Source organism: Streptomyces sp. DSM 118878, from assembly GCF_052936595.1.
Genome location: NZ_CP193622.1, coordinates 2,663,970 through 2,720,156, shown reverse-complemented (window position 1 = coordinate 2,720,156; position 56,187 = coordinate 2,663,970). Strand labels below are relative to the sequence as shown.

56 protein-coding genes and 1 riboswitch (2 of these 57 running past the window's edge) are annotated in these 56,187 nt (G+C 71.2%); of the genes, 34 read left to right on the top strand and 22 right to left on the bottom strand.

From position 1 onward, the window contains the following. On the top strand, positions 1–851 hold the 3' portion of the coding sequence (locus tag ACRAKF_RS11885) for an efflux RND transporter permease subunit (protein WP_447041934.1). The gene continues 2,296 nt to the left of window position 1, outside the view; only the last 851 of its 3,147 coding nucleotides appear in the window; its start codon lies beyond the left edge, outside the window; the stop codon is at positions 849–851. 84 nt (positions 852–935) lie between these two features. Here ACRAKF_RS11885 and nadA read toward each other — a convergent pair whose 3' ends face one another. Next, positions 936–2,132, bottom strand: coding sequence for a quinolinate synthase NadA (gene nadA, locus ACRAKF_RS11880; protein WP_447036944.1), 1,197 nt, complete (start codon positions 2,130–2,132; stop codon positions 936–938). 290 nt (positions 2,133–2,422) lie between these two features. Between nadA and ACRAKF_RS11875 the strand changes: the two genes are divergently transcribed. After that, positions 2,423–2,779: a HesB/IscA family protein gene (locus tag ACRAKF_RS11875; RefSeq protein ID WP_365822849.1), complete on the top strand. Its 357-nt coding sequence runs from the start codon at positions 2,423–2,425 to the stop codon at positions 2,777–2,779. A 95-nt stretch (positions 2,780–2,874) separates the two neighbouring features. Here the strand turns inward: ACRAKF_RS11875 and ACRAKF_RS11870 are convergent, their stop codons facing one another. Next, positions 2,875–4,356, bottom strand: a complete 1,482-nt coding sequence (locus tag ACRAKF_RS11870; RefSeq protein WP_447036943.1) for a hypothetical protein — start codon at positions 4,354–4,356, stop codon at positions 2,875–2,877. A 196-nt stretch (positions 4,357–4,552) separates the two neighbouring features. Then, entirely contained in the window at positions 4,553–4,756 is a 204-nt protein-coding gene (locus tag ACRAKF_RS11865; RefSeq protein WP_447041932.1) for a hypothetical protein, read from the bottom strand. Positions 4,757–4,942: 186 nt separating this feature from the next. On the opposite strand from ACRAKF_RS11865, the gene ACRAKF_RS11860 reads away from it, so the two are divergent. Then, positions 4,943–5,917, top strand: a complete 975-nt coding sequence (locus ACRAKF_RS11860; protein ID WP_447036942.1) for a carbohydrate kinase family protein — start codon at positions 4,943–4,945, stop codon at positions 5,915–5,917. Positions 5,918–5,973: 56 nt separating this feature from the next. Here the strand turns inward: ACRAKF_RS11860 and ACRAKF_RS11855 are convergent, their stop codons facing one another. After that, positions 5,974–7,353, bottom strand: a complete 1,380-nt coding sequence (locus ACRAKF_RS11855; RefSeq protein WP_447036941.1) for an aminotransferase class V-fold PLP-dependent enzyme — start codon at positions 7,351–7,353, stop codon at positions 5,974–5,976. A 330-nt stretch (positions 7,354–7,683) separates the two neighbouring features. Between ACRAKF_RS11855 and ctaC the strand changes: the two genes are divergently transcribed. The 4 genes from ctaC (at position 7,684) to ACRAKF_RS11835 (ending at position 12,179) form a co-directional block, all read left to right on the top strand. Further along, positions 7,684–8,646: an aa3-type cytochrome oxidase subunit II gene (gene ctaC / locus ACRAKF_RS11850; RefSeq protein ID WP_447036940.1), complete on the top strand. Its 963-nt coding sequence runs from the start codon at positions 7,684–7,686 to the stop codon at positions 8,644–8,646. After that, on the top strand, positions 8,643–10,385 hold the full coding sequence (ctaD, locus tag ACRAKF_RS11845; RefSeq protein ID WP_447036938.1) for an aa3-type cytochrome oxidase subunit I: 1,743 nt from the start codon (positions 8,643–8,645) through the stop codon (positions 10,383–10,385). The genes ctaC and ctaD overlap by 4 nt, the downstream gene beginning before the upstream one ends. Next, entirely contained in the window at positions 10,382–10,780 is a 399-nt protein-coding gene (locus ACRAKF_RS11840; RefSeq protein WP_062781039.1) for a cytochrome c oxidase subunit 4, read from the top strand. The genes ctaD and ACRAKF_RS11840 overlap by 4 nt, the downstream gene beginning before the upstream one ends. Positions 10,781–10,919: 139 nt before the next feature. Beyond that, a complete protein-coding gene (locus ACRAKF_RS11835) occupies positions 10,920–12,179 on the top strand; it encodes an Ig-like domain-containing protein (RefSeq protein WP_447036936.1) in 1,260 nt (419 codons plus the stop codon). A gap of 69 nt (positions 12,180–12,248) precedes the next feature. Here ACRAKF_RS11835 and ACRAKF_RS11830 read toward each other — a convergent pair whose 3' ends face one another. Beyond that, positions 12,249–12,650, bottom strand: coding sequence for a hypothetical protein (locus ACRAKF_RS11830; protein ID WP_447036934.1), 402 nt, complete (start codon positions 12,648–12,650; stop codon positions 12,249–12,251). A 200-nt stretch (positions 12,651–12,850) separates the two neighbouring features. On the opposite strand from ACRAKF_RS11830, the gene ctaE reads away from it, so the two are divergent. From ctaE to ACRAKF_RS11800, 6 genes are all read left to right on the top strand, one after another. Then, entirely contained in the window at positions 12,851–13,471 is a 621-nt protein-coding gene (gene ctaE / locus ACRAKF_RS11825) for an aa3-type cytochrome oxidase subunit III (RefSeq protein ID WP_447036933.1), read from the top strand. Positions 13,472–13,549: 78 nt separating this feature from the next. Beyond that, positions 13,550–14,359, top strand: coding sequence for a cytochrome bc1 complex diheme cytochrome c subunit (gene qcrC / locus ACRAKF_RS11820; RefSeq protein WP_447036932.1), 810 nt, complete (start codon positions 13,550–13,552; stop codon positions 14,357–14,359). Next, a complete protein-coding gene (gene qcrA, locus ACRAKF_RS11815) occupies positions 14,356–15,414 on the top strand; it encodes a cytochrome bc1 complex Rieske iron-sulfur subunit (RefSeq protein ID WP_447036930.1) in 1,059 nt (352 codons plus the stop codon). The genes qcrC and qcrA overlap by 4 nt, the downstream gene beginning before the upstream one ends. Before the next feature lie 4 nt (positions 15,415–15,418). After that, entirely contained in the window at positions 15,419–17,041 is a 1,623-nt protein-coding gene (gene qcrB, locus ACRAKF_RS11810) for a cytochrome bc1 complex cytochrome b subunit (RefSeq protein ID WP_447036928.1), read from the top strand. A 145-nt stretch (positions 17,042–17,186) separates the two neighbouring features. Further along, the gene (gene trpD, locus ACRAKF_RS11805) at positions 17,187–18,251 is read left to right on the top strand and encodes an anthranilate phosphoribosyltransferase (protein WP_447036927.1); all 1,065 of its coding nucleotides are present in this window, start codon (positions 17,187–17,189) and stop codon (positions 18,249–18,251) included. Between the two features lie 86 nt (positions 18,252–18,337). Beyond that, positions 18,338–18,455, top strand: a riboswitch (SAM riboswitch). 190 nt (positions 18,456–18,645) lie between these two features. After that, positions 18,646–20,028, top strand: a complete 1,383-nt coding sequence (locus ACRAKF_RS11800; RefSeq protein ID WP_447036926.1) for an aminotransferase class V-fold PLP-dependent enzyme — start codon at positions 18,646–18,648, stop codon at positions 20,026–20,028. Here ACRAKF_RS11800 and ACRAKF_RS11795 read toward each other — a convergent pair. The 7 genes from ACRAKF_RS11795 to ACRAKF_RS11765 form a co-directional block, all read right to left on the bottom strand. Next, on the bottom strand, positions 19,977–21,188 hold the full coding sequence (locus tag ACRAKF_RS11795) for a glycerate kinase family protein (protein WP_447036924.1): 1,212 nt from the start codon (positions 21,186–21,188) through the stop codon (positions 19,977–19,979). The genes ACRAKF_RS11800 and ACRAKF_RS11795 overlap by 52 nt on opposite strands. A gap of 33 nt (positions 21,189–21,221) precedes the next feature. Continuing rightward, positions 21,222–22,634, bottom strand: coding sequence for an SLC13 family permease (locus tag ACRAKF_RS11790; RefSeq protein WP_447036923.1), 1,413 nt, complete (start codon positions 22,632–22,634; stop codon positions 21,222–21,224). 96 nt (positions 22,635–22,730) lie between these two features. Further along, positions 22,731–23,399 (bottom strand): response regulator transcription factor, encoded by a 669-nt coding sequence (locus ACRAKF_RS11785; protein WP_447036922.1) that lies wholly within the window; start codon positions 23,397–23,399, stop codon positions 22,731–22,733. After that, positions 23,396–24,913, bottom strand: coding sequence for a HAMP domain-containing sensor histidine kinase (locus ACRAKF_RS11780; protein ID WP_447036921.1), 1,518 nt, complete (start codon positions 24,911–24,913; stop codon positions 23,396–23,398). Before ACRAKF_RS11780 ends, ACRAKF_RS11785 begins: the two co-directional genes overlap by 4 nt. Beyond that, a complete protein-coding gene (locus ACRAKF_RS11775) occupies positions 24,840–25,172 on the bottom strand; it encodes a small secreted hydrophilic protein (RefSeq protein ID WP_447036920.1) in 333 nt (110 codons plus the stop codon). Before ACRAKF_RS11775 ends, ACRAKF_RS11780 begins: the two co-directional genes overlap by 74 nt. Before the next feature lie 103 nt (positions 25,173–25,275). Beyond that, positions 25,276–25,557, bottom strand: coding sequence for an Lrp/AsnC family transcriptional regulator (locus ACRAKF_RS11770; RefSeq protein ID WP_150183687.1), 282 nt, complete (start codon positions 25,555–25,557; stop codon positions 25,276–25,278). Then, positions 25,554–26,285, bottom strand: coding sequence for a rhomboid family intramembrane serine protease (locus tag ACRAKF_RS11765; RefSeq protein WP_447036919.1), 732 nt, complete (start codon positions 26,283–26,285; stop codon positions 25,554–25,556). Before ACRAKF_RS11765 ends, ACRAKF_RS11770 begins: the two co-directional genes overlap by 4 nt. A gap of 156 nt (positions 26,286–26,441) precedes the next feature. Between ACRAKF_RS11765 and ACRAKF_RS11760 the strand changes: the two genes are divergently transcribed. The 5 genes from ACRAKF_RS11760 to ACRAKF_RS11740 all read left to right on the top strand — a co-directional run bounded on the left by ACRAKF_RS11760 (position 26,442) and on the right by ACRAKF_RS11740 (position 31,876). Beyond that, positions 26,442–26,681: a hypothetical protein gene (locus tag ACRAKF_RS11760; protein WP_076686704.1), complete on the top strand. Its 240-nt coding sequence runs from the start codon at positions 26,442–26,444 to the stop codon at positions 26,679–26,681. A 34-nt stretch (positions 26,682–26,715) separates the two neighbouring features. Continuing rightward, positions 26,716–28,065 carry an NYN domain-containing protein gene (locus ACRAKF_RS11755; RefSeq protein ID WP_447036918.1) on the top strand — a complete coding sequence of 450 codons (1,350 nt, stop codon included), beginning with the start codon at positions 26,716–26,718 and terminating at the stop codon, positions 28,063–28,065. A 270-nt stretch (positions 28,066–28,335) separates the two neighbouring features. Next, positions 28,336–29,367 carry an NlpC/P60 family protein gene (locus tag ACRAKF_RS11750; RefSeq protein ID WP_447036917.1) on the top strand — a complete coding sequence of 344 codons (1,032 nt, stop codon included), beginning with the start codon at positions 28,336–28,338 and terminating at the stop codon, positions 29,365–29,367. A 233-nt stretch (positions 29,368–29,600) separates the two neighbouring features. Continuing rightward, positions 29,601–30,626, top strand: a complete 1,026-nt coding sequence (locus tag ACRAKF_RS11745) for an NlpC/P60 family protein (RefSeq protein ID WP_447036916.1) — start codon at positions 29,601–29,603, stop codon at positions 30,624–30,626. 38 nt (positions 30,627–30,664) lie between these two features. After that, the gene (locus ACRAKF_RS11740; protein WP_447036915.1) at positions 30,665–31,876 is read left to right on the top strand and encodes a hypothetical protein; all 1,212 of its coding nucleotides are present in this window, start codon (positions 30,665–30,667) and stop codon (positions 31,874–31,876) included. Here ACRAKF_RS11740 and ACRAKF_RS11735 read toward each other — a convergent pair. Then, on the bottom strand, positions 31,833–33,071 hold the full coding sequence (locus tag ACRAKF_RS11735; RefSeq protein WP_447036914.1) for a glycosyltransferase 87 family protein: 1,239 nt from the start codon (positions 33,069–33,071) through the stop codon (positions 31,833–31,835). The genes ACRAKF_RS11740 and ACRAKF_RS11735 overlap by 44 nt on opposite strands. Positions 33,072–33,211: 140 nt before the next feature. Between ACRAKF_RS11735 and ACRAKF_RS11730 the strand changes: the two genes are divergently transcribed. Further along, positions 33,212–34,354: a glycosyltransferase family 4 protein gene (locus ACRAKF_RS11730; RefSeq protein WP_447036913.1), complete on the top strand. Its 1,143-nt coding sequence runs from the start codon at positions 33,212–33,214 to the stop codon at positions 34,352–34,354. Positions 34,355–34,608: 254 nt separating this feature from the next. On the opposite strand, the gene ACRAKF_RS11725 is transcribed toward ACRAKF_RS11730, so the two are convergent. Then, positions 34,609–36,405: an AMP-dependent synthetase/ligase gene (locus ACRAKF_RS11725; protein ID WP_447036912.1), complete on the bottom strand. Its 1,797-nt coding sequence runs from the start codon at positions 36,403–36,405 to the stop codon at positions 34,609–34,611. A 331-nt stretch (positions 36,406–36,736) separates the two neighbouring features. Between ACRAKF_RS11725 and ACRAKF_RS11720 the strand changes: the two genes are divergently transcribed. The 6 genes from ACRAKF_RS11720 (at position 36,737) to ACRAKF_RS11695 (ending at position 41,596) form a co-directional block, all read left to right on the top strand. Next, the gene (locus tag ACRAKF_RS11720; RefSeq protein WP_447041930.1) at positions 36,737–37,486 is read left to right on the top strand and encodes a metallophosphoesterase family protein; all 750 of its coding nucleotides are present in this window, start codon (positions 36,737–36,739) and stop codon (positions 37,484–37,486) included. An 86-nt stretch (positions 37,487–37,572) separates the two neighbouring features. Continuing rightward, positions 37,573–38,010 (top strand): SRPBCC family protein, encoded by a 438-nt coding sequence (locus ACRAKF_RS11715; protein WP_447036911.1) that lies wholly within the window; start codon positions 37,573–37,575, stop codon positions 38,008–38,010. A 71-nt stretch (positions 38,011–38,081) separates the two neighbouring features. Then, positions 38,082–39,245, top strand: coding sequence for an ArsA family ATPase (locus ACRAKF_RS11710; RefSeq protein ID WP_447036910.1), 1,164 nt, complete (start codon positions 38,082–38,084; stop codon positions 39,243–39,245). Between the two features lie 34 nt (positions 39,246–39,279). After that, positions 39,280–39,753 (top strand): DUF5304 domain-containing protein, encoded by a 474-nt coding sequence (locus ACRAKF_RS11705; RefSeq protein WP_447036908.1) that lies wholly within the window; start codon positions 39,280–39,282, stop codon positions 39,751–39,753. A gap of 52 nt (positions 39,754–39,805) precedes the next feature. Continuing rightward, positions 39,806–40,759, top strand: coding sequence for an ROK family glucokinase (locus ACRAKF_RS11700; protein ID WP_447036907.1), 954 nt, complete (start codon positions 39,806–39,808; stop codon positions 40,757–40,759). Between the two features lie 72 nt (positions 40,760–40,831). Continuing rightward, positions 40,832–41,596 (top strand): endonuclease/exonuclease/phosphatase family protein, encoded by a 765-nt coding sequence (locus ACRAKF_RS11695; protein ID WP_447036906.1) that lies wholly within the window; start codon positions 40,832–40,834, stop codon positions 41,594–41,596. Positions 41,597–41,624: 28 nt separating this feature from the next. On the opposite strand, the gene ACRAKF_RS11690 is transcribed toward ACRAKF_RS11695, so the two are convergent. The 4 genes from ACRAKF_RS11690 to ACRAKF_RS11675 all read right to left on the bottom strand — a co-directional run bounded on the left by ACRAKF_RS11690 (position 41,625) and on the right by ACRAKF_RS11675 (position 44,861). Then, on the bottom strand, positions 41,625–42,587 hold the full coding sequence (locus ACRAKF_RS11690; RefSeq protein ID WP_447036905.1) for a CU044_5270 family protein: 963 nt from the start codon (positions 42,585–42,587) through the stop codon (positions 41,625–41,627). Further along, positions 42,580–43,200, bottom strand: a complete 621-nt coding sequence (locus ACRAKF_RS11685) for an RNA polymerase sigma factor (protein ID WP_447036903.1) — start codon at positions 43,198–43,200, stop codon at positions 42,580–42,582. The genes ACRAKF_RS11690 and ACRAKF_RS11685 overlap by 8 nt, the downstream gene beginning before the upstream one ends. A 160-nt stretch (positions 43,201–43,360) precedes the next feature. After that, complete coding sequence (locus ACRAKF_RS11680; RefSeq protein WP_447036901.1) at positions 43,361–44,089, bottom strand: hypothetical protein; 729 nt, start codon at positions 44,087–44,089, stop codon at positions 43,361–43,363. Next, on the bottom strand, positions 44,082–44,861 hold the full coding sequence (locus ACRAKF_RS11675; protein WP_447036899.1) for an alpha/beta hydrolase: 780 nt from the start codon (positions 44,859–44,861) through the stop codon (positions 44,082–44,084). Before ACRAKF_RS11675 ends, ACRAKF_RS11680 begins: the two co-directional genes overlap by 8 nt. A 139-nt stretch (positions 44,862–45,000) precedes the next feature. On the opposite strand from ACRAKF_RS11675, the gene ACRAKF_RS11670 reads away from it, so the two are divergent. The 5 genes from ACRAKF_RS11670 (at position 45,001) to ACRAKF_RS11650 (ending at position 50,134) form a co-directional block, all read left to right on the top strand. Next, positions 45,001–45,738, top strand: a complete 738-nt coding sequence (locus ACRAKF_RS11670; protein ID WP_447041928.1) for a lysophospholipid acyltransferase family protein — start codon at positions 45,001–45,003, stop codon at positions 45,736–45,738. Between the two features lie 69 nt (positions 45,739–45,807). Continuing rightward, positions 45,808–47,013 (top strand): MacS family sensor histidine kinase, encoded by a 1,206-nt coding sequence (macS, locus tag ACRAKF_RS11665; RefSeq protein WP_447036897.1) that lies wholly within the window; start codon positions 45,808–45,810, stop codon positions 47,011–47,013. 178 nt (positions 47,014–47,191) lie between these two features. Beyond that, on the top strand, positions 47,192–47,845 hold the full coding sequence (locus tag ACRAKF_RS11660) for a response regulator (protein ID WP_447041927.1): 654 nt from the start codon (positions 47,192–47,194) through the stop codon (positions 47,843–47,845). A gap of 169 nt (positions 47,846–48,014) precedes the next feature. Beyond that, complete coding sequence (locus ACRAKF_RS11655) at positions 48,015–49,052, top strand: 6-phosphofructokinase (RefSeq protein ID WP_447036896.1); 1,038 nt, start codon at positions 48,015–48,017, stop codon at positions 49,050–49,052. Between the two features lie 65 nt (positions 49,053–49,117). Next, on the top strand, positions 49,118–50,134 hold the full coding sequence (locus tag ACRAKF_RS11650; protein WP_447036895.1) for a 2-hydroxyacid dehydrogenase: 1,017 nt from the start codon (positions 49,118–49,120) through the stop codon (positions 50,132–50,134). Here ACRAKF_RS11650 and ACRAKF_RS11645 read toward each other — a convergent pair. The 3 genes from ACRAKF_RS11645 to ACRAKF_RS11635 form a co-directional block, all read right to left on the bottom strand. Then, the gene (locus tag ACRAKF_RS11645) at positions 50,131–51,978 is read right to left on the bottom strand and encodes an anthranilate synthase family protein (RefSeq protein WP_447036893.1); all 1,848 of its coding nucleotides are present in this window, start codon (positions 51,976–51,978) and stop codon (positions 50,131–50,133) included. The two genes, ACRAKF_RS11650 and ACRAKF_RS11645, sit on opposite strands and share 4 nt — an antisense overlap. Before the next feature lie 112 nt (positions 51,979–52,090). Further along, complete coding sequence (locus tag ACRAKF_RS11640) at positions 52,091–52,147, bottom strand: trp operon leader peptide (protein ID WP_351162541.1); 57 nt, start codon at positions 52,145–52,147, stop codon at positions 52,091–52,093. Positions 52,148–52,168: 21 nt separating this feature from the next. Continuing rightward, complete coding sequence (locus tag ACRAKF_RS11635; protein ID WP_447036892.1) at positions 52,169–52,762, bottom strand: TetR/AcrR family transcriptional regulator; 594 nt, start codon at positions 52,760–52,762, stop codon at positions 52,169–52,171. Positions 52,763–52,807: 45 nt separating this feature from the next. Between ACRAKF_RS11635 and ACRAKF_RS11630 the strand changes: the two genes are divergently transcribed. From ACRAKF_RS11630 to ACRAKF_RS11620, 3 genes are all read left to right on the top strand, one after another. Beyond that, positions 52,808–53,737 carry a DUF2867 domain-containing protein gene (locus ACRAKF_RS11630; RefSeq protein ID WP_447036891.1) on the top strand — a complete coding sequence of 310 codons (930 nt, stop codon included), beginning with the start codon at positions 52,808–52,810 and terminating at the stop codon, positions 53,735–53,737. A gap of 35 nt (positions 53,738–53,772) precedes the next feature. Continuing rightward, the gene (locus tag ACRAKF_RS11625) at positions 53,773–55,125 is read left to right on the top strand and encodes a class II 3-deoxy-7-phosphoheptulonate synthase (protein WP_447036889.1); all 1,353 of its coding nucleotides are present in this window, start codon (positions 53,773–53,775) and stop codon (positions 55,123–55,125) included. A gap of 135 nt (positions 55,126–55,260) precedes the next feature. After that, positions 55,261–55,512, top strand: a complete 252-nt coding sequence (locus ACRAKF_RS11620; protein WP_447036887.1) for a (2Fe-2S)-binding protein — start codon at positions 55,261–55,263, stop codon at positions 55,510–55,512. Between the two features lie 19 nt (positions 55,513–55,531). Here ACRAKF_RS11620 and bfr read toward each other — a convergent pair whose 3' ends face one another. Then, the gene (gene bfr, locus ACRAKF_RS11615; protein WP_447036886.1) at positions 55,532–56,011 is read right to left on the bottom strand and encodes a bacterioferritin; all 480 of its coding nucleotides are present in this window, start codon (positions 56,009–56,011) and stop codon (positions 55,532–55,534) included. A 165-nt stretch (positions 56,012–56,176) separates the two neighbouring features. Here bfr and ACRAKF_RS11610 point away from each other — a divergent pair, with 165 nt between their 5' ends. Then, positions 56,177–56,187, top strand: partial view of a sulfite oxidase-like oxidoreductase gene (locus ACRAKF_RS11610; protein ID WP_447036884.1) — the 5' portion only. The gene runs 622 nt beyond the window's last position; the window shows 11 of its 633 coding nt (coding positions 1–11); its start codon is at positions 56,177–56,179; the stop codon falls past the right edge of the window.

The following is a 56,187-nucleotide window of genomic DNA, read 5'->3' as shown; positions in this document are numbered from 1 at the left end:
CGAAGACCCTCGCCGAGCTGAAGCAGCTGCCGATGGGCCCCGGCGTCCGGCTCGGGGACATCGCCGCGGTCGAGCTGGTCGACGGTCCCGTCTCGATGACCCGCATCGACGGCGCGCGGGCCGCCACGATCACGGCGAAGCCGACCGGCGACAACACCGGCGCGGTCAGCGCGGACCTCACCAAGAAGCTCGACGCGCTGGAGCTCCCGGACGGGGTCACGGCCACGATCGGCGGCGTCTCCGAGGACCAGGACGAGGCGTTCTCCAAGCTCGGTCTCGCGATGCTCGCGGCGATCGCGATCGTCTTCATGCTCCTGGTCGCGACGTTCCGCTCGCTGGTCCAGCCGCTGATCCTGCTGGTCTCCATCCCGTTCGCGGCCACGGGCGCGATCGGCCTGCTGATCGCCACCGGCACCCCGATGGGCGTGCCCGCGATGATCGGCATGCTGATGCTCATCGGCATCGTGGTCACCAACGCGATCGTGCTGATCGACCTGATCAACCAGTACCGCGCGGGGGGCCACGGCATCGTCGAGGCGGTCGTCGAGGGCGGCCGTCACCGGCTCCGCCCGATCCTCATGACGGCCCTCGCGACGATCTTCGCCCTGCTCCCGATGGCCCTCGGCATCACCGGCGAGGGCGGCTTCATCGCCCAGCCGCTGGCGGTCGTGGTGATCGGCGGCCTGATCACGTCGACGCTCCTGACGCTCCTCCTCGTCCCGACGCTGTACGCGATGGTGGAACTCCGCAAGGAGCGCAGGCGCGACAAGCGCGCGGCGAAGCGGGAGCGGAAGGCGGGCGCCGAGTCCCAGGACGCGGACGCCTCCGACCCGCAGCCGGCCCAGGTCTGACCCACAGTCGGCCCGGTCCGACCCACCGGGCATGACGAAGGGCGCCCCTCACTCCGAGGGGCGCCCCTTTGCCTTCGGTACCGGTCAGGCCAGCGCCAGCATCCGCTCCAGAGCCAGCTTCGCGAACTGCTCCGTCTCCCGGTCGACCTCGATCTGGTTGACGAGGGTGCCCTCGGCGAGGGACTCCAGCGTCCAGACCAGGTGCGGCAGGTCGATGCGGTTCATGGTCGAGCAGAAGCAGACCGTCTTGTCGAGGAAGACGATCTCCTTGTCCTCCGCGGCGAAACGGTTCGCCAGGCGCCGTACGAGGTTCAGCTCGGTGCCGATGGCCCACTTGGAGCCGGCCGGCGCCGCCTCCAGGGTCTTGATGATGTGCTCGGTGGAGCCCACGTGGTCCGCGGCGGCGACGACCTCGTGCTTGCACTCCGGGTGCACCAGCACGTTCACGCCGGGGATGCGCGCGCGCACGTCCTCCACGCTCTCCACGGAGAAGCGGCCGTGCACCGAGCAGTGCCCGCGCCACAGGATCATCTTCGCCGCGCGGAGCTGCTCGACGGTGAGACCGCCGTTCGGCTTGTGCGGGTTGTAGACCACGCAGTCGTCGAGCGAGAAGCCCATGTCGCGCACGGCGGTGTTCCGGCCCAGGTGCTGGTCGGGCAGGAACAGCACCTTCTCGCCCTGCTCGAAGGCCCACTCCAGCGCGCGCTTGGCGTTCGACGACGTGCATATGGTGCCGCCGTGCTTGCCCGTGAACGCCTTGATGTCCGCGGAGGAGTTCATGTACGAGACGGGCACGACCTGCTCGGCGATCCCGGCCTCGGTCAGCACGTCCCAGCACTCGGCGACCTGCTCGGCGGTGGCCATGTCGGCCATCGAGCAGCCGGCGGCCAGGTCGGGGAGCACGACCTTCTGGTCGTCCGTGGTCAGGATGTCCGCGGACTCGGCCATGAAGTGCACACCGCAGAAGACGATGTACTCGGCATCGGGCCGTGCGGCGGCGTCCCGCGCCAGCTTGAAGGAGTCGCCGGTCACGTCGGCGAACTGGATGACCTCGTCGCGCTGGTAGTGGTGGCCGAGGACGAAGACCTTCTCGCCGAGCTTCTCCTTGGCGGCGCGGGCACGCTCCACCAGGCCGGGGTCGGACGGGGACGGCAGGTCACCCGGGCAATCCACGCCGCGCTCGCTCTTGGGGTCGGCCTCGCGGCCGAGCAGCAGCAGCGCGAGCGGCGTGGGCTGGACATCGAGGTCCACGGGGGACTGGGCGGTGGTCACGACACGCACCCTTTCTTCGAGATCAAAAGCGCGGCGGCAGCCGCTCCAGTGGAGCCGGTGCGCGCACCGGACCTTTTCGTCTAATTGACGTTATCTATCATAGCTGCTTTACGTCAGTTTGACGACGGCCATAGTGTCGATGTGACGCATTCGCCGGTCCCGGCGGGCCCGGGGCCCGATGGGGCGCCGTGTGCGAGCATGAAGGGGTAAGACGTAAGCGCTCGGCCCGGAATGAATCCGCGGCCCCGTCGGTTGCAACCGTCGGCAAGCAGTCTCCGTACAACCCGGGAGAGAAGCAGATGTCCGTATCGGACGAGACCACCACCGTGAGCGACGGCATCCTCCTGTCGGACGCCGCCGCGGCCAAGGTGAAGGGCCTCCTTGAGCAGGAGGGCCGTGACGACCTGGCGCTGCGCGTCGCCGTGCAGCCCGGCGGCTGCTCGGGCCTGCGCTACCAGCTGTTCTTCGACGAGCGCTCGCTCGACGGTGACGTCATCAAGGACTTCGACGGCGTCAAGGTCGTCACCGACCGGATGAGCGCTCCCTACCTGGGCGGCGCCTCCATCGACTTCGTGGACACCATCGAGAAGCAGGGCTTCACGATCGACAACCCGAACGCCACCGGCTCCTGCGCCTGCGGTGACTCCTTCAGCTAGGACCGCCCGAAGGCAGAGACACACGAAGGCGGCGGCCCCCTGAGAATCTCAGGGGGCCGCCGCCTTCGCGTGTGCTCGTCCTCGGCTGCTCGCCGCTACTTGCGCCGCACCGTCTCGCCCGCCGCGTCCACGACCTCGCGGTCGCCCAGCGGCTTGTCGAGCGTGACCGTCTCCTTGATCTCCTTGGCCATCATCACGCAGACCTTGCCCTTCTGCCGCCGCTCGTCCACCGTGACCCGCACGCGGTCGCCGTCCTCGGTCGCGGAGGCGGAGTACTCGCTGCACGCGCCGCCCCAGAAGTGCACGGTCAGCTTCGTGCCGTCGGCGGTGTAGGACTCGATGTGCGCCGGCCCGTCGCCGTCCGCGCGCTCCGGCTTCCCGCTGGGCTCGGAGGTGCCCGCTCCGGGCGAGGTCAGGTACTTCGGGGCGACCGCGGGGTGCGTCACCGTGAAGGTGTCCTCGGCGCCCCGCGGCTTCACCTCGAACAGCCAGGACGGTACGAGGGTCTGCCTGCCGCCCACGAAGTGCGTGGCGAGGCCGAACGTCGCGCCGCTGACCTCGATCGGCTGCGGCTTCGGGGGCGTCGGCGAGGGCTCGCAGGGCGCCTGCTTCGTGGAGCCGCCCTCCGTCTTCGTGCTGTCGTCGGCGTGCGGCACCGGGGTCGCGCAGCCGCCGATACCGATCCGGCCGCCACCGCCGCCGCCCTTGGAGTTCAGCCGGTCCAGCGTCTCCCGGGCGCCGACCACCGGGTACTCGGCGCCCTTGACCGGCGCCTTCAACAGGCCGCTGCCGCCCACCACTTCGCCGCCCGAGCCGACCTGAATGCCGGTCGACCAGCCGTACGTCGGCAGGCCGCCCACCTTCGGGTCGGCGTTCACCACGCGTACGGCGCCCATGAGCTGGCGGGCGTCCAGCTTCGCGTCGTCCTGGCCGAGCGCCTTCAGGACCGGCGCGGCGGCTTCCTTGGCGGCGCGCTCGCTCACCGCGTCGCCCAGCTCGCCGTCGGGTGCGGTGGAGGCGGCCGAACAGGGCTTGCCCTTCGGGCAGTTGTCGGTGCCGCCCACGCCGTGCCGGGCGTACGTCCAGGTCCCCGGCGCCTGCTTGTTCACCTGCAAGGAGGGGCCCGAGCCGTCCTTGTCCTGCGTCACCTTCCAGGCGCCGTCCCGCAGCGCCGGCGTACCGCTCACGCCGAGCACCTTCGCCAGGGCGACCACCTCGGCGCGGGTGACCTCGCCGCGCGCGTGGTGGACGGCGGCCGACGCGGGGCCCTTGGGCAGCTCACCGGTCGCCTTGTACGTGGCGCCGTTCGGGTCCGGCTCGCCCGGCGCGATGCCGGGCCCGCCGTCGCTCTTCCGGTCGCTGTCGGTGTGGCCGTCGAGGGCGAGCGGCGGGGGGGTGCCGTCGTCGCCCGCGGGCGCCGCGTCGCCGCCGGCGCCGCCGCCGTCGGACGCGGTCGCCGCGAAGTAGGCGCCACCGCCGCCGATCAGCAGCACGGTGGCCGCGACCGAGGCGACGGCGAGGCGGGACCGCCGCCGTCCCGGTTCGGCCGTCTCATGAACGGATGGCTCGGTGCTCACCGCATCGCTCCTTCGACTGCACTGCTGTCCCTGGAAACCCACGGGCGGGCTTCGTCGTATCCCAGTTCCCCTTCACGGGGGACGGCGATGGGACGCAGAGGGGGAGCGCACGGTTCCATGGGTCGCGCGCCCGGGCCCGCAACCAGTCTCTCCCAGTCTCCGCCGACCGACATGCCGGTCGCGCCTCACCGGCGTGTCAGTCGCCGTACACCGACATGGCGTCGATCAGCCGGGCGGACGCGGGCGGGACGTCGACGCCGTGGATCAGGGAGGGCGGCACGGGCGCGCTCGTGGCCGCGGCGGGCACCGCCCAGTGGGGGGCCATACGGGCGCAGTCCCCGCGCAGCGTCTCCATGTTCTCCGGGCGTTCCGGCCGCTCCGGGCGCTCCAGCCGCTCCATGGAGGGCGAGGCGTGGCGCTTCATGAGGGAATCCTTCGTGACAACGGGCATAACGGAACCGTATGCATCCCGTCACTCAGGAAAAAAGGCCTACTATCGGGTAGTTTTGCCACTTCAGCGACGGTGGCTGAACCCGATAGCGTGAACCGTCAACCCCTTGTCTCTCCTCCACAGGAGCATTCAGCCGTGCGTATCGCAGTCACCGGCTCCATCGCCACCGACCACCTGATGACCTTCCCCGGCCGCTTCGCCGACCAGCTGGTCGCCGATCAGCTGCACACGGTCTCCCTCTCGTTCCTGGTCGACGCCCTCGACGTCCGCAGGGGAGGCGTCGCCGCCAACATCAGCTTCGGCATGGGACAGCTCGGCACCCGGCCGATCCTGGTCGGCGCCGCGGGCTCCGACTTCGACGAGTACCGTGCCTGGCTCGACCGGCACGGCGTGGACACCGCGTCGGTCCGGATCTCCGAGACCCTGCACACCGCCCGCTTCGTCTGCACCACGGACGCCGACCACAACCAGATCGGCTCCTTCTACACGGGAGCGATGAGCGAGGCCCGGCTGATCGAGCTGAAGACCGTGGCCGACCGCGTCGGCGGCCTCGACCTCGTCTCGATCGGCGCCGACGACCCCGAGGCGATGCTCCGGCACACCGAGGAGTGCCGCGCCCGCGAGATCCCCTTCGCCGCCGACTTCTCGCAGCAGATCGCCCGCATGGAGGGCGAGGAGATCCGCACCCTCCTCGACGGCGCCACGTACCTCTTCTCCAACGAGTACGAGAAGGGGCTCATCGAGTCCAAGACCGGCTGGAGCGACGCGGAGATCCTCTCGCGGGTCGGCCACCGCGTGACGACCCTCGGCGCGAACGGCGTGCGCATCGAGTCCGTGGGCCAGGACCCGATCGAGGTCGGCGTCCCCGAGGAGAAGGCGAAGGTCGAGCCGACCGGCGTGGGGGACGCGTTCCGCGCGGGCTTCCTCTCCGGCCTCGCCTGGGGCGTCTCCCACGAGCGCGCCGCGCAGGTGGGCTGCATGCTGGCCACCCTGGTGATCGAGACCGTCGGCACCCAGGAGTACGAGCTGCGGCGCAGCGACTTCATGGACCGCTTCACCAAGGCGTACGGCGACGAGGCCGCATCCGAGCTCCGCGACCGCCTCGCCTGACCGGCCCGACCGGCTGACCGCTTCACCCGGCTCACCCGGCTGACCGGCTCACCCGGTCACGAGCTCCGGCGGACCACATAGGCACGGCCGTGGTCCGCCGGCCGCTCGCCCACGTACTCCTGGCCGCGCATCTCGCACCACGCCGGGATGTCGAGCCGCGCCGCCTCGTCGTCCGCGAGCACGGTCACGGTGCCGCCGACCGGGACGTCCCCGATCACCTTCGCGAGCTCGATGACGGGCAGGGGGCACCGCTTGCCGAGCGCGTCCACGACGAGCGAAGCGGCCTCCCCGCGGACCTCCGCGGCGGCCGGCGCCCCCAGCTTCTCGCGCACCCCGGACACGGCACCGGGCAGTACGCCGAGGAAGCGCTCCACCTCCGCCGCCTCCGTGCCCGGCGGCAGCGAGACGCGTACGTTGCCCTCGCTCAGCACGCCCATCGCCTTGAGCACATGGCTCGGGGTCAGCGTCGAGCTGGTGCACGACGAGCCGGACGACACGGAGAAACCCGCCCGGTCCAGCTCGTGAAGCAGCGTCTCCCCGTCGACATAGAGACAGGAGAAGGTGACGACGTGCGGCAGCCGCCGCTCCGGATCGCCCACCACCTCCACGTCCGGCACCAGGGCGGGCACCCGCTCCCTGATCCGCTCCGTCAGTTCCCGCAGGCGCACCCGCTCCGCCTCCGCCTTGGCCCGCACCGCCCGCAGCGAGGCGGCGGCCGCGACGATCGCGGGGATGTTCTGGAACCCGGCGGCGCGCCCGGACTCCCGCTCGTCGGCAGGGCCCTGGACCGCGAAGCGCACTCCCTTGCGCACGGCGAGCAGTCCGACCCCCGCGGGCCCGCCCCACTTGTGGGCGCTGCCCGTGAGCAGCGACCAGCCGCCGTCCACCTGACCCCAGGCCAGCGACTGCGCCGCGTCCACCAGAAGGGGCACCCCGGCCGCGCGGCAGACCTCGGCCACCTCGGCCACCGGCTGCTCGGTGCCGACCTCGTGGTTGGCGGACTGAAGGCACGCGAGCGCGGTGTCCTCGCGCAGCGCTTCGGCGTACCCCTGGGGGGAGACGGAGCCGCCCCGGTCCACGCCCACCTCGGTGACCGACCCGCCGCCGCTCGCGTGGACCTCGGCCGAATGGAGTACCGACGAGTGTTCGACCGCCGACACGATCAGGTGACTCCCGGTGCGGCGGCGCCCGGCGAGCGCACCCGCGATCCCGGAGTGCACGGCCCGGGTGCCGGACGAGGTGAAGACCAGCTCGTCGGGCCTGCACCCCACGGCGTCGGCGGCCGCCTCGCGCGCGGCGTCGAGCAGCATCCTGGCCCGCCGCCCCTCGCGGTACAGCCGGGCGGGATCGGCCCACCCCTCGTCGAGCGAGGCCTGGAGAGCCTGCCGGGCGACGGGGTGGAGGGGAGCGGAAGAGGCGGCATCGAAGTAGGACACGGGGCAACGCTAGAAGGTGCGCCCACGAATGCGCCCCATAGGGGCGCGGGGAACTGCGCGCTCAGCCGAGAAGACCCCGCAGTCGCGGACGGTCAGGTTCCACCACCCCGGTGGGCGCCCGACCCTCCGTCAGATACCGGCCGTAGGCCAAGCCCCCACCCTTCGGAGTGACCCGCGGCGCGTTAGGCACCCTCCCCGCGCGACCCCAAATAGCGTCCAGTAGGGTTTGGTCCGCATAAACATCCAAACCCCTGCCCGCCGCAGGGCGGCGACCGACCAGCGAGAAGGCCGCAGCCAACAGCGCGGGCGAGACTCTCGGGAAGGCGCTACGTGAGTCCCAACGGCTCCGACCGCTCGTCGCGGCGCCCGATGCGGCGGAAGCTGCCGCAGGTGCTGACTGCGGGCCTGATCCTGGCGACCGCCACAGGTTGCACATACAAGGATTTCCCCCGCCTTGGAATGCCCACTCCGGTGACGGAGGAAGCTCCGCGGATTCTCTCCCTCTGGCAGGGCTCGTGGGCGGCAGCGCTCGCCACGGGCGTGCTGGTCTGGGGTCTGATCCTGTGGAGCGTCATCTTCCACCGGCGTAGCCGCACGAAGGTGGAAGTACCTCTGCAGACCCGGTACAACATGCCCATCGAGGCGCTGTACACGGTCGTCCCCCTCATCATCGTCTCCGTGCTCTTCTACTTCACGGCACGGGACGAGTCGAAGCTCCTCAAGCTGGAGGACAAGCCGGCCCACACCATCAACGTGGTCGGCTTCCAGTGGAGCTGGGGCTTCAACTACGTCGAGGACGTCAAGGGTTCCAACAAGGAGGACGCGAAGACCTCCAAGGACCTGGACGCCATTCCGAAGCGTTTCCGTGACGACTTCCCGGCCGGTGCCGGTGGTGTCTACGACGTCGGCACGCCCGGCGAGCGGAACCCCCAGAACGGCAACCCCGGCCCCACCCTGTGGCTCCCCAAGGGCGAGAAGGTCCGCTTCGTCCTGACTTCACGTGACGTCATCCACTCCTTCTGGGTGGTTCCGTTCCTCATGAAGCAGGACGTCATCCCGGGCCACACCAACGCCTTCGAGGTGACTCCCAACAAGGAGGGCACCTTCATGGGCAAGTGCGCCGAGCTCTGCGGCGTCGACCACTCCCGGATGCTCTTCAACGTCAAGGTCGTCTCTCCCGAGCGCTACCAGAAGCATCTGGAAGAGCTCGCCGAGAAGAACCAGACCGGTTACATCCCGGCCGGCATCGAGCAGACGGGCCACGAGAAGAACCGGGAGACGAACAACCTGTGAGCATCCTCAACGAACCCCAGGGTGCCGCGGCAGCAGCAACGGACTCGTACGAGAACGAGCTGCCCGTCAGGCGCAAGCAGCCGGGAAACGTCGTCATCAAGTGGCTGACCACCACTGACCACAAGACGATCGGCACGATGTACCTGGTCACCTCGTTCGCGTTCTTCTGCATCGGCGGAGTGATGGCGCTCTTCATGCGCGCCGAACTCGCCCGCCCGGGTACGCAGATCATGTCGAACGAGCAGTTCAACCAGGCGTTCACGATGCACGGCACGATCATGCTGCTGATGTTCGCGACGCCGCTGTTCGCCGGTTTCGCGAACTGGATCATGCCGCTCCAGATCGGCGCGCCCGACGTCGCCTTCCCGCGGCTGAACATGTTCGCCTACTGGCTGTACCTCTTCGGCTCGCTCATCGCGGTCGGCGGCTTCCTCACGCCGAACGGTGCGGCCGACTTCGGCTGGTTCGCCTACAGCCCGCTCTCGGACGCGGTCCGTTCGCCGGGTATCGGCGCCGACATGTGGATCATGGGTCTGGCCTTCTCCGGCTTCGGCACGATCCTCGGCTCAGTCAACTTCATCACCACGATCATCTGCATGCGCGCGCCCGGCATGACCATGTTCCGCATGCCGATCTTCGTGTGGAACGTGCTGCTGACGGCCGTCCTCGTGCTGCTCGCCTTCCCGGTCCTGGCCGCCGCGCTGTTCGCCCTGGAGGCGGACCGTAAATTCGGTGCCCATATCTTTGACGCGGCAAATGGCGGCGCACTGTTGTGGCAACACCTCTTCTGGTTCTTCGGCCATCCAGAGGTGTACATCATCGCGTTGCCGTTCTTCGGCATCATTTCCGAGGTCATTCCGGTCTTCTCCCGCAAGCCGATGTTCGGCTACATGGGCCTGATCGGCGCGACCATCGCCATCGCGGGTCTCTCCGTGACGGTGTGGGCGCACCACATGTACGTCACAGGCGGCGTGCTACTGCCGTTCTTCTCCTTCATGACGTTCCTGATCGCCGTACCAACAGGCGTGAAGTTCTTCAACTGGATCGGAACGATGTGGAAGGGGTCGCTGAGTTTCGAGACCCCGATGCTGTGGGCGGTCGGCTTCCTGATCACCTTCACCTTCGGTGGCCTGACGGGCGTCATCCTCGCCTCGCCCCCGATGGACTTCCACGTCTCGGACTCGTACTTCGTGGTGGCGCACTTCCACTACGTGGTGTTCGGCACCGTCGTCTTCGCCATGTTCTCCGGCTTCCACTTCTGGTGGCCGAAGTTCACCGGCAAGATGCTGGACGAGCGGCTCGGCAAGATCACCTTCTGGACGCTGTTCATCGGCTTCCACGGCACGTTCCTGGTGCAGCACTGGCTGGGCGCCGAGGGCATGCCGCGCCGGTACGCGGACTACCTCGCGGCCGACGGCTTCACCGCCCTGAACACGATCTCGACGATCGCCTCGTTCCTGCTCGGTCTGTCGATACTGCCGTTCTTCTACAACGTCTGGAAGACCGCCAAGTACGGCAAGAAGATCGAGGTCGACGACCCGTGGGGCTACGGCCGTTCGCTCGAATGGGCGACGTCCTGCCCGCCGCCGCGGCACAACTTCGTCACCCTGCCGCGCATCCGCAGTGAATCGCCGGCCTTCGACCTGCACCACCCGGACATCGCGGCCCTCGGTCAGATCGAGAACGCCGGGCAGAAGGACACCGCGCTGTTCGGCGGCGACAAGGAGGCCGCGAAGTGAAGATCCAGGGCAAGATGTTCATCTGGCTGAGCGTCTTCGTCCTCGCCATGGCGATCGTCTATGGCGTGTGGTCGAAGGAGCCGGCCGGTACCACGGCGCTCTTCCTGGCCTTCGGCCTGTGCATCATGATCGGCTACTACCTGGCCTTCACGGCCCGGCGGGTCGACGCCTCCGCACAGGACAACAAGGAGGCCGACGTCGCGGACGAGGCCGGCGAGGTGGGCTTCTTCAGCCCGCACAGCTGGCAGCCGCTCTCGCTGGCCGTCGGTGGCGCGCTCGCCTTCATGAGCATCGCCATCGGCTGGTGGCTGATGTACTTCTCCGCCCCGCTCCTGCTGATCGGTCTCTGGGGCTGGGTGTTCGAGTACTACCGCGGCGAGAACCAGACCCAGTGAGTCTGTAGTTCCCGACGCGCCCGAAGGGCCCGGACCCTCCTTCTGGAGGTCCGGGCCCTTCGGCGTGCCGCGGCCATCTTGCCCCCCGTACGGGTTACTTCGGCGCGCCGTACACGGTGAATATCCATATCGTGTGCTTATGAGCCAGTCACCGCGTATTCGTACGATATCGAGCTATACGCTCCTGGTGGCAGCCCTCGGCACGGGCGCCACGGCATGCGGCAGCTCCGACGGCCACCCGCTCTCGGCGCAGCCGTACGACGCGGCCGGCCAGGTCACCTTCAACGCCCCCATGGGCACCCAGAAGGCCGACCCGGACAAGCCCCTCGAAGTCACCGCCCGGGGCGAGGACGCGCGCATCACCGATGTGACCGCCACCGACGCCGCGGGCCGGCACCTGGCCGGCGAACTCACCGCCGACGGCGCCCGGTGGCACAGCACCGCGCCGCTCGCGGCCGGCGCCCACTACACGGTGCGGGTGAGCACCGAGGACGAGGACGGCGCGCCCGGCCGCAAGGTCCTGACGTTCGACACCCACGCGGCCCCGGGGAAGAAGCTCCTGAAGGTCACCTTCGCCCCCGAGGCGGGCCTGTACGGCGTCGGACAGCCCGTCACGGCCTCGCTCAGCGCCCCGGTGAAGGGCAAGGAGGCCCGCGCGGTCGTGGAGCGGGCCCTGAAGGTCAGGTCCACGCCCGCGACCGAGGGCTCCTGGTACTGGGTGGACAGCGAGACGCTGCACTACCGGCCCAAGGACTACTGGCCCGCCCACGCCACCGTCAGCGTCTCCAGCGGCCTCGGGGGCATCAAGGTCGGCGACAGGCTGTGGGGGGCCGAGACCAAGCCGCTCAGGTTCACCACGGGGGACCGGGTCGAGGCCGTGACGGACGCCGCCTCCCACACGATGACGGTCTACCGCAACGGCGAGGAGATCAACTCCATACCGGTGACCACCGGAAAGCCCGGCTACTCCACGCGCAACGGCGTCAAGGTCGTGCTCGGCAAGGAGTACTTCGTACGCATGCGCGGCACCAGCATCGGCATCCCCGACGGCACCGCCGATTCGTACAACCTGCCGGTGTACTACGCCACCCGGCTCACCGACACGGGTGAATACGTGCACGCCGCGCCCTGGTCCGTGGGCTCGCAGGGCTCCGCCAACGTCAGCCACGGCTGCGTGGGGATGAGCACGAGCAACGCCGCCTGGTTCTTCAAGACGGTGCGGCAGGGCGACATCACCCGGACGATCAACAGCTCCGGCGAGGACATGCCGACGTTCGGCAACGGCCTGGGCGACTGGAACATGGGCTGGAAGAAGTGGCGCGAGGGCAGCGCGGTGCTCGGCGGCGCCAAGGACGGCCCCGCGGCCGTCGAAGCGGCCCGACTGCGGCCGGCGGTCTGACGGCCCCGCAGAACGGCACGGAGGGCCCCGCGAAGCCGCGGGGCCCTCCGTCGTACGCGCTGGGGCGGGTCAGGCCCCCACGGCCAGGCGCTTGCGCAGCAGGGCGGCCAGCGCGTCCGCGAACTCCACCGGATCGACCGGAAGGGTCACCGCGGCCTCAGCCCTGCTCCAGGTGGCCAGCCAGGCGTCCTGCGGGCGCCCGATGAGCAGCAGCACCGGCGGCGCCCTGAAGACCTCGTCCTTGATCTGGCGGGACACGCCCATGCCGCCCGCGGGCGTCGCCTCGCCGTCGAACACGCAGACGTCCACACCGCCGGCGTCCAGCTCCTTGAGGACCGCGGGCAGCGTCGCGCACTCGATGAACTCGACCTCGGGAACGTCCGTCGCAGGCCTGCGCCCGGTGGCCAACCGGACTTGCTCGCGGGTGCTCGCGTTGTCGCTGTAGACCAGCACCGTGGCGGTCGGCTGCATTGTTCCTCCAGTACGTCGAGCAGTCCTGAGCTGAGCTGTGCCGTCGTGGGATCGGGAACCGATGCGCGGATGCTACTCCTCCCGACACCCCGTCAACAGCGGTTCGCAGGGCCTCGCGATGGGCCATACGGGCAGGACACACCCCGCAGACACTCCGAACGGCACCCCCCGGGGTGAGGGCGGGATAAGCGACCGACATAATGTCGGTCGTGGCGACAGCAACGACAGTAGATACCGGGCACGCGCACCCGCCGGTCAATCGACCGAACCTCACCAGCGTCGGAACCATCATCTGGTTGAGTTCCGAGCTGATGTTCTTCGCGGCCCTCTTCGCGATGTACTTCACCCTGCGATCGGTGACAGGTCCTGATCACTGGAAGGAAATGGCCTCGGCCCTTAACTTCCCGTTCTCGGCGACGAACACCACCATCCTGGTGCTCTCCTCCCTCACGTGTCAGCTAGGCGTGTTCGCCGCTGAACGTGGCGATGTGAAGAAGCTCCGGATGTGGTTCATCGTCACCTTCATCATGGGTTCGGTCTTCATCGGCGGTCAGGTGTACGAGTACACCGAGCTGGTCAAGCACGAGGGCCTCTCGCTCTCGTCCGACCCGTACGGCTCGGTCTTCTACCTGACCACCGGCTTCCACGGACTGCATGTGACAGGCGGCCTGATCGCCTTCCTGCTGGTCCTCGGCCGCACGTACGCGGCCAGGAAGTTCACCCATGAACAGGCGACCGCAGCCATCGTCGTGTCCTATTACTGGCACTTCGTCGATGTGGTCTGGATCGGACTCTTCGCCACGATCTACATGATCAAGTAATCGGCGGGGGTCGCTCACGCGACGTACCGAAACTTTCCAGAAGCATCGACGCAGAAGATCCTGACACCGGGGTAATCCGTGAAAAAGCTCTCCGCACGACGACGCCATCCGCTGGCGGCGGTCGTCGTCCTACTCCTCGCGCTGGCGGCCACCGGGGGGCTGTACGCCGCGTTCGCGCCGGCGGACAAGGCGCAGGCCGACGACACCGCCCAGTCCCTCGCCATCGACGAGGGCAAGAAGCTCTACGCCGTGGGCTGCTCCAGCTGCCACGGAACCGGCGGTCAGGGCTCCTCCGACGGTCCGAGCCTGGTCGGCGTGGGCGCCGCGGCGGTCGACTTCCAGGTCGGCACCGGGCGCATGCCGCTCCAGCAGCAGGGTGCCCAGGCGCCCAAGAAGAAGGTCATCTACAACCAGGCCCAGATCGACCAGCTCGCGGCGTACGTCTCGTCGCTGGGCGCCGGTCCTTCGGTTCCGACCGAGAAGCAGTACAGCCCGGACGGGGCAGACATCGCCAAGGGTGGCGAGCTGTTCCGCACCAACTGTGCCCAGTGCCACAACTTCACCGGTAAGGGTGGCGCGCTCACGCACGGCAAGTACGCGCCGTCGCTCGAGGATGTCTCCCCGAAGCACATCTACGAGGCCATGCAGACCGGCCCGCAGAACATGCCGTCCTTCCCCGACACCACGATGCCGGAGAAGGAGAAGAAGGACATCATCGCGTACCTCGACGCGGTCAACGGCGAGAAGACCGAGAGCCCTGGCGGTCTGTCGCTGGGCGGTCTGGGTCCGGTCAGTGAAGGCCTCTTCGGCTGGATCTTCGGCCTCGGTTCGCTGATCGCGGTCGCCGTGTGGGTCGCAGCTCGGACCGCAAAGGCCAAGAAGTCATGAGTAGCCAAGAGATTCCAGAAGAGAAGAACCTGCCGGCTGAGCAGGACACCGAGCACGGCTCGGTAGCGGTGGCGGACGAGAACCCGTTCGCCGACCCGGGCCTCCCGCCGCACGAGCACCGTGTCCAGGACATCGACGAGCGGGCCGCGAGGCGCTCCGAGCGCGCGATCGCGTTCATGTTCACGCTGTCCATGCTGGCCACCGTGGGCTTCATCGCCTCGTTCGTGGCCATCCCGGCGAACAAGAGCATCTACGTCTGGCCGATCGGGCACATCAGCGGTCTCAACTTCGCCCTGGGTCTGACCCTGGGTGTGGCGCTGTTCTGCATCGGCGCGGGCGCGGTCCACTGGGCCCGCACCCTGATGTCCGACGTGGAGGTCGCCGACGACCGGCACCCCATCGAGGCCGAGCCCGAGGTCAGGGCCAAGGTCATGGCCGACTTCAAGGCCGGTGCCGAGGAGTCGCAGTTCGGACGGCGCAAGCTGATCCGCAACACGATGTTCGGCGCGCTCGCCCTGGTCCCGCTCTCCGGTGTCGTCCTCCTGCGCGACCTCGGTCCGCTGCCCGAGGACAAGCTCCGGCACACCAAGTGGGCCAAGGGCAAGAAGCTCGTCAACATGAACACGCACGAGCCGCTGCGTCCCTCGGACGTGCAGGTCGGTTCGCTGACGTTCGCCATGCCCGAGGGCATGTCGGAGCACGACCACGACTTCCAGGTCCAGATCGCCAAGGCCGCCCTGATGATCGTCCGTATCCAGCCGGAGAACATCAAGGACAAGCGCGAGCTGGAGTGGTCGCACGACGGCGTCGTCGCCTACTCCAAGATCTGCACCCACGTGGGCTGCCCGATCTCCCTGTACGAGCAGCAGACGCACCACGTCCTCTGCCCGTGCCACCAGTCCACCTTCGACCTCTCCGACGGTGCCCGAGTGATCTTCGGCCCCGCTGGTCACGCCCTGCCGCAGCTGCGCATCGGTGTGAACGAGGAGGGCTACCTCGAGGCGCTCGGCGACTTCGACGAGCCCGTCGGTCCTGCCTTCTTCGAGAGGGGCTGACCTCATGAGCAGCGACAACAAGAAGAAGGCACCCGCCGGCGAGCGGGTGGCCGACTGGGCCGACGGCCGTCTTGGGATCTACTCCCTGGCCAAGGCCAACATGCGCAAGATCTTCCCGGACCACTGGTCCTTCATGCTCGGCGAGATCTGCATGTACAGCTTCATCATCATCATCCTCACGGGTGTGTATCTGACGCTGTTCTTCCACCCGTCGATGAACGAGGTGGAGTACACCGGCAGCTACGTCCCGCTGCAGGGACAGCTGATGTCCGAGGCGTTCAACTCGACCATGCACATCTCCTTCGATGTGCGCGGTGGTCTGCTGATCCGGCAGATCCACCACTGGGCGGCGCTGATCTTCCTCGCCGGCATGTTCGTGCACATGATGCGCGTGTTCTTCACGGGCGCCTTCCGCAAGCCGCGTGAGGTCAACTGGCTGTTCGGCTTCCTGCTGTTCGTCCTCGGCATGTTCACCGGTTTCACCGGTTACTCGCTCCCTGACGACCTGCTCTCCGGCACCGGTGTCCGCTTCATGCAGGGCGCGATCCTGTCCGTCCCGGTCGTCGGCACGTACCTGTCGATGTTCCTGTTCGGCGGTGAGTTCCCCGGCGGCGACTTCGTGGCGCGCTTCTACTCGGTGCACATCCTGCTGCTGCCGGGCATCATGCTGGGCCTGATGGTGGCGCACCTGATCCTGGTCTTCTACCACAAGCACACGCAGTTCGCGGGCCCCGGCAAGTCCAACAAGAACGTCGTCGGCATGCCGCTGCTGCCCGTCTACATGGCCAAGGCCGGAGGCTTCTTCTTCCTGGTCTTCGGTGTCATCGCGGTCATCTCGGCGATCGCCTCGATCAACCCGATCTGGGCCATCGGCCCGTACCGTCCGGACCAGGTGTCCACCGGTGCGCAGCCCGACTGGTACATGGGCTTCTCCGAGGGCCTGATCCGTGTCATGCCGGGCTGGGAGATCAACCTCTGGGGTCACACGCTCGTCCTGGGCGTGTTCATCCCGCTGATGATCATCTTCCCGATGGTCCTCGTCGTGATCGCGGTCTACCCGTTCCTGGAGGCCTGGGTCACCGGCGACAAGCGCGAGCACCACATCCTGGACCGCCCGCGCAACGCCCCCACCCGGACCGCGTTCGGCGTCGCCTGGATCACCTGGTACATGGTCATGCTGATCGGTGGTGGAAACGACCTCTGGGCCACGCACTTCCACCTGTCGATCAACGCGATCACCTGGTTCGTGCGCATCGCCTTCTTCGTCGCCCCGGTCATCGCGTTCATCGTCACCAAGCGGATCTGCCTGGGTCTGCAGCGGCGTGACAGGGACAAGGTGCTGCACGGCCGCGAGTCGGGCATCATCAAGCGCCTGCCGCACGGCGAGTTCATCGAGATCCACGAGCCGCTCGGCAAGGACCAGCTCCACACCCTGACCGCGCACGAGCAGTACAAGCCGGTCGAGATCGGCCCGACGGTCGACGAGAACGGTGTCGAGCGCAAGGTCACCGGCGCGCAGAAGCTGCGCGCCAAGCTCTCCAAGGGCTACTACGGGGAGGACAACCAGATCCCCAAGCCCACCGCCGAGGAGTACAAGGAGATCACGAGCGGCCACGGTCACCACTGATCGACTGAAGCTCGACGAGCTGTAGACCACAAGGTCGCCACGGCAGGAGCCCCGTCCATTGCATGGACGGGGCTCTTTGCCGTCCCCAGGGCTGGATAGGGTGGTCCCGCCCCCCTACGTACCGGACGAAAAACCAGGAGCGGCTATGAGCGCTGTGACCCCCGCAGGAGGCACCACCGCGGCGGGCCGTTCCTGGCCCGACGTACTGAACGGACTGCTCGACGGGCGCGACCAGAGCGCCGACGACACGGCCTGGGCCATGGACCGCATCATGCGGGGCGAGGCCACCGACGCGCAGATCGCCGGCTTCGTCGTGGCGCTGCGGGCCAAGGGCGAGACCGTGGAGGAGATCTCCGGCCTCGTCCGCGCGATGTACGAGCACGCCAACGTGATCGAGGTGCCGGGCGAGACGGTCGACATCGTCGGCACGGGCGGCGACGGCGCCAAGACGGTGAACATCTCCACGATGTCGGCGATCGTCATCGCGGGCACCGGCGCGAAGGTCGTCAAGCACGGCAACCGCGCCGCGTCCTCGGCCAGCGGGGCGTCCGACGTCCTGGAGAAGCTGGGCGTCAACCTCCAGCTCACCCCCGAACGGGTCGTCGAGGTCGCGGAGGAGGCGGGGATCACCTTCTGCTTCGCGGTGAAGTTCCACCCGGCGCTGCGACACGCCGGTGCCGCGCGCAGCCAGCTGGGCATCAGGACCGTCTTCAACCTCCTCGGTCCGCTCACCAATCCGGCCAGGGTGCGGGCCCAGGCCGTCGGTGTCGCCGACGCGCGGATGGCGCCCGTGGTCGCCGGGGTCTTCGCCGGGCGCGGGCACTCCTCGCTCGTCTTCCGGGGCGACGACGGTCTCGACGAGCTGACGACGACGTCCACCTCCCGCGTCTGGGTGGTGCGCGACGGAGCCGTCCGCGAGGAGGCCTTCGACCCCCGTGACGTCGGCATCGGCCTGGTGCCCGTCGAGGCGCTGCGCGGCGCCGACGCCTCGTACAACGCGGAGGTCGCCCGGCGGCTGCTCGACGGCGAGAGCGGCCCGGTGCGCGACGCGGTGCTCCTCAACTCCGCGGCGGCCCTGGTGGCCCTCGCGCGGGGCACGGGCAGCCTGGAGGAGCAGATCCGTGCCGCGATGGCGCGGGCGGCGGAGTCGATCGACTCCGGGGCGGCGAAGCGGGCCCTGGAACGGTGGGTGGCCGCCAGCAACCGCTGAAGCGGGCGAGACGTGTGACGCGGGGCGCAGTCCGAATTCTGGACCGCGCCTTGCGCACCGAAGATCGTGTGGCAGGATGCTGCACAGGTCATGAGTGACAGCGACTACGGCCCCGGCCCGCTGTCCGGCAACCCTCCGTCCGTGGCGGGGTGCCCCGGGTGAAGACCAGGTCGTACGCAGCAAGGCGTATGGCAAGCGCGGACCCCTGGACATCGTCGTATGTCACAGCCCTGGGGTCCTGGTCCTCAAGGGAGCAGTCTCGTGAGCAAGCGAATGTGCTAGGGCCTTCCGGCCCCTTTCCACGCACCCTTTTTCTCTTCATCACTGCACCGCCCTGCCTCTGCCGTACGGGCGTCGACGCAGTGAACTCACTTGCCTCTTACGGGAGTTCGCCATGTCTGTCTCCGCCGGTGCCGTCGACGCCTCCGTCTGTGCCCCGCTGCCGGTGCTCGGCAGGGACGTCACCGTGCCGCTCGTCACCGGAGGGGAGGTCACCTACGCCGCGCTGGACTACGCGGCGAGCGCCCCGGCGCTCCAGCGGGTCTGGGACGACGTGGCCGCGTACGCCCCCTACTACGGCAGCGTGCACCGCGGCGCCGGGTACCTCTCCCAGCTCTCCACCGACCTCTTCGAGAACTCCCGGGCCACCGTCGCCGAGTTCCTCGACTGCCGCGAGGGCGACCAGGTCGTCTTCACCCGGTCCACCACCGACTCGCTGAACCTGCTCGCCGCCGCCCTGCCCGCCGACTGCGAGGTCTTCGTCTTCGAGACCGAGCACCACGCCTCGCTCCTGCCGTGGCGGGACGCCCGCGTCACCTACCTCGACGCCCCGCGCACCCCCGACGCGGCCGTGCACACCCTGGAGCGCGCCCTAGCCGACCGCGAACCCTACGGACCCGCCCTGGTCTGCGTGACCGGTGCCTCCAACGTCACCGGCGAGCTGTGGCCGGTCAGGGAACTGGCCGCCGCCGCCCACGCGCACGGGGCCCGGATCGTCCTGGACGCCGCGCAGCTCGCGCCCCACCACCCCGTCTCCGTATGCGAGTTGGACGTCGACTGGGTCGCGTTCTCCGGGCACAAGCTGTACGCGCCCTTCGGCTCCGGCGTCCTCGCGGGCCGCTCCGACTGGCTGCGCGCCGCCGAGCCCTACCTCGCGGGCGGCGGCGCCTCGCGGAAGGTGGCGCGGCGCCCCAAGGAGGCAGGCGGCGGCGTGGACGTGGAGTGGCACGACACCGCCGCCCGCCACGAGGCCGGGTCGCCCAACGTCATCGGCGTCTACTCCATCGCCTCCGCCTGCAAGGCGCTCACCGAGGCGGGCTTCGACGACCTGGTGGCCCGGGAGCGGCACCTGATCGCGAAGGTGCGCGAGGGGCTCGCCGAGGTGCCGGCCGTCCGGGTGCTCTCGCTCTTCGGTGACGACGCGCCGCGCGTGGGCGTCATCTCCTTCGTCGTGGACGGCTGGAACAGCTCGCACTTCGCCGCCGCGCTCTCCGCCGAGTACGGGATCGGCGTAAGGGACGGCCTGTTCTGCGCCCACCCGCTGGTGCGCACCCTGCTCGGCGGCGAGGCCGACGAGCCCGGCGAGTGCGGCGCCCCCGAGGCCGCGCCCGGCGAGAAGTCGCTGAACGCGATCCGCGTGAGCTTCGGCGCGGGCACCCCCGACGAGCACGTCGAGCGTTTCGTACGGGCCGTCAAGGAGCTGGTGGCGGACGGCGCCCGGTGGAACTACCGCACCGAGGACGGCCGTTGCGTGCCGGACACCGGCGTGAGCGCGTGACCCGTCCGGCCGCTCCCCAGGCGTGACCCGAGCATGATCATCCGCAGGGCCCGCTCGGTCGCGTCGGTGAGGAACTCGCCGCCCCTGCCGAGGGCCTCCGTCAGGGAGACCGGGGCCGGCAGGATCGCGCTGTAGGCGTCGACGCCCACCGCCCGCACATGGTGGGCGCCCTGCCCGATCGTGCCCGCGAGCACCAGGACCGGGCGGCCCGAGCGCTTGGCGCGGCGGGCCACCTCGGCCGGGATCTTGCCGCGCGGCGTCTGGTGGTCGAGGGCGCCCTCCGCCGTGACGACCAGGTCGGCGCGGGCCAGGCGGGCGTCCAGGTCGAGCCGGCCGAGCAGCACGTCGAAGCGGGGGAGCAGCCGCGCGCCCAGGGCGGCCAGGCCCGCCCCGAGGCCGCCGGACGCGCCGGTGCCAGGGCCCTCGAAGAGGTCGGTCGTGACGCGGAGGTCACGCGTGAGGACGTGCGCCCAGTGTTCGAGGCCCGCGGCGAGCTGCTCGACCTGGGCGGGCGTCGCGCCCTTCTGGGGGCCGAAGACGCGGGCGACGCCGCGCTCGCCGCAGAGCACGTTGAAGGGGTTGCACGCCACGCGGATGTCGGTGTCCGCGAGGCGCGCGTCGAGGCCGCTCGCGTCGATCCGGCTCAGCCGGGCCAGCTCCCGGCCGCCGTGCGGCAGTTCCCAGCCGTCGGCGTCCAGGAGGCGGGCGCCCAGGGCCTGGAGCGCGCCCGCGCCGCCGTCGGAGGTGCCCGAGTCGCCGCAGCCGACCAGGATGCGGCGGGCGCCCGCGTCCAGGGCGGCGCGGATCAGCTCGCCGACGCCGTACGTCGTGGTGGCGCCCGGGTCGCGCAGATCGCGGGGGACCAGGGCGAGCCCGGCGACGGCCGCCATCTCGACGACCGCCGTGCCGTCGCGGAGCAGCGCGAAGTGCGTGCCGATCCGCTGGCCCACGGGACCGGTGGCGGGCAGCGCGACGAGCCGGCCGCCGTCCGCGGACGCCAGGGCGCGGGCGGTGCCCTCGCCGCCGTCCACCAGCGGGATCAGATCGGTCTCGGCGTGCGGGACGACACGGCGTACCCCCGCGGCGATGGCTTCGGCCGCGGAGCCCGCGGACAGGGACTCCTTGAAGCCGCTGGGGGCGATGGCGAAACGGGTCAGCATGAGGTCTCCAGTGCGAGCGCAGTGCGGGCGGATTCAGCGGACGGGGACACCGAGCAGCGGCCAGAGCGTGACGGCGAAGAGCAGGACCAGCGCGGCGGTCAGCGGGGCCAGTACCGCGGACAGGCGCAGCAGGTCGCGCGGGGTGTAGGTCGGGGTGCCCGGGATGTCGGCGAAGAGGGTGACCGGCTTGGCCGAGGCGGGCAGCGTGTGACAGAACCCCGCCGCCGCCGTGGAGGCCAGGGCCGCGGCGACCGGATTGACGCCCGCGCCGGCCGCCGCGGCGACGACCAGCGGGACCAGGACGGACGACCGGGCCGAGCGGGACTGGAGGACCAGGTGCGCGGCCGTGCTCAGGAGGACGACCACGGTCAGGAACAGCCACGGGGGCACATCCAGGGGCAGGCCGCCGACCAGCCACTTCGCCGCTCCGGAGTCGGCCAGCGCGACGCCCATCGCCATCGTCGCGGCCATGAAGAGGAGCAGCGCCCAGGGCACCGTCTTCAGGGCGTCCTTGAGGCGTACGGTGCCCAGGGCGGGCGAGGCGGCCACGACGGCGCCGATCAGCGCGACGACGGCGGGCGGCACCTGGTGCAGCGGCTCGCTGCACCAGAGCGCGACGACGGTGGCGAGCAGCAGGGCGCAGCGCGTCTCGGCGGGCTCCCAGGGTCCTGAGACCGGCTGCTCGCTGTGGGCCTGGAGCTGTTCGACGGTGATGCGCACCGGGCCCGAGCGGTCCGCGCGCCGCGTGGTCGTCAGCAGGACGGCCTCGGCGGCCAGGTGGGACGAGGCGACGGCGAGCGGAAGGCCGAGCAGCAGCCACTGGGTGAAGCCGATGCGCTCACCGGTGGCCTCCCAGAGCACCGACACGGTGATCAGATGGGCGCCCGCGCCGATCAGCGTCGCGACCGCCGAGAGCAGGATGACGGTGGGGAAGAGCAGCGCGAGCATCACGACCAGGCGCTTTCGGTCGGCGAGGACCTTGGCGAGCGCGAGGAAGACGGGCAGGGCGAGCGCGGCGCGCCCCGAGGTGGCGGGCACCGCGAACGCCGTCACGACCAGCGCGGCGGTCGTCAGGTGCGTCAACTGCCGTACGCTGCGGGCCCCGCTGACCAGGAAGGCCGCCGCCCGCCCCGCGAGCCCGCTGCGCGCCACGGCGGCGGCGAGCACGAAGGCGCAGATCAGCAGCCACACCGTCTCGTCCCCGAGGGTGCCGAAGAGGGTGTCGCTGCTGATCACGCCGGTCGCGGTGAGGGCGAGTCCCGCGCCGAGGGCGATGTAGGTGTCGTCGATCGGCGTGCCGACCCAGGCGCAGGTCGCGAAGGTGAAGACGGCGAGCGTGATGCGGGCGTCGCCGCCGAGTCCCGGGAAGTTGCCGGGGACCACGAGCAGCGCGCAGACGCTGAGGGCGACGCACAGGGTGAGGGCTCGACGGGGGGTCAGGGTCACGGTGTTCAGCGTGCCGCTGTGCCGTGAGCCCTCAATGAGCCGCAGATGAAAGGAACTTCACCGGGAACTTCACCGGTCCGGCGGTACGCGCCGGCCTCACCCCGCGTCCGGCAGCCGGTACCCCATCCCGCGCACCGTCTCCACCCGCTCGGCGCCCAGCTTCTTGCGCAGTGCGCGCACGTACACGTCCACGATGTTGGAGCCGGGGTCGAAGTCGTACCCCCACACGTGGGAGAGGATCTGCTCGCGCGAGAGCACCTGCCCGGGGTGGCGCAGGAACAGTTCGAGCAGGACGAACTCACGGGCCGTCAGGTCCACCGTGCGCTCTCCCGAACGCGCCCTGCGGGTACGCAGGTCCAGGGTCAGCTCACCGCTGCGCAGCACCGTCACCTCCGGCGCCCACGCCGCCGTACGCAGGCGCAGCCGCACCCGGGCGAGCAGCTCCTCGAAGCGGAACGGCTTGGTCATCCAGTCGTCGGCGCCGCCCTCCAGGCCCGCGACGGTGTCGCGTACCGAGTCACGGGCGGTCAGCACGATGACGGGCGTGCTCACCCGGGCCTCGCGGAGCTGCCGCAGGACGGTGAATCCGTCCTTGCCGGGCAGCCCGATGTCCAGGAGGACCAGGTCGAAGCCGCCGGTCAGGGCGTAGTCGTGGGCGCTGTCGCCGTCGCCGACCACGGTGGTGGTGAAGCCGTTGGCGCGCAGGCCCTTCTCGACGAAGGAGGCGATGCGCTCCTCGTCCTCGACGATCAGTACACGGTTCACGGGCGGGCCGCCCCTTCCTGTGGTGGCTGTACGAGGACGAAGGTGGCGCCGCCGCCGTCCGTGGGGCGTAGTTCGACGCGCCCGCCGTGGCCTTCGGCGATGGCCTTCACGATGGCGAGGCCGAGCCCCGCCCCGGTGGAGCGCGAGCCGCGCCGTGCGGTGCCGCGGCGGAACCGCTCGAAGATCACGGCCGCGTCCTGCGGCTGCACCCCGGGTCCGCTGTCCGCGACGTACAGCTCGATGTGCCCGTCGCGCAGCCGCGAGCCGATGCCGACGCGCTGTCCGGGCACGGTGTGCTGGACGGCGTTCTGGGCGAGCTGGACCATGGCCTGGGTGATGCGCTGGGCGTCGAGCCGGGCCTCGGCGTCGGCGACCTCGGCGAGGTGCCAGTCCCGCTCGCCCAGCGCCCTGGCCTTGACGAAGACGTCCGCGGTCAGCTCGGCGAGCTGTACGGGCCCCGGGGTGACGAAGTCGGGCCGCTCGGCCTTGGTGAGCAGGAGCAGGTCCTCCACCATGCGGCTCATCCGGTCCAGCTCCTCCGTGACGATGCGGACCGTCTCCTCGCGCTCGGCGGCGTTCTCGGTGGCGGTGTCCATCAGCTCCAGGTGGCCGCGGACGATGGTGATGGGGGTGCGCAGCTCGTGGCCCGCGTCGTCGACGAACTCCCGCTGGGCGGCGAAGGCCCGCTCAAGGCGGTCCAGCATGCCGTTGAAGGTCTCCGCGAGGGCCGCCACGTCGTCATGGCCCTGCACGGGGATGCGCTGGGTGAGGTCCTGCTCGGTGAGTTGCGCGGCGGTGGCCCGCACGAGCCTGACCGGTTTGAGGATGCGCCCGGCGACGACCCAGCCGATGCCCGTCGTCATCAGGAGCGCGACCCCGGAGGTGGCGAGCAGCATGGTGAACACGCCGTTGGCCTTGGCCCGTTCCCCCGCCGGGTGGAAGGCGACCACGAAGGCCGCCTCCGGGTGCGCGGGGCCCGACTCGATCACCGCCTTCGCCCAGCGGACCTCGCCGCCCGGCCTGTCCAGGGTGCCGGTGGCGTCGGGGGAGTCGAAGACGGCCTTCAGCGAGGCGGGGTCGTCGGCGAGCGGGTGGTCGATCCGCGGCTCCCGGGACTGTTCCTTCTTGGCGGGCCCCCGGCCCTGCCGGCCGATGAGGCCGAGCAGTTCCTCGTCGGGGTCGGCGTACTGCCGTGACAGGAAGAGCCGCAGCAGCGGATCGGGGTCGGTGAACGGCTCGCCCGTGTGCGGATCGACCCCTTCGTGTACGAAGTTGGTGAACTCCCGGGTCTCCTGGGCCAGGAGCCGGTCGACGCGGTGGTCGACCTCGCGGAGCAGGACCGAGCGCGTGGTGGCGGCCACCGCGGTCAGCGCGACGGCCATCACCACGAGCAGCCACAGCAGGATGCGGACCCGGGCGGATACCCGGCGGCGCGGGGGGTCAGCCGTCGTCACCGGGGCCGTCGTCGTCGTTGTCGCCCCGGCCCGCGTCGTCGTCCGCGTCGTCGTTGTCATCGCCGGTGGGTCCGTCGTCGCCGCTGGGTCCGTCGTCGTCCGATCCGTTCTCGCCGACCGGCGGCGGGGGCACCTTCTCGTCGCTCGGGGTGGGCCGGGCGGTGGTGGGAGTGGCGGAGGGGGAGCCGCTCGGGAGCTCGACCTTGGGCGGAGCCTTGGGGGGTGCGGGGCTGTCCGTCAGCAGGTAGCTGGTCACGGCGATACCGAGCGGTATCGCCACGACGGCTGCCAGGGCCGCCATGCGCTGGGAGAAGACCATGCCGGTGATGATGGACGGCGTACCGCCGGGTCCGGATGAGCCACGGATGAGGAAACCTTCATGAAGGCCCGGGCCGGGTGCGTGGCCGGGAGCCCGGGCCGGCCTAGGAGTCGAGGCCGATCGCGAACGCCGCTTCCAGGTCGTGCTGGGAGTACGTGCGGAACGCGACGTGCGTGTCCGTCCCCTCGACGCCGGGGATCTTGCTGATCCGGCCGGGGATGACGTCCGCGAGGTCGTCGTGGCGCGGCACCCGCACCATCGCGATCAGGTCGTAGGTGCCGGTGACGGAGAAGACCTCGCTGACCGAGTCGAGCGCGGCGATCGACTCGGCGATCTCCGGGATCCGGTCCACGCTGGTCCTGATGAGCACGATCGCGGTGATCACGGCTGACTGTCTCCCTCGATGGCCGGTGCGGTGCCTTTCACCTTAGCCCTCCGCAGGCACCACACCCACGCGTGGAGGAACCCCAGCGAGAAGCCCACCAGATGTGCCAGGTACGCCACCCCGGTGCCCTGGCCGTCCCGCCCCGCCGCCAGCCACTGAAGGGCCACCCAGAACGGCAGCACCAGCCAGGCGGGGAAGCGCAGCGGCAGGAAGAACAGGAACGGATAGATGCTGGTGACGCGCGCTTTCGGGAAGAGGTAGAGGAAGGCGCCGAGGACGGCGGAGATCGCCCCCGAGGCCCCGACGAGGGTCTGCTGGGAGTCCGCGTGCGCCACCGCGTACGAGAGCAGCGCGAGGTAGCCGCAGCCGACGTAGAAGAGCGCGTACCGCAGGCGCCCCATGCGTTCCTCCACCATCGCCCCGAAGACGAACAGGAAGAGCATGTTGCCGAGCAGATGGACCCAGCTCCCGTGCACGAACAGAGCCGTGAACGGGCCGAGCGCGGCGCTCGGCACGCCGCTGAGGAGTTCGGCGGGCACCACCCCCCAGCGCTCGAAATAGGCCTGCTGCGCGCCGAGCAGTTCGTTGCCGCGGCCGTAGCCGTCGTTGAGCCCCGAGACCGGGGAGACCGCGAAGACCAGGCAGCAGACGGCGATCAGTCCGTACGTCACCGGGGCGGACCGGTCGCCGGACAGCCGGCTCGCCCTCGTACTCCATGCGTGGATCATGGACAGAGCATGACGTAACGGGCGCTACCCGCACAGACCGCCATGCCGGGGCGGACGCCGCCGCATGGTGCCCCTTACAGGCCTTAAGGTTGCGGGCAATACGCACCACGGAAACCCGGACGAGTGCCACGCCACCGAGGAAAGCGATCAGCCACGATGACGGTTCCCCTCCCGACCGCCACCACCCGGTGGCGCTGCAAGCTGTGCGGCAACCTCACGCGCTTCGATGTGACCCGCAGCTCGAAGGTCGTCGAGTATGTGCACCTCGACCTCGCCGGTGAGTCGAACGTCGAAGAACGCGAGGTGGTCAGTGAGACCATCGAGTCGGTCCGCTGCCGCTGGTGCAACGCTGTGGATCAGGTGGAACTGGTGGACAGGCCGGGCACCGACTCCTGAGGGAGCGGGGCCCGCACGGCAAGTGGGGTGACGGATGGTGGAGAGCGCAGGCGGGGAGCCGGACGACGGCACCGCTGAGGTGCTCGACCGTCCGCTGCCGGACGGCGTGCGGCGACGTGTCGTGCGACTCGTCTCCGACGGCTTCGGCGGCCTGACCATGGCCGAGCTCCCCGCACAGCTCAGACAGTACGCCCGCTTCACGCCCAGCAGGCGCGCGAAGTTCGCGGGCAACGCCATGGCGGCCGCCCTGGAGAGCGACACCCTCTTCCGGCAGCGCATCGGCGAACGGCTCAGGGAGGCCCAGGCCGAGCTGGCCGCCGCCCTGGACGCGGGCACCCCGCCCCCCGCCGCCGACCCCCTGGACGTGGCGGCGGCGGCCTATGTGCTGCGCCCCGCCGGCTGGGTCAAGCTGGTGACCGCCGCGGGCGAGGAGGCCCAGCGGGCCGACGCCGAGCGCGTGGACGACGAGACCAGGGCCGAGCTCGACCGGCTGCGCGCGGAGCTCGCCGAGGCCCGCGGCCAGACCAAGGCGGAGACCGAGCGGCTGCGCGCCGAGCTGGAAGCGGTGCGCAGGGAAGCCGAGTCCACGCACCGCAAGCTGCGCGGGGCGCTCAGCGACGTCAAGCGCGGCGAGGCCGCGCTGCGCAAGGCCCTCGCGCAGACCGAGGCCATCCGCGCCGAGGGCCAGGCCCAGGTGTCCGCCGCCGAGAGCGAGACCCGGCGGCTCAAGGCACGGCTCGGCGAGACCGAGGCCGCCCTGGAGGCCAGCCGCAGGGCGGCGCGCGAGGGGCGCAGCGTCGAGGACATGCGGGTGCGCCTGCTGCTCGACACGGTCCTCGAAGCGGCCCAGGGGCTGCGGCGCGAACTGGCGCTGCCGCCCGTCTCCGTACGCCCGGCGGAGACCGTGGACGCCGTCGAGCCGGGGCGGATGTCGCCCAAGGACATCGCGGCCCGCGCCCTCTCCGAGAACGACCCGGCGATCCTGGACCAGCTCCTCGCCCTGCCGCAGGCACACCTGGTCGTCGACGGCTACAACGTCACCAAGACCGGTTATCCGACCATGCCCCTGGAGAAGCAGCGGCTGCGTCTCCTCGGCTCGCTCTCGCAGCTCGCCCTCCAGTCGGGCGCCGAGGTGACTTGCGTCTTCGACGGGGCCGAGCTGGCCGCTCCGGTGCTGCTCGCGCCGCCGCGCGGGGTCCGGGTGCTCTTCTCCAAGCCGGGCGTGACCGCCGATGAGCTGATCCGTCAGCTCGTGCGCGCGGAGCCGCCGGGCAGGCCCGTGGTCGTCGTCTCGACCGACCGCGAGGTGGCCGACGGAATCGCCAAGGCCGGTGCGCGGCCGGTGGCTTCGGTGGTGCTCCTGAAGCGGCTTTCGCGGGGCTAAAGGGGCTTCCCGCAACTCCTGGGCCCTATGCCCGAATTGGCAGCTCCGGAGCGTGACGGAAGGTCAGAGGGCCGTCACGGGCTGTGCGTCCTCGGTAAAATATGCGTCTCGCAACCGATTTTCTGCCCCGGTAATTTGAACTGATCACAAGAAGGTCACTAGGGTCTCGCCTCGAACCCTCGCTTAGTTGATCACCCACTCGGGGTGACGGCGGTGGTACCCGCCCACCGGGTCTTCGGTAGGCGGCTGGAGGAAGAAGGAGCCGCCCGCGTGGCGTCCCACCGTCGTCCCAAGCAGCCGAGCCGCACCCGCGTGACCGTGCTCACCGCGACCGCCGCCGCTGCCGTGGCCCTCACCTCGCAGGGCGCCGCCCAGGCCGCGCCGAAGCCGAGCAAGGACGAGGTCAAGTCCAAGGTCGACAAGCTCTACGAGGACGCGGGGCGGGCCACCGACAAGTACAACGGGGCCAAGGAGAAGCAGGAGAAGCTGGAGAAGCAGATCGACGCTCTCCAGGACAAGGTCGCCGACGGCCAGGAGGAGCTCAACGAGCTGCGGGACGGCCTCGGTTCGATGGCCAGCGCGCAGTACCGCTCCGGCGGCATCGACCCCTCCCTCCAGCTCTTCCTCTCCTCCGACCCGGACAACTACCTCGACAAGGCGTCCACGCTCGACCAGCTCAGCAGCCAGCAGGTCGACGCGCTCCAGAAGATCCAGAAGAAGCAGCGGGACCTCGCGCAGAAGCGCAAGGAGGCCGCGGGCAAGCTCGACGACCTCGCGGACACCCGCGAGGAGCTCGGCAAGAAGAAGAAGGAAGTCCAGGGCAAGCTCGGCGAGGCGCAGAAGCTCCTCAACACGCTGACCGCCGACGAGAAGGCGGACCTGGCGGCCAAGGAGCAGAAGCGCGCGAGCCGCGCCGCCGACCAGCGCGCCGACCTCGGCGACGAGGCCCCCGCCTCCAACCGTGGTGCCGCGGCCCTGAGCGCCGCGGCGACGCAGATCGGCAAGCCGTACGTCTCCGGCGGCACCGGCCCCAACTCCTACGACTGCTCCGGGCTCACCCAGTGGGCGTTCGCGCAGGCCGGTGTCTCCATCACCCGGACCACGTACACCCAGCAGAACGACGGCACGAGGATCGGCCGCGGCGAGCTGAAGCCCGGCGACCTGGTCTTCTTCAACAACCTCGCGCACGTCGGCTTCTACGCCGGCAACGGCCAGGTCCTGCACGCCCCGAAGCCGGGCGCCAACGTCCGCTACGAGTCGATGTCCTACCTCGGCACCTTCCAGTTCGGCGTCCGCGTCTGACCCACGGAGCCCCGCTCCGCCCGACGTCACCGGCCCCCCGGAACCGTCCGAACGGGCGAATTCCGGCAACTCCCGCTGACCCCGCGCCCCGTTGATGACCTGCGTCTGAGGCGGGGCGCAGGGCTGTCCGCACCCATCCGGGTCGTTGGCCCTCCTCTGGTCGCACGGCTACTGTCGGCGCGCATTCCCCCGCAGAGCCGGGGGTCGTCCAGCGGAAGGGAGAGCGGCGCCAAGTGGGCTCACACCGCCGTCCCGCAGAGCCCGGCACCGACCGGAGCACGCGCGTCACCGTCATCTCGGCGGCGGCGGCCACGGCCGCCGCCGCCCTGGCCGCCGCCCCCGCGGGCGCCGCCCCGCAGGACAGGCCCTCCGACACCCGGGCCAAGGTCGACCGGCTCTACGAGGAGGCCGAGCGGGCCACCGAGGCGTACAACGACGCCGACGAGCGCACGGACAAGCTGCGGACACAGGTGAAGCGGGCCAAGGACAGCGTCGCCCGCGGCCAGGAGCGCATCAACCTGATGCGCGGCGCGCTCGGCGCGCTCGCCGAGGAGCAGTACCGCGAGGGCGGCATCGGCCCCGCCCTTCAGCTCATGCTCTCCTCCGACCCCGACGGCTACCTCGACCGGGCCTCGGTCCTCGACCGCGTCACCCTCCGGCACACCGGTGAACTCACCGATCTCCAGAAGGCCCAGCGCGGCCTCGCCAGGGAGCGCGCCGAGGCCGGCCGCAAGCTCGCCGCGCTGGAGAGGAGCCGCGCCGTCGTCGCCCGCCACAAGCGCACCGTCGAGCACAAGCTCGCCCGGGCGAGACGGCTGGTCAACTCGCTCACCGGCAAGGAGCGCGACGCGTACGACAGGTCATCGCGCTCCGGCGGCCGCGCCGGTCTGGTGGAGCCGGGGGGCGCCGCGTCGTCGCGCGCCGCGGCCGCCCTGGCCGCCGCCAGGTCCGCGGTGGGCCGCCCGTACGTGTGGGGGGCCAACGGGCCGTCCGGCTTCGACTGTTCGGGCCTCACGCAGTGGTCGTACGCCCAGGCCGGGGTCGGGCTGCCGCGCACCTCGCAGGCGCAGCGGTACGCCGGACGGCAGGTCTCCCTCGCCGAGGCGAAGCCCGGCGACCTCGTCGCCTACCGCGACGACGCGAGCCACATCGGGATGTACGTCGGCGACGGCCAAGTGGTGCACGCCCCCTACCCCGGGGCGCCGGTCCGCTACGACCCGGTCGGCATGATGCCGGTCTCCTCCGTGACCCGGATCTGACCGGCCGCCCGCCCGGCACGCCCCGTACGATCGGGAAGGTGGCTGGTCACGGGCGTGGGTCGGGGAGGGTGGCGCTGTGCGTCGCGCTCTGCCTCGCCGTGCTCGCCGGATGCGGCGGCGACCCGGTCCCCGACCCCGCCGCGGGCGACGTGCGCAGGCTCCTGGAGCGCAGGGCACACGCCGTACGGGAACGGGACGAGGAGGCGTACGAACGCACCGAGCGGAGCGCGGCCGGGGAGCGCGCTCCCGCGGACCTCTTCGCCAACGTCCGCGACGTGCCGCTCGACGCGTGGGAGTACCGCCTGACCGGCCTGGACCGCTCGGGCGCGAAGGCCACCGCGCGCGCCGAACTCAGCTACCGCGTCAAGGGCTACGACAGCGCCCCGCGCACCGCCGAGCGCACGCTCGCCCTGGAGCGGCACGACGGACGGTGGTACGTCACCTCGGAGCGGCCCGCACGGAAGGCGGGCCAGCAGCTCTGGGACCAGGGGCGGGTGCGGGCCGAGCGGGGCAGGCACAGCCTCGTCCTCGGGGTCGGGCGGAGCGCGGAGGAACGGCGCGCCTACCGCGACCTCGCCGACCGGGCGGTGCCCGCCGTGAACGAGGCGTGGCGGGAGAAGTGGCCCGGCAAGGTCGTCGTCCTCGTCCCCCGCACGCTGGACGGCATGGCGGGCCTGCTGGGGGCGCCCGCCGCCGGGTACCGGGGGATCGCGGCGGTCACCACCGGCGAGGTCGGCGGCTCCGGGCGGGCCCCCGCCGACCGCGTCATCGTCAACCCCGAGGCGTACGGCGTCCTCAGCGGCTTCGGCAAGCAGGCCGTCCTGACCCACGAGACGGTCCATGTGGCGACCCGCGCCCATACCTCGCGGGCCACCCCGCTCTGGCTCTCCGAAGGCTTCGCTGACTGGGTGGCCTACCGCGGCACGGGACGCACCGCCGCGCAGGCCGCGCCCGAGCTGCGGCGCGCGGCTCAGCGCGAGCGGCTGCCGGCCACGCTCCCGGCCGACGCGGACTTCGGCTTCGGCGGCGGGGCCGAGCGGCTCGCCGGGGCCTACGAGGGCTCATGGCTGGCCTGCCGGATGATCGCGGAGCGGTGGGGCGAGAAGAGGCTGGTGGAGTTCTACCGGGCCGTGGGCGCCCACGAGAAGCGGCCGGGCGCGGTCGAGGACGCGCTGCGGGACGTACTGGACACCACCCAGGAGGAGTTCACGGCGCGCTGGCGCACGTATCTGCGCTCCGAGCTCCGCTGACCGCCCCTCGCGCCGGCCGCCGCAGCGGGTCACGCGGCTCGCAGACGCATCGGCGCCACAGGTTCCGGCAGGCGAGCAGGGCCGCCGCGACCAGCAGGCCGTTGCGTACGAGGAGCAGGGCCACGCCCAGCGGATCACTGGCCACCACGTGCGAGAACCAGACGGGGAACTCCAGGAACGTCACGAACGTGGCGAGGAGGACGAGCCGGACGGGGAGCTCCATGCGGCTCGTGCGGAACGCCAGGCAGACGGCGCCGACGCCGACCAGCCACAGCATGTACTGCGGGCTGATCACCCGGCTCGTCGTGGTGAAGAGCAGCACGGCCACGAAGGCCGCGTCCGCGAGCGTGGCCGCCGACCAGGCCCGGGCGCGCAGCCGCCAGACCAGGAGCCAGCCGAGGGCGGCCAGGGTCAGCGCCTGCGCCGCCGTGCTGACCAGCGGGACGTGCGGGCCGAGGAATTCCACCGAGCCGTAGTTGAGCCGGACCTCGCCCCGCCAGCCGAGGTGGCGCCCGACGTGGAAGGCGAGGGCGCCGAGCGACTCCACCTCCGTGCCGCGGTCGCGCTGGAACGTGAGGAACGCGAGCGCCCCCGGCATCGACACCAGGAACGCCAGCGTGACGCCGAGGGACGTGACCGCGGCCGCCGTCCAGGAGCGGCCGGTGGCCCGGCCGCGCGGGGTGCCGACGAGCAGCAGCACCGGCCAGACCTTCAGCAGCGCGCCGAACCCCGCCAGCGCCCCCAGCGTGCGCGGGTGCCGGGCCCCGGCGAGCAGCGCGGCGACCGCGACGGCGGTGACGAGGATGTCGTAGCGGGCGTACACGGTCGGCCCGAGCAGCGGCACCCCCACGGCCCACACGACGAGGCCGCGCGGCGACCTGCCGTCCCGCCGCCCCGCGTACAGGAGCAGCGCGGACACCACGGCGTCGGCGAGGAAGGCCAGGAGGTAGAAGGCCGAGGAGTAGTCGAGGAAGGACAGCAGGGCGGGGGAGAGCACCGCGAGGGCGGCGCCGGGCGGGTACTGCCAGGTGACGTCGTCCAGGGGGAAGGTGCCGGTGCGCAGGATCTCGTACCAGCCCTGGTAGATGACGGAGACGTCGCTGGTCACGTCGGGCCCGGGGGCGGTGAGCACATGGAAGACGCAGAGCAGCAGCACGGCCCTGGTGAGGACCCAGAAGATCAGGATGCGCGCCATACGTGCGCCTCGCCCCTTCAGCCTGCTTGCCGGTCTGTCCGCGCCTGCTCGCCCATCTGTCCGCCGTGGTCATGATGCCGGGCGGGCCGGGGGAGGGCGAAGAGGCGGGGCCGAGTGCCGCTTCGGTACTGTCGGGCGCGATGCACAAGACCCTGATCGTCACGAACGACTTCCCGCCCAGGCCCGGTGGCATCCAGGCGTTCCTGCACAACATGGCGCTGCGCCTGGACCCCGAGCAGCTCGTCGTCTACGCCTCCACCTGGAAGCGCGGCCGCGAGGGAGCCGAGGCCACCGCCGCCTTCGACGCCGAGCAGCCCTTCCGGGTCGTACGCGACCCCACGACGATGCTGCTCCCGACCCCGCGGGTCACCCGGCGCGCGGTCTCGCTCCTGCGGGAACACGGGTGTACGTCGGTGTGGTTCGGGGCGGCGGCGCCGCTGGGGCTCATGGGCTCCGCGCTGCGGAAGGCGGGCGCCACGCGGCTGGTCGCCACCACCCATGGCCACGAGGCCGGCTGGGCGCAGCTTCCCGCCTCGCGGCAACTGCTCCGGCGCATCGGCGAGTCGACGGACACGATCACCTACCTCGGTGAGTACACCCGGTCGCGCGTCGCCGCCGCGCTGACGCCCGCCGCGGCGGGGCGGATGGTGCAACTGCCGCCCGGCGTCGACGAGAAGACCTTCCACCCCGGTTCGGGGGGCGACGCGGTGCGGGCGCGGCTCGGCCTGACGGACCGGCCGGTGGTCGTCTGCGTCTCACGGCTCGTCCCCCGCAAGGGGCAGGACACGCTGATCCTGGCCATGCCGGCGATCCTGGCGCGGTCGCCGGAGGCGGTCCTGCTGATCGTCGGGGGCGGCCCCTACGAGGCGGACCTCCGCAAGCTGGCCGCCGAGACGGGGGTGGCTGCCTCCGTCCGCTTCACCGGGGCGGTGCCGTGGTCGGAGCTCCCCGCGCACTACGGAGCGGGCGACGTCTTCGCCATGCCGTGCAGGACGCGGCGGGGCGGCCTGGACGTGGAGGGCCTGGGCATCGTCTACCTGGAGGCTTCGGCGACGGGCCTGCCGGTGGTCGCCGGCGACTCCGGCGGCGCCCCTGACGCCGTCCTGGACGGCGAAACGGGCTGGGTCGTCCGAGGGGGCGCCCCCTCGGAGGTGGCGGACCGCATCTCCACGCTCCTGGCGGACCCGGAGCTCCGCTCCCGCATGGGCGCGCGGGGCCGCGCCTGGGTGGAGGACCGCTGGCGCTGGGACCTCCTGGCAGAACGCCTCAAGGAACTCCTGTAGCAGGTACGGGCGAGCTGCCGCTGCCGCTTGCGGTTCGTAGGCGACTGACCCGCCGCGGGGGCTTGTCGCGCAGTTCCCCGCGCCCCTTGGCAGGGCCTCGATCGGCGTCCGTCAAGGGGCACGGCGGAAGGGAAAGCGGGGCGAAGCCCCGGCTTTCAGGGGCGCGGGGAACTGCGCGAGCGACCACGACGAGACCGAGAGCCGCAAAGAGGCAAGGCCCCCCCCCACGGCGAGTGGGCGCGGGACCGCTCACGCTACCCGCGGTAAATCGCCTCGATCTCGTCCGCATAGTCCTTCGCCACCACGTTCCGCTTCAGCTTCAGCGACGGAGTCAGATGTCCCGACTCCTCCGTGAACTGCGACGCGAGGACCCGGAACTTCCGGACGGACTCCGCCTTGGAGACCGCCGCGTTGCCGTCGTCCACGGCACCCTGGATCGCCGCCAGGAGATCCGCGTCGTCACGGAGGGAGGCCGCGGAGGACCCCGCGGGCTTCCCGTGCTCCGCGGCCCACCGCCCGAGGAACTCGTCGTCGACCGTGACGAGCGCCCCCACGAAGGGCCGGCCGTCCCCGACGACCATGCACTCGGCGACGAGCGCGTGCGCGCGGATACGGTCCTCGATCACCGCGGGCGCGACGTTCTTGCCGCCCGCCGTCACGATGATCTCCTTCTTGCGGCCGGTGATCCGCAGATACCCGTCCTCGTCGAGCGTGCCGATGTCACCCGTGTGGAACCAGCCGTCCGCGAGGGCCTCTTCCGTGGCGCCCTCGTTGTTCCAGTAGCGGGAGAAGAGGTGCTCCCCGTGGAGGAGGACCTCGCCGTCGTCCGCTATCCGTACGACCGAGCCCGGCAGCGGCTGCCCCACCGTGCCGATCTTCTGCCGGTCCCACGGGTTGAAGGCGGTGGCCGCGCAGGACTCGGTCAGGCCGTAGCCCTCGAGGACCGTGAAGCCGATGCCGCGGAAGAAGTGGCCGAGGCGCTCGCCGAGCGGGGCGCCGCCGGAGATCGCGTACTCGCCGCGTCCGCCCAGGACGGCCCGCAGCTTGCTGAAGACCAGCCTGTCGAAGACCATGTGCTTGATCTTCAGGCCGATGGACGGCCCCGCGGCGGTGTCCAGCGCGCGGCTGTACGCGATCGCCGTGTCCGCGGCCTTGTCGAAGATCTTGCCCTTGCCGTCGGCCTGCGCCTTGGCGCGCGCCGAGTTGTAGACCTTCTCGAAGACGCGCGGGACGCCGAGGATCATGGTCGGCCGGAAGGAGGCGAGCTCGTCCGTGAGGTTCTTGACGTCCGGCGCGTGGCCCAGCTTGATCGGCGCCATCAGCGCGGCGACCTCGACGAGACGCCCGAAGACGTGCGCGACGGGCAGGAAGAGCAGGACCGAGCACTCGCCCGTGCGGAACAGGGGCTTGAGGCGCTCCACCACGTTGCCGCACTCCGCGAAGAAGCTGCGGTGGGTGAGGACGCAGCCCTTGGGGCGGCCCGTGGTGCCGGAGGTGTAGACGATGGTGGCCGGGTCGTCGGCGCCGGCGGCGGCACAGCGCTCGTCGACGGTCACGTCCGTCACCTCGGCGCCGGCGCGCCACAGCTCCTCGATGCCGCCCGAGTCGATCTGCCAGACGTGGTCGAGGGCGGGCAGCCCCGCGCGCACGGACTCGACGGTGGCGGCGTGCGCGTCCAGTTCGACGACGCAGGCCACGGCACCCGAGTCGCCGAGGATCCACTGGATCTGCTCGGCCGAGCTCGTCTCGTACACCGGCACGGTCACCGCGCCCGCGCTCCAGATGGCGAAGTCGAGGAGGGTCCACTCGTAACGGGTGCGGGACATCAGGCCGACGCGGTCGCCCGGACGCACTCCGGAGGCGATGAGGCCCTTGGCGGTGGCACGGACCTCGGCGAGGAAGGTCTTGGCGTCGACGTCCTGCCAGCGTCCATCGACCTTGCGGCCGATGACGGCGACATCCGGATGCTGCGAGGCATTTCTGCGGACGATGTCGGTCAGATTGCCGTCCGCGGGGACCTCGTACAGGGCCGGAAGGCTGAACTCGCGCAAGACTGCTGCTCCTACATAGGGCACCGGCGCCACGACGTCGTGTGCTGCGACGGTGCGGTCCAAGATCGGGCAGGTGCTCAGTCGAAGTGGGTCGAAGTGGGGGGCCGAGCACTACTGGACTGCCCGGACGTTACCCATGGGTATGGCTTGTTCGGTAGGGGGGCGGGCTCAGATGTTCGGTGCGTCACACGTCGTCGTGGTCTGCGTGGCACAGTACGCCACCGGCTTCCCGACTTGGAAGTAACCGCAGGTCCGGCCGGGCGACCGGAGCCCCTACCCGCCGCGCGGCGGCCGATCTAGGGTGATCGGCATGCCAGCTTTCCGGGTCAATGTGGTCAGTGACGTGCACGGCAACGCGGAGGCCCTCGCTCGCGCGGGGGAGGGCGCCGACGCGTTGGTCTGCCTCGGTGACCTCGTGCTCTTCCTCGACTACGCCGACCACTCGCGCGGCATCTTCCCCGACCTCTTCGGCACGGAGAACGCCTCCCTGCTGGTGGAGCTGCGCACCGCCCGCCGCTTCGAGGAGGCCAGGGAGCTGGGCAGGCGGCTCTGGGCGGGCGTCGATCGCGGGCCCGCGATCGAGGCGGCCGTCCGCAAGCAGTACGCGGAACTGTTCGCCGCGTTCCCCACGCCGACGTACGCCACGTACGGGAACGTCGACATACCGGCCCTGTGGCCCGCGTACGCCCGTCCCGGCACCACCGTCCTGGACGGCGAGCGGATCGAGATCGGCGGGCGTGTCTTCGGCTTCGTCGGCGGCGGCCTGCGCACCCCGATGCGGACCCCCTACGAGATCAGCGACGAGGAGTACGCCGCCAAGATCGAGGCGGTCGGTGAGGTCGACGTCCTGTGCACGCACATCCCGCCGGATATGCCCGAACTTCTGTACGACACCGTGGCCCGCCGCTTCGAGCGCGGCAGCCGGGCGCTGCTCGACGCGATCCGCAGGACCCGGCCGAGGTACGCGCTCTTCGGCCACGTCCACCAGCCGCTGGTCCGGCGCATGCGCGTCGGCGCCACGGAGTGCGTGAACGTCGGGCACTTCGCCGGGTCCGGCAGGCCCTGGGCCCTGGAGTGGTGAGCACGGGGCCGCGCGGTAGCCTTCACGCGGTGGACACCACCTCGGACATCCCCTTGTACCGGACCGCATCTGGAGGAGCCACGGCCATGGCCGAACACACCAGCTCGAGCATCACGATCGAGGCGGCACCGGCCGAGGTCATGGCGGTGATCGCCGATTTCGGGCGGTACCCGGACTGGACGGGCGAGGTGAAGGAGGCCGAGGTCCTGGCCACCGACGAGCAGGGCCGCGCCAAAGAGGTCCGCCTCGTCATGGACGCGGGCGCGATCAAGGACGACCAGACGCTCGGCTACACCTGGACCGGCGACAACGAGGTGAGCTGGACCCTCGTCAAGTCGCAGATGCTGCGCTCGCTGGACGGCTCGTACCTCCTGAAGCCCGCCGGTTCCGGCACGCAGGTCACCTACCGGCTGACCGTCGACGTCAAGATCCCCATGCTCGGCATGATCAAGCGCAAGGCCGAGAAGGTCATCATCGACCGTGCCCTCGCGGGCCTGAAGAAGCGCGTGGAGTCCTCCGGGTGACCGGCCGGGCTCCTCGGGGCCCGCTCCTTCGGCGGCCGGGGGCCGGGGCGCCTGACGTACCGTTCACTCCTATGCGCACCCTCCTCGTCACCGGTCCCGGCGGCTCCGGGCGGACCACCGTCGCCGCTGCCGCCGCGCTCGCCTCGGCGCGGGCCGGGCGGCGGGTTCTCGTGATCTCCGCCGACCGTGGTGACACCCTCGGGACGGTCCTCGGCGGGGCCGACGCGCACCCCGGGGTCACCGCACGGTGCCTCGCCCCCGACGACCGCTTCCGGGACGACCTGCTCGCGCTCCAGGAACGCGCCGCCTCCGCCTTCGACCTGCTCGGTGCCGAGCGGATCGACGGCGACGAGCTGACCCCGCTGCCCGGAGCCGATGAGCTGGCCCTGCTGCGCGCGCTGCGCGACGCCGGGCGGGCGACCGCGTACGACACCGTCGTCGTCGACCTGCCGGCCACCCCCAAGGCCCTCGCCGTCCTCGCCCTGCCGGAACAGCTCCGCCGCTATCTGCGCAGGCTGCTGCCGCCCGAGCGGCAGGCGGCCCGCGCGCTGCGCCCCATGCTTGGCCGTCTCGCGGGCGTCCCCATGCCGGCCGCCTGGCTGTACGAGACCGCCGCCCGCTGGGAGGGGGAACTCGCCGCCGCCCAAGCCGTGATCGAGGACCCCGCCACCACCGTCCGCCTGGTCGCGGAGCCGGGCCCCGCGGGCACCGACGCCGTCGGCAGGAGCGCCACCGGGCTCGCCCTGTACGGGCTGCGCACCGACCTCGTGATCGCCAACCGGGTCCTTCCCGACGCCTCCGCCGACACCTGGCTCGCCGCGCTCCGCGCCCAGCAGGACAAGGCACTGGCCGAGTGGGAGACCACGTACGACCACGTCCACCGGGTCCGCCACCTCGGGCACGACCCGCGCGGCGCCGACGACCTCGCCGCCCTCGGCGTGCCCGCCCCGGCCGACGCGCCCGCCCCCGCCGAGTGGCCCGTCACCCGTGCCGGCGACGACGACGGCGGCGGCGACAGCTACGTATGGCACATCCCGCTCCCCGGCGCCCGGCGCGAGGAACTGGGCCTGGTCCGGCACGGCGACAGCCTCGTCGTCACCGCGGGCCCCTTCCGCCGCGTCCTGACCCTCCCGTCGGCGCTGCGCCGCTGCACCGTCGCGGGCGCCGCTCTTCGCGAGGGCGAGCTGCGGGTGCGCTTCACGCCGGACCCGGCCCTGTGGCCGCGCGCACAGTGAACGGGATGCCGCCATTCGGGTAACGTCGAGTGGTATGAGCGATGCCACGGAGCGCGAAGCCCCCGAAGCCGACGCCGACGCCTGGGAGAAGGCGTGCGCCGAGGATCTGGCGGAGGAGAAGGCCCGCCGCCGCGAGCAGTACGGGCAGCCGCCCGGCTCGGCGGCCGAGGAGCTGCGCAAGCTCGTCGACGCCGTCTCGGAGAAGCTCTCCGGGCTTCAGACGCCGCTGCTCGGCGCGGTCGCCCAGGGCGCCGTCGAGCAGACCCTGAAGCAGGTCGTCAGGGAGGCGAAGGCCGTGGTCGAACCGGTCATCGAGCGCAACCCCGACGTCTTCGACCACCTCGCGGCGGCCGGCTCCGAGCTGCTCGCCGCCTACCGCTCGGCGGCCCGGGGCCAGGAGGGCCGCTGGACCCGCGGTGACACGGGCGGGGCGGCCGACGGCCCCGCGGCAGGCCAAGGCCGCGGTGACGAGGGCTTCTCGGCGGGTGAACACATCGATCTGGACTGACCCCCCTCGGGTACGGTGGGCCGTAGCGGGGCTCGATCGAACTGAGGGATTCATGGGACTCACCATCGGCGTCGACATCGGCGGCACCAAGATCGCGGCCGGAGTGGTCGACGAGGAAGGCAACATCCTCTCGACGTTCAAGGTGCCGACCCCGGGTACTTCCGAGGCAATCGTCGACGCGATCGCCTCCGCCGTGGAGGGCGCGCGGGCCGGCCACGCGATCGTCGGCGTCGGCATCGGCGCCGCGGGCTACGTCAACCGCCAGCGCTCCACGGTCTACTTCGCGCCGAACATCGACTGGCGGCAGGAGCCGCTCAAGGACGAGGTCGAGAAGCGCGTGGGCCTCCCGGTCGTCGTGGAGAACGACGCCAACGCCGCGGCCTGGGGCGAGTACAAGTTCGGCGGCGGCAAGGGCCACCGCAACGTCATCTGCATCACGCTCGGCACCGGCCTCGGCGGCGGCATCATCATCGGCAACAAGCTGCGCCGCGGCCACTTCGGCGTGGCCGCCGAGTTCGGCCACATCCGGATGGTCCCGGACGGCCTGCTCTGCGGCTGCGGCAGCCAGGGCTGCTGGGAGCAGTACGCGTCGGGCCGCGCCCTCGTGCGGTACGCCCGCCAGCGTGCCAACGCCACGCCCGAGCGCGCCGAGTACCTCCTGTCCCTCGGCGACGGCAGCCCCGAGGGCATCGAGGGCAAGCACATCTCGATGGCCGCGCGGCAGGGCGACGCGGTCGCCATCGACTCCTACCGCGAGCTGGCCCGCTGGGCCGGTGCGGGCCTCGCCGACCTGGCGTCGCTCTTCGACCCGTCCGCGTTCATCGTCGGCGGCGGCCTCTCGGACGAGGGGGATCTGGTCCTCGACCCGATCCGCAAGTCCTTCAAGCGCTGGCTCGTCGGTGCGGCCTGGCGCCCGCAGGCCGAGGTCATCGCCGCCCAGCTCGGCAACAAGGCGGGTCTGGTGGGCGCCGCCGACCTGGCGCGGGAGCCCGACCCCGTCATGTGAGCCGCGGTTCGTCCGACCGTGCCCGCCGTGCCCCGCAGGGGAAGCGGCGGGCACTGTCGTATCTTGATCGCCATGTCGACGAGTCCGCTGGCCTCCCTCCCCAACTCCCGCACCGAAGAGGACGGTTCGGCCGTCGTCCGGGTGCTCAGCTACAACATCCGCTCGATGCGGGACGACACCGCCGCGCTCGCCCGTGTCATCGCCGCCTGCGCGCCCGACCTCGTCCTGGTCCAGGAGGCGCCCCGGTTCTTCCGCTGGCGCAAGAAGCTGGCCCGCCTCGCGCGCGCCGCCGACCTGGTGATCCTCTCGGGCGGCGGCAGTGCGGCCGGGCCCGCGCTGCTCTGCTCGCTGCGGGCCACCGTCGAGCGGACCGAGGACGTCCTGCTCCCGCTCACCCCGGGCCTGCACCGGCGCGGCTTCGCGACCGCCGTGGTCCGCTTCGGCGGCGCCCGGCTCGGCGTACTGAGCTGCCACCTGAGCCTCCAGACCGACGAGCGGTACGCGCAGGGCGGGCTGCTGCTCGACCGGCTCGCCGGGATGGGCGTGGAGCACGCGGTCGCGGGCGGTGACCTCAACGAGCGGCCCCGGGGCCGGACCTTCCGCAGACTCGCCTCGGCGCTCCAGGACTGCTGGGCCACGAAGCCCTGGGGCGGCGAGCACACCTCCACGCCCGCCGACCCCCACCAGCGCATCGACGCCATCCTCGCCACGCCGGGCATCGAGGTGCTCGGCTGCGGGGTGCCGGCGGGGCTGCCGGGCGTGACGGAGACAGACCTGAGGGCGGCCACGGACCACCTCCCGGTCCTGGCCGCCCTCAGGGTTCCCCCGTCCCGATAGGGCCCACGAGGCGAGCGCTCGGTGAGACCTACGGGCGCTGCCGCACCTTGTCGACGACCGCCCACTCGACCGTGTGCGAAAGCTGGATGTACGTCCTCTTGCCGTCCCGCGAGATCCGCTCGTCACGGAAGCCCAGGAATTCGTAGGACGTCGCGTCGAAGATCAGGTACCTGCCCTTGAAGTGGCCCGGGTAGGCGATCCCCACACCGGTACGCCCGGCGGAGTCCTTGACCCCTTCGACCGTCTTGACGCCGGGCACGAGCGCCAGCCCTTCGTAGGCCGCGGCGCGCAGCCCTTCGGGTAGTGCCGGCGCCTTCAGGAGCTCGCCGAGCAGGAAGTAGGCCTGCCACCGTTCGTCCTTGGTGAGTTCGCTGACCGGCTTGTCGGAGGTGCCATCGGCAACGATGGCCGGGACGAGCTTCCCGGGGTCGGTGGGCAGCTTCTTCAGCTCGTCCCACCTGCGGGGCGGCCACACCTCCTCGCCCTTCTCCAGGGGCTCCTCCCACATGCTCTTGCCGAGCTCCATGGACAAGGAGCGCCGGGAGCCGTCCACCGAGTCCCACATCTCGTCGGTGTAGGTCCTGACCTCGCCGGTCTTCCGCTCCGTCTCCCTGATGATCCGCTTGGAGTAGAGGAACTGGTCGTCGCGGGGCACCACGGTCTGCTTCTTGTGCTCCCGCTCCCAGGCGGCCGCGCCGCTGAGCACCTTCGCCGCGGCGACGTTGGCCACGGTCGGGGAGCCGGCGGCGGGCGGCCTGGCCTGCTCACCTTCCTGAGTGCCGTCGACGGCGACCAGGACGGTCGCGGCCACCGCGGCCGTCACGAGGCCGGCGAGGGCGATACGCAGCACCGGCCGACGTCCCAACGGCCGTACCGCTGCGGGCTGTTCGTTCATCGCGGCGAACAGACGGATACGCGCCCGGTGGCGCGTCTCGTCGTCCAGCGGGGGAGCCCCCGCCTCCCAGCCGCGCAGTTCATCGAGTTCATTCATGAGCGTGTGCCTCCCGGAAAGCTGTCGGATCGGATCCGCCCAGTGCTTCGCGCAACGACCTGCGGGCCCGGTGCAGCCGTGATCTGACGGTGCCGACAGGCACCCCCAACGCCTGGGCCGTCTCCTCGTAGTCGAGGCCGGCCCACGCCACCAGGAGCACCACGTCGCGGTGGCGGGCGGAGAGCCCGGCCAGGGCGTCCGCCAGCTCACCACGCACCCCCCGGGCACCCGCGCGGGCGATCGCGAGATCGGCGACCGGCTCCTCGTGCGGCACCGGGGCGGGCACCCGGGCGAGGGCCTTGAACCGGCGCGCCTCCGCCCTGCGGTGCCTGCCGATGAGGTTGGTCGCGATGCCGAACAGCCAGGGGCGGGCGTCGGCCCGCGCCAGGTCGTAGCGGTGGCGCTCCTTGAAGGCGGTGGTGAAGGTGTCCGCCATCAGATCCTCCGCCGCCTCGGGACCGAGCCGGCGGGCCGCGTACCGGTACACGGAGTCGGCATGCCGGTCGAAGAGGGCGGCGAACTGCTCGGGCTCGTCCCGGGACCGCTCGATGGACCAGGCGTCGCTCTGTTCGCGCTGCCCCAGGGACGGCGGGACGCCGGGTTCGACGGTCATCGGGGCTCCTTTCGTTCGTGTGAACGCCTCGAAGGCTTGGGCTCGTTCGGTTGATTCACCTCTTCTTCGCCGCTCGGCGGGATCGGGTTCCATCGGCGTACGGGACATGAGTGAGGCCCGTCCGGAGAAGTTCCGGACGGGCCTCGGGGAGCTCGGGGGTTCAGACGACCGCGCCGCGCCCCGGGTCGTCGTCCTCCTCGTCGTCCCCGGCGTTCATCCGCACGACGAGCGTGGCGAAGCCGCCGAGGAAGCCGCCGATGCCCAGCGTGGTCAGCCACCACGTCATCTGCCAGCCGAGGAGGATGGCGAGCAGGATCAGCAGCGGGCCGCCGAGCACCGCGAGCCAGGCGAACTTCGCCGTCACGTCGGCGGCGGGCAGGGGCGGCGGCTCCGGCGGCACGAAGTGGCCCTCGTCGCTCGCGTCGAAGTCGTCCTCGGAGGACTCGGGGGTCGTGTAGTCCCGGGGGCCGCCGATGCCGGGGGCGAAGGAGACGGAGCTGCCGAGCGGCTTGTCGGCGCCCGGCTTCGCCTTGGGGTCCGGCTCCGTCCCGGAGTCCGGCTCGGCGCCGGGGTCCGGCTTCGTGCCCGGCTCGGCGGGGTCCTTGCCGAGGCCGGGGCGCACGGAAGCGGGCCCGTTGGTCTCCGGTTCCAGGAGGGCCAGGTCCTCCACGGACTTGAAGGGCTTGGCGCCCGGCGGGTCCGCGGGCTCCTCGCCGTACCCGGCGACGATCGCCTGCCAGGCGGCGTCCTCGTCCAGCGGAATGCCTCCGTCCAGGGGCGCAGCACCGTCCAGCGGCACCGCGCCGTCCAGGGGCACCCCGTCGCGGGGCACCTTGGTCTCTTCCGGCTCCTCGCGGCTCTCGTCGCGGTCAGCCTCGTGCTCAGCCACCGGTGGCCGTCCCTTCCTTACCAACGCTGGGGGCGAGCCGGCCGATGAACGCGTAACTCTCCTCGAAGATCCGGTCCGCGTCATGGTCCAACGTCGCCACGTGGTAGCTCTGTTCCAGCAGGATCTCCGTGACGTCCGTGGACGAGACGCGGCCGAGGACGCGGGCGGAGTCGGCGGCGGGCACCACGTGGTCCCTGGGGCTGTGGAGCAGCAGCAAGGGCTGGGTCACCTGCGGCAGTTCCCCGTCGACCAGGCGGAAGAACGTGCGCATGGAGTGCGCGGCGTGCAGGGGGACCCGGTCATAGCCGATCTCGACCGAGCCCTCCTTGGCGATGTCACTGGCGATGCCCTTCGTGGTCCGTACGACGTGCCGGACGACGGGCAGCGCGTACGGCGCCAGGCCGTGCAGTTTGTTCGCCGGGTTGACCAGGACCAGGCCCGCGACCGCGTCGCCGTGCTTCGCGGCCAGGCGCAGCGACAGGGCGCCGCCCATGGAGAGGCCGAACACGAAGACCCGCGTGCACCGCTCAAGGAGGCCGCGCAGCTCGCGGTCGACCTCGGCATACCAGTCCTGCCAGCCGGTGACCTGCATGTCCTCCCAGCGGGTGCCGTGCCCGGGCAGGAGCGGCAGCGAGACGGTCAGGCCGCGCTCCGCCAGATACTCGGCCCAGGGGCGAAGCGACTGCGGGGATCCGGTGAAACCGTGGCAGAGCAGGACGCCGACCTCGCCGCCTTCGTGGCGGTACGGCTCGGCTCCGGGGAGGACCGGCACCTTCGGTCTCCTTCATGAGCGTGAGATGGGGGAGTACTTCACCGTACGCGACCGGACTGACACCGGCCAGGGTCGTCGGGCCCATTGGCCGCACAGCGGGTTAAGGTCTGATCCACAGAAACAGGAGGCACTCGGTTTGATCTACGGCGCAATGAAGGTTGCCATCGGAGGGCCGCTGAAGCTCGGCTTCAGGCCCTGGGTGGAGGGCCTTGAGAACGTCCCCGCCGAGGGTCCCGCCATTCTGGCGAGCAACCACCTCTCGTTCTCGGACTCCTTCTTCCTTCCCGCGGTCCTCGACCGCAAGGTCACTTTCATCGCCAAGGCGGAGTACTTCACCTCGCCCGGAGTGAAGGGCAGACTCACGGCCGCCTTCTTCAAGGGCGTCGGCCAGCTCCCCGTGGACCGCTCCGGGGGGCGCGGCGCGGGCGAGGCGGCCATCAAGAGCGGCATCGAGGTACTGGAGCGCGGCGAGCTCTTCGGCATCTACCCCGAGGGCACGCGCTCGCCGGACGGGCGCCTCTACCGCGGCAAGCCCGGCGGCCTCGCGCGCGTGGCGCTCGCCACCGGGGCGCCCGTGCTCCCCGTCGCGATGATCGACACCGAGAAGATCCAGCCGCCCGGCAAGGTGATGCCGAAGCTGATGCGGCCCGGTATCCGCATCGGCAAGCCGCTGGACTTCCGGCGCTACCAGGGCATGGAGCACGACCGCTTCGTGCTGCGGGCGCTGACCGACGAGGTCATGTACGAAATCATGAAGCTCTCCGGCCAGGAGTACGTCGACATGTACGCGACGGCCGCCAAGCGCCAGATCGCCGATGCCGCGAAGGCGGCCAAGGCGAGCGAGAAGGCGGCCGAAAAGGAACGGGCCGGCTCCTAGCCGCGTCCGTTCGAGGTGGGGGCACAGTAGGCGGGCGGGCACGGCGGGCGGGTACGGCGGGTGGGGGACATGGCACGTCGCGAGAAGGTCATGAGGATGTCGGTCGAGCAGCCTCTGTGGCGCGCGCTCACCGGCTACCGCATCCTGACCATGCTGTACGCGATCGGTCTCTTCTGGTCGGCGCACCAGAAGCCCGACCACCCCTGGGTGGCCGTCTCCTACTTCACGGTGCTCGCCGTCTGGACCCTCGGCACGCTGCCCCGCGTCGCGAACGCCGCGAGCTGCACCAGGGGCTTCCTCGTCTGCGACCTGACCGTCGCTCTCGTCGGCATCCTGCTGACGCCGCTCGCCGACTCGCACGAGCGGATCGTCAACGGCGGCCCGACGCTGCCCTCCATATGGACCGCCGGCGCCGTCCTCGCGTACGCGATCAAGGGCGGCTGGCGATGGGCGGCGTTCGCGTCGCTGCTCGTGGGCGTCGCCAACGTGGTGCAGCGCGGGGCGTTCAGCCGCGACACGATCCACAACGTCCTGCTGGTCTGCATCGCCTCCATCGCCATCGGCTACGTGGTGGAGGTGGCCCGCGCCTCCGAGCGCACCCTCGCCCGCGCGCTGGAGATCGAGGCGGCGACCCGCGAGCGCGAACGGCTCGCCCGCGACATCCACGACAGCGTCTTGCAGGTCCTCGCCATGGTGCAGCGGCGCGGTACCGCCATCGGCGGCGAGGCCGCGGAGCTCGGCCGGCTCGCCGGTGAGCAGGAAGTGGCGCTGCGCACCCTGGTCGCGGGCGGCCTGGTGCCCGCCTCGCACGCGTCGGAGGACGCCTCGCAGGGTGCCGTGGTCCGCGCGGTCGAGGAATCGGCGGACGGTGCGCGGGCCGCCGACGCGGCGCCCCGCGATCTGCGCCCGCTCCTCGCCGTGCACGTGGGATCGCGGGTGACGCTCTCCGAGCCGGGGGCGCCGGTGCGCCTGTCACCGCACGCGGCACGGGAGCTCGCCGCCGCCGTCGGCGCCGCGCTGGACAATGTGCGCCGTCACGCGGGGCCCGACGCGAACGCCTGGATCCTGGTCGAGGACGAGCCGGACGGGGTGATCGTCACCGTACGGGACGACGGCCCCGGCATCCCCGAGGGCCGCCTCGCGGAGGCCGAGGGCGAGGGCCGCCTCGGCGTCGCCCAGTCGATCCGCGGGCGGCTGCGGGACATCGGCGGCACGGCCGAGCTGATCTCGGTGCCGGGCCAGGGCACAGAAGTCGAACTGAAGGTCCCGCGCTGAGCGGCGCGGGACGGCACGGAACACGGGGGAGGGCGGAAGCACCATGAGCGAACAGCGACAGCGACAGCGACAGCAGGGGCCGCGGGAACCGGCCACGGTCACGGACGCCACGGACGGCACGCGGGACACCGGCGGCCCGCGGGACACCGGCGGCGACGGGGCGGCCGTGGTCAGGGTCATGGTCGTCGACGACCATCCGATGTGGCGGGACGCGGTCGCGCGCGACCTGGTGGAGGCCGGCCTCGACGTGGTCGCCACGGCGGGCGACGGGGAGCAGGCGGTGCGCCGGGCGGGGGCCGCCGCCCCCGACGTCCTGGTCCTCGACCTGAACCTGCCGCTCAAGCCGGGCGTCCAGGTCTGCAAGGAGCTCGTCGCGGCCAACCCCGCGCTGCGCGTCCTGGTGCTCTCCGCGAGCGGCGAGCACGCCGACGTCCTGGAGGCGGTCAAGTCCGGCGCCACCGGCTATCTGCTGAAGTCGGCGTCCACGGAGGAGCTGATCGACGCCGTGCGCCGCACGGCCGTCGGCGACGCGGTCTTCACCCCCGGCCTCGCGGGCCTCGTCCTCGGCGAGTACCGCCGCCTGGCCACCGAGCCCGCCCAGGGCACCCCGGACGACCCGGGGGCCCCGCGGCTCACCGACCGCGAGACGGAGGTCCTGCGGCTGGTCGCCAAGGGCCTGAGCTACAAGCAGATCGCCGAGCGCCTCGTCATCTCGCACCGCACCGTGCAGAACCACGTCCAGAACACCCTGGGCAAGCTCCAGCTCCACAACAGGGTGGAACTCGTGCGGTACGCGATCGAGCGGGGCATCGACAAGGCCGACGATGCCTGAACCGAGGCCGACGACGCCTGCCCCTCGTACGCATGACCCTCGTACGAGTGAATGCCCGTGATCAACTCCTTTGTCCCGGACAGGAATTGACCGTCCGCACTGTCCCGGAGTGACCTGGATCACCATTAGCGTGACCCGCGTCAGGTCACTGCGGCGAAGGGACAGCTCCATGGGGGTCAAGAAAATCGGGGTACTGACCGGAGGCGGCGACTGCCCCGGGCTCAATGCCGTCATCCGGGGCGTCGTCCGCAAGGGCGTGCAGGAGTACGGCTTCGACTTCGTCGGCTTCCGGGACGGCTGGCGCGGCCCCCTGGAGGGCGACACCGTCCGGCTCGACATCCCCGCGGTCCGCGGCATCCTGCCGCGCGGCGGCACCATCCTCGGCTCCTCGCGCACCAACCCCCTCAAGGAGGAGCACGGGGTGCGCCGCATCAAGGAGAACCTCGCCAAGGAGGAGGTCGACTCGCTCATCGCGATCGGCGGCGAGGACACGCTCGGCGTGGCCGCGCGCCTCACCGACGAGTACGGCATCCCGGTCGTCGGCGTCCCCAAGACCATCGACAACGACCTCTCCGCCACCGACTACACCTTCGGCTTCGACACGGCGGTCGGCATCGCCACCGAGGCGATCGACCGTCTGCACACCACCGCCGAGTCGCACATGCGCGTCCTCGTCGTCGAGGTCATGGGCCGGCACGCGGGCTGGATCGCCCTGCACTCGGGCCTCGCGGGCGGCGCGAACGTCATCCTCATCCCCGAGCAGCGCTTCGACGTGGAGCAGGTCTGCACCTGGGTGACGTCGCGCTTCAAGGCCTCGTACGCCCCCATCGTCGTCGTCGCCGAAGGGGCGATGCCCAAGGACGGCGAGATGGTCCTCAAGGACGGCACGCAGGACTCCTTCGGGCACGTGCGGCTCTCGGGCGTCGGCGAGTGGCTGGCCAAGGAGATCGAAGGGCGGACGGGGAAGGAAGCCCGGACGACCGTCCTCGGGCACGTGCAGCGCGGCGGCACGCCCAGCGCCTTCGACCGCTGGCTCGCCACCCGCTTCGGGCTGCACGCGATCGAGGCCGTGCGGGACGGCGACTTCGGCAAGATGGTCGCCCTCCGGGGCACGGACATCGTGCGCGTCCCGATCGCGGAGGCGACGGCCCGCCTGAAGACGGTGGACCCGGCGCTCTACGCGGAGGTCGGCGTCTTCTTCGGCTGACGACTGCCCCGGGACGGTCCCCGCTCCGGGTGCCGTCCCGGGCAGCGGTACCTAGACTCGCGCCCATGGAGATCCTCGCGTTCGGTGTGCAGTCCGACGAGCGGCCGCTGATCGAGAAGGCCTTCCAGGGGCACCACGACATCCGCTGCCTCGACGTGTTCCTGAACGAGGACACCGCCCCCATCGCCGCGGGCCACGAGATCATCTCCTCCAGCGTCAACGCGACCCTGGACAGCCGTGTGCTGCACATCCTCGCCGACGGCGGGACGCGGATGATCGCCCAGCGCTCCACCGGGTTCAACAACATCGACCTCCGGGCCGCCGAGCGCCTCGGTCTGACCGTCGCCCGTGTCTCGTACTACTCGCCGTACTCCGTGGCCGAGTTCGCCTGGACGCTCGCGATGGCCGTCAACCGCCACATCGTCCGCGCGAGCAACCGCACCCGCGACTTCGACTTCCGCCTGGACGGCCTGATGGGCCGCGACCTGCGCGGCCGCACGGTCGGCGTGCTCGGCACCGGCAAGATCGGCGAGGCGTTCACCCGGATCGCGCACGGCTTCGGCATGCGGCTGCTCGGCTGGGACGCCCGGGAGAGCCCCGCCTGCCTGGAGCTCGGCATGGAGTACGTCGAGCGGGAGCGGCTCTTCGCCGAGGCCGACCTGATCAGCCTGCACGTCCCGCTGCTCCCCTCCACGCAGCACATCGTCGGCGCGCGGGCGCTGCGGACGATGAAGGACGACGCGATCCTCGTGAACTCCAGCCGCGGCGGTCTTGTCGACACGGAGGCCTTGGTCGCGGAGTTGCGGAACGGGCGCTTCACGGGGGTGGGCCTCGACGTCTACGAGGCGGAGGCGGGCCTGTTCTTCCTCGACAAGTCCCTGGAGGCGGTCGCGGACGACACCCTGGCCCGCCTGGTGACCTTCCCGAACGTGGTGGTCACCTCGCACCAGGCGTACTACACCGAGGACGCGGTCGGCCAGATCGTCGAGACCACCCTGCGCAACGTCCTTGACCATGTGGCGGGCCGCCGCAACGAGAACGTCCTGGTCCCGGCGGCCCCCACGGACGAGCCCACCGCCTAGACGAGCACCCCGGCCAGCAGCTCCCGCACGATGGCCGTCCCGCGCAGCGTCAGGACCGACTCCGGGTGGAACTGCACCCCGGCGAAGCCCGGACCGCGCAGGGCGTGCACCTCGCCCGTCGCCGTGTCCCTGCTGACCTCCACGCCGTGGGCCGCGAGCTCCACGGCCGCCTCGTCGTCGCAGCGCGCCACGTAGCTGTTGTAGAAGCCGACGGTCTCGGTCCGCCCGAAGAGGCCGACCGGGACCTGCGCGCCCTGGTACGGCACCTCCTTGCGGACGATGTCCAGGCCGAGCTCGGCGGCCAGCAGCTCATGGCCCAGGCAGACGCCGAGAACGCCGTGCCGGTGACCGCGCACGACCTCGGTGGTCAGCGCGCGCAGGAACCGCATCTTGGGATCGGCGGCGTCCGAGGGGTCACCGGGCCCCGGGCCGAGGACGACGGGCCCCTCGTGCGCGCGGACCGTCTCGCGCAGCCCCGGCTCGTCGTAACGCCGCACGGTGACCGTCAGACCGGACGCGCGCAGCAGGTGCGCGAGCATCGCCGTGAAGGTGTCCTCGCCGTCGACCACGAGCGCGTGCCCGGCCGGCGCGCCGCCGCGCTCCCGCATCCGCAGCCAGAACGGCGCCAGGTGCGCCCGCCGCCCGTCCAGCGCCGCCCGTACGCGCGGATCGTCGGCGAGGGCGGGGCGCACCGCCTCGTCGCGGGGCCGCCCCGGCCGCACCCCGAGCGCGGCGAGGACGCCCGCGGCCTTGGCGTGCGTCTCGGCGACCTCGCCCGCCGGGTCGGAGCCGCGCACCAGCGTCGCGCCGACCGGCACCCGCAGCCGGCCCGCGGGGGAGATGTCGGCGGTGCGGATCAGGATGGGCGAGTCCAGGGTCTGGGCGCCGCCCGCGTCGCGGCCGATGAGGGCGAGGGCGCCCGCGTAGTAGCCGCGCCCGCCCGCCTCGTGGCGCTCGATGACCCGGCAGGCGTTCTGCACGGGCGAGCCGGTGACCGTCGCCGCGAACATCGTCTCCTTGAGGACCTCGCGCACGTCGAGCGAGGACTTGCCGCGCAGCTCGTACTCGGTGTGCGCGAGGTGCGCCATCTCCTTCAGGCGCGGCCCGACCACGACACCGCCCATGTCGCCGACGGTGCACATCATCTTGAGCTCCTCGTCGACGACCATCGACAGCTCCTCGATCTCCTTGCCGTCGGCGAGGAAGGCGAGCAGATCGTCCGCCGTGGGCCCTTCGGCCGGGTAGCGGTAGGTGCCGCTGATGGGGTTCATGACGACCGTCCCGCCGGACATCCGCACATGCACCTCCGGGCTCGCCCCGACGAGCGTGCGCTCCCCGCTGTGCACGACGTACGTCCAGTAGGCGCCCCGCTCGCCCACCAGGAGCCGCCGGAAGAGCGCGAGGGCGTCCGCCCTGCCGAAGCCGGGGATCTCCCCCTCGTACGTACGGCGGATGACGAAGTTGGCGCCCTCGCCCCGGCCGATCTCCTCACGCAGGACGCGGCCCACGATGTCGGCGTACGCGGCGTCGTCCACGTCGAAGGCGCCGCCGTCGACCCGCACCTCATGCGCGGGCAGTGCGGCGAGGGCCTCGGCGAGGGGGAGTTCGCGGGTCTCCTCGGGGATGAGCACGGTCAGCGGCGTGCCGTCGTCGCGGACGTCGAAGCCGCGCTCCCTGATCTGCCGGAAGGGCACGAGCGCGAGGCCCTCGGGGATCTCCGCGAGCCGCTCGTACGTGCGCGTGGGGCCGATCAGGACCTCGACCGTGTCGTGGTCGCGGCCGGGCGTGCGGCGGCGGAGCAGGGCGAACGGGCGGTCGTCGGTCAGCAGGTCGGTGAGCTGCATCGGTTCTGTTCCTTCTCACTCGGAGAGGAACGGCCCGGGTCCGGAGAGGTCCGGAGAACACTGAAGGCCGCCCCTCGGGCGGCCTTCGCGGGTTCAGTGGATACGCGCGCAGTCAGTGGGCCGCCGGATGAGCGGGCCACCACCAGTTTCGAGTCGTCTGCGCGTGCATGTCCCGCACCCTAGCGCATCGTCACCGCACCATCAGCGCGTCCAGGGCTTCGTCCAGGTAGACGCCGAGCTCCTCCGCGTCCGGCACCACGGACGGCACCGCGTGGCCGAGCTGGACGTGCCCGAGATAGACGCTGTACGCGAGCAGCCCCCGCCTGCGGGCCACCGGCGCGGGGAAGCCGAGCCCGGCGAAGAGCTCGCCGACGTACGCCACCCGGCGCTCGGTCACGCGCCGCAGGGCCTCGGTGACCTGGGGGTGCGAGGCGGTCGCGAGGAGGGCGACCTCCAGGGGGTCGGAGGTGGCCGACTCGATGGCCCCGGCGAAGAGCAGACGGACGCGCTTGCGGGGGTCGGGCTCGGCCTCGACCTCCTGGATGGCCTCCTCGGTGCTGATCTCCGCCCAGCGGTTGAGCGCGGCCTCGATGAGCGCGTCACGGTTGGCGAAGTGCCAGTAGAAGCTGCCCTTGGTGGCGGAGAGCCGGACGGCCAGGGGTTCCACCGCGACGGCCGCGAGACCGCCCTCGCCGATCGCGGTGAGGGCGGCGTCCGCCCAGTCCTCGGCGGTCAGTCGGGGCTTCGCCGCGGGCTTCTTCTGCTGCCGTTGCACCATGGCCATACGGTACCGTATGGTCGACCATACGCCAGCGTATGGAGGTTCGTGATGGGCACGGTACTCAACGAGCACGAGCGCGTGATCGAGGCTCCGGCGGAAGTGGTCGGCGCCCTGCTCGACCGCCTCTCCACCGAGGACGATCCGCTCTTCCCGACGCCGGCCTGGGACGCGATGATCTTCGATCGTCCGCTCGGCGTGGGCGCGACCGGCGGCCACGGTCCCGTCCGCTACAGCGTCGTGGAGTACGAGCCGGGGAGCCGCGTCCGGTTCGCCTTCACCCCGCCGGACGACGGCTTCCACGAGATGTCCGTCGAACCGGCGGGGGAGGGCCGCTGCCGCGTCCGCCACGTCCTTCAGACCGGACTCCGCGGCCGGAACCGCCTGCTGTGGCCCGCCGTCGTCCGGCCCCTGCACGAAACGATCGTCGAAGAGGTCTTCGACAACATCGAGCGGGCGGCGACGGGCCGCTGCGCCCGCCCCGTCCGGTGGTCGCCCAGGGTGCGGCTGTACCACCGGCTCCTGTGGAGCCGCCCGGAGACGGTCGCGGTGCCGGAGGCCGCCCGCCTGCTCCGCACCGCCGTCGACCGCCCCGGCTACGAGGACGCGTACCGCATGGAGCTGCTCCCGGGGCAGCCGCGCGACCCGGAGGCCTGGACCGGCATCCTGCGCGACGCCTTCCCCGTGATCGCCCGCGAGGGCGACGAGCTGCTCCTGGAGGTCCAGGCCCGTGGGCTTACGGCGCGCGCCTCGATCCTGGTGGACGGACGCCACGTCACGCTGAGCTCCACCGTGCGGACCGACACCCCGCGCGGCAGGATCTACTGGGCGGTGGTCAGGCGCTTCCACCCGTTCATGGCGCGCACCATGTTGCGCCGCACGCACCGGCAGCTCGCCCTGGCGACGCCGGCCGCGGGTGAGCGGGAGCTGGAGCGCCGACGCTCGGCTGTGTCGGGTCCGTCTCACTTGGTGAGCGGGTGAATGGATGGAGGACGCCACCCCGTAATGTTGTGGGGGTGACCGTAACGGCTAAGACCACCGCAACCGGTGGCAACACCTGGCGAAACCTGCCCGCGGCGCAGCAGCCCGAGTACCCCGATGCCGAGGCTCTGCGCGATGTGATCGCGGACCTCGAGTCGTATCCGCCGCTCGTCTTCGCGGGCGAGTGCGACCAGCTGCGCGCCCGCCTGGCCTCCGTCGCCAAGGGGGAGGCCTTCCTGCTCCAGGGCGGCGACTGCGCCGAGGCCTTCGACGCCGTGTCGGCCGACCACATCCGCAACAAGCTGAAGACGCTGCTCCAGATGGGCGCCGTCCTCACGTACGCGGCCTCCGTGCCCGTCGTGAAGATCGGCCGCATCGCGGGGCAGTACTCCAAGCCGCGCTCCAAGCCGACCGAGACCCGCGACGGCGTGACGCTGCCGACCTACCGCGGCGACTCCGTCAACGGCTTCGACTTCACCGAGAAGGCCCGGATCCCGGACCCCGAGCGGCTGAAGCGGATGTACCACGCCTCCGCCTCCACACTGAACCTGGTGCGCGCCTTCACCACCGGCGGCTACGCCGACCTGCGCCAGGTCCACGCCTGGAACCAGGACTTCGTGAAGTCGTCCCCCTCCGGCCAGCGCTACGAACAGCTCGCCCGCGAGATCGACAACGCGCTGCACTTCATGCGGGCCTGCGGCACCGACCCGGAGGAGTTCAAGACCGTCGAGTTCTACGCCTCCCACGAGGCGCTGCTGCTCGACTACGAAGGCGCGCTCACCCGCGTCGACTCCCGCACCGGCCGGCTGTACGACACCTCGGGCCACATGGTCTGGATCGGTGAGCGCACCCGTCAACTGGACGGCGCGCACATCGAGTTCGCCTCCCAGGTGCGCAACCCCATCGGCATCAAGCTCGGCCCGACGACGACGCCCGAAGAGGCGCTGGCGTACATCGAGCGCCTCGACCCCGACCGCGAGCCCGGCCGGCTGACCTTCATCGTCCGCATGGGCGCCGACAAGGTCCGCGACAAGCTGCCCGATCTCGTCGAGAAGGTCACGGCGTCCGGCGCGACCGTCGCCTGGATCACCGACCCGATGCACGGCAACACCTACGAGGCCGCCTCCGGCCACAAGACGCGCCGCTTCGACGACGTGCTCGACGAGGTCAAGGGCTTCTTCGAGGTCCACAAGGCCCTCGGCACCCACCCGGGCGGCATCCACGTCGAGCTCACGGGCGACGACGTCACCGAGTGCGTGGGCGGCGGCGACGAGATCTTCGTCGACGACCTGCACCAGCGCTACGAGACGGCCTGCGACCCGCGGCTCAACCGCAGCCAGTCGCTCGACCTGGCGTTCCTGGTCGCGGAGATGTACCGCGACCAGTAGGTATTCCCGTTGTGCGCGCCGGTGGGGCACGGATCCATGTGATCCGTGCCCCACCGGCGTATCGGGGCTTTTGTGGACCCGGGGACATGGGTAAGGTTAGGTTAGCCTCACCGATTAATCGGGACGGCGCCGCCGATGAATCCTGTCCGGGAGGTGAACCGCGTGTACGTCTGCAACTGCTTCGGGGTCACCGAGGCGCAGGTGAAACAGCACGCGGCGGACGGTGCCTGCACACCCCGCCAGATAGCCTCCGCCAGCAAGGCGGGCACGGACTGCGGCTCGTGCGTACGCAGCATCCAGGCGCTCCTCGGCCGGGGCACGTGCCCCCGCAGGGAGCTGGCCGACCAGGGCGAGCCCGTCCTCACCAGCCTGGACGAGGCCGCCTAGCCCCATCGGCGCACGGGGTTCAGCTCTCCGGCTGCTCGATGAGCTGCGCGATGTAGAGCGCCTCGCCCAGCTTCTCCACCAGTTCGAGCTGCGTGTCCAGATAGTCGATGTGGTGCTCCTCGTCGGCGAGGATCGACTCGAAGATGTTCGCGGACGTGATGTCGCCCTTGGCGCGCATCACCTCGATCCCGCGCTTGAGGCGGTCGATCGCCTCCACCTCGACCTGCCGGTCCGCCTGGAACATCTCGGTGACCGTCTGGCCCACGCGTACGTGGAAGAGCCGCTGGTAGTTGGGCAGACCGTCGAGGAACAGGATCCGGTCGGTCAGCACCTCCGCGTGCTTCATCTCGTCGAACGACTCGGACCGGGTGTATTTGGCGAGCTTCGTCCAGCCGAAGTTCTCCTGCATCTTGGCGTGGAGAAAGTACTGGTTGATCGCCGTGAGTTCGGCGGTCAGCTGCTCGTTGAGAAATTCGAGGACCTCGGGGTCGCCCTGCATCGCAGAGGCTCCTTCCATGCAGGTAACTGGGCAGGTAGCGGGCATCTTTGCACCGGCCTTCAGAAGCCGTCCAGTAAGTGCAGGCTTAGTAGGAGTTGCCCGAATCCGTATGTGTCGGGCTTCGCCTGGTCATGTCCAGTGCTTCCGGTCTGTCAGGATGGAGGCATGGGTCAGCC

Bases quoted from the DNA above. Each gene is read 5' to 3' on its own strand.
- qcrB (WP_447036928.1), top strand. From the start codon at position 15,419: ATGAGCAGCGACAACAAGAAGAAGGCACCCGCCGGCGAGCGGGTGGCC.
- ACRAKF_RS11705 (WP_447036908.1), top strand. From the start codon at position 39,280: ATGAGCGATGCCACGGAGCGCGAAGCCCCCGAAGCCGACGCCGACGCC.
- ACRAKF_RS11795 (WP_447036924.1), bottom strand. From the start codon at position 21,188: ATGCTGACCCGTTTCGCCATCGCCCCCAGCGGCTTCAAGGAGTCCCTG.
- ACRAKF_RS11630 (WP_447036891.1), top strand. From the start codon at position 52,808: ATGGGCACGGTACTCAACGAGCACGAGCGCGTGATCGAGGCTCCGGCG.
- ACRAKF_RS11730 (WP_447036913.1), top strand. From the start codon at position 33,212: ATGCACAAGACCCTGATCGTCACGAACGACTTCCCGCCCAGGCCCGGT.
- bfr (WP_447036886.1), bottom strand. From the start codon at position 56,011: ATGCAGGGCGACCCCGAGGTCCTCGAATTTCTCAACGAGCAGCTGACC.
- ACRAKF_RS11645 (WP_447036893.1), bottom strand. From the start codon at position 51,978: ATGCAGCTCACCGACCTGCTGACCGACGACCGCCCGTTCGCCCTGCTC.
- ACRAKF_RS11780 (WP_447036921.1), bottom strand. From the start codon at position 24,913: ATGACAACGACGACGCGGACGACGACGCGGGCCGGGGCGACAACGACG.
- trpD (WP_447036927.1), top strand. From the start codon at position 17,187: ATGAGCGCTGTGACCCCCGCAGGAGGCACCACCGCGGCGGGCCGTTCC.
- ACRAKF_RS11830 (WP_447036934.1), bottom strand. From the start codon at position 12,650: ATGCAGCCGACCGCCACGGTGCTGGTCTACAGCGACAACGCGAGCACC.
- ACRAKF_RS11735 (WP_447036914.1), bottom strand. From the start codon at position 33,071: ATGGCGCGCATCCTGATCTTCTGGGTCCTCACCAGGGCCGTGCTGCTG.
- ACRAKF_RS11775 (WP_447036920.1), bottom strand. From the start codon at position 25,172: ATGGTCTTCTCCCAGCGCATGGCGGCCCTGGCAGCCGTCGTGGCGATA.
- ACRAKF_RS11695 (WP_447036906.1), top strand. From the start codon at position 40,832: ATGTCGACGAGTCCGCTGGCCTCCCTCCCCAACTCCCGCACCGAAGAG.
- ACRAKF_RS11835 (WP_447036936.1), top strand. From the start codon at position 10,920: ATGAGCCAGTCACCGCGTATTCGTACGATATCGAGCTATACGCTCCTG.
- ACRAKF_RS11650 (WP_447036895.1), top strand. From the start codon at position 49,118: ATGGAGATCCTCGCGTTCGGTGTGCAGTCCGACGAGCGGCCGCTGATC.
- ACRAKF_RS11655 (WP_447036896.1), top strand. From the start codon at position 48,015: ATGGGGGTCAAGAAAATCGGGGTACTGACCGGAGGCGGCGACTGCCCC.
- ACRAKF_RS11875 (WP_365822849.1), top strand. From the start codon at position 2,423: ATGTCCGTATCGGACGAGACCACCACCGTGAGCGACGGCATCCTCCTG.
- macS (WP_447036897.1), top strand. From the start codon at position 45,808: ATGGCACGTCGCGAGAAGGTCATGAGGATGTCGGTCGAGCAGCCTCTG.
- ACRAKF_RS11660 (WP_447041927.1), top strand. From the start codon at position 47,192: ATGGTCGTCGACGACCATCCGATGTGGCGGGACGCGGTCGCGCGCGAC.
- ACRAKF_RS11755 (WP_447036918.1), top strand. From the start codon at position 26,716: ATGGTGGAGAGCGCAGGCGGGGAGCCGGACGACGGCACCGCTGAGGTG.
- qcrA (WP_447036930.1), top strand. From the start codon at position 14,356: ATGAGTAGCCAAGAGATTCCAGAAGAGAAGAACCTGCCGGCTGAGCAG.
- ACRAKF_RS11685 (WP_447036903.1), bottom strand. From the start codon at position 43,200: ATGACCGTCGAACCCGGCGTCCCGCCGTCCCTGGGGCAGCGCGAACAG.
- ACRAKF_RS11715 (WP_447036911.1), top strand. From the start codon at position 37,573: ATGGCCGAACACACCAGCTCGAGCATCACGATCGAGGCGGCACCGGCC.
- ctaE (WP_447036933.1), top strand. From the start codon at position 12,851: ATGTCGGTCGTGGCGACAGCAACGACAGTAGATACCGGGCACGCGCAC.
- ACRAKF_RS11865 (WP_447041932.1), bottom strand. From the start codon at position 4,756: ATGGAGCGGCTGGAGCGCCCGGAGCGGCCGGAACGCCCGGAGAACATG.
- ACRAKF_RS11800 (WP_447036926.1), top strand. From the start codon at position 18,646: ATGTCTGTCTCCGCCGGTGCCGTCGACGCCTCCGTCTGTGCCCCGCTG.
- ACRAKF_RS11635 (WP_447036892.1), bottom strand. From the start codon at position 52,762: ATGGCCATGGTGCAACGGCAGCAGAAGAAGCCCGCGGCGAAGCCCCGA.
- ACRAKF_RS11710 (WP_447036910.1), top strand. From the start codon at position 38,082: ATGCGCACCCTCCTCGTCACCGGTCCCGGCGGCTCCGGGCGGACCACC.
- ACRAKF_RS11620 (WP_447036887.1), top strand. From the start codon at position 55,261: ATGAATCCTGTCCGGGAGGTGAACCGCGTGTACGTCTGCAACTGCTTC.
- ACRAKF_RS11690 (WP_447036905.1), bottom strand. From the start codon at position 42,587: ATGAATGAACTCGATGAACTGCGCGGCTGGGAGGCGGGGGCTCCCCCG.
- ACRAKF_RS11760 (WP_076686704.1), top strand. From the start codon at position 26,442: ATGACGGTTCCCCTCCCGACCGCCACCACCCGGTGGCGCTGCAAGCTG.
- ACRAKF_RS11700 (WP_447036907.1), top strand. From the start codon at position 39,806: ATGGGACTCACCATCGGCGTCGACATCGGCGGCACCAAGATCGCGGCC.
- ACRAKF_RS11765 (WP_447036919.1), bottom strand. From the start codon at position 26,285: ATGATCCACGCATGGAGTACGAGGGCGAGCCGGCTGTCCGGCGACCGG.